The organism is Pseudomonas sp. B33.4, from assembly GCF_034555375.1.
Classification (GTDB): Bacteria; Pseudomonadota; Gammaproteobacteria; order Pseudomonadales; family Pseudomonadaceae; genus Aquipseudomonas.
In genome coordinates this window covers 1,036,001-1,092,690 of sequence record NZ_CP140706.1, presented here as the reverse complement: position 1 = coordinate 1,092,690, position 56,690 = coordinate 1,036,001, and the positions used below count along the sequence as shown (strand labels likewise).

General features: G+C 58.4%; 55 protein-coding genes and 1 pseudogene (2 of these 56 running past the window's edge). 29 read left to right on the top strand and 27 right to left on the bottom strand.

Translation table 11 applies throughout. The annotated features are described in order from the left end of the window. The 6 genes from U6037_RS04715 to U6037_RS04690 all read left to right on the top strand — a co-directional run. On the top strand, positions 1–49 hold the end of the coding sequence (locus U6037_RS04715) for a LysR family transcriptional regulator (RefSeq protein ID WP_007914118.1). The gene continues 920 nt to the left of window position 1, outside the view; 49 of the gene's 969 nt are visible here — the last part of the coding sequence; the start codon falls outside the window, past its left edge; the stop codon is at positions 47–49. Positions 50–459: 410 nt separating this feature from the next. After that, on the top strand, positions 460–834 hold the full coding sequence (locus U6037_RS04710; protein ID WP_077571200.1) for a DUF6124 family protein: 375 nt from the start codon (positions 460–462) through the stop codon (positions 832–834). A gap of 702 nt (positions 835–1,536) precedes the next feature. After that, positions 1,537–1,911: a DUF6124 family protein gene (locus U6037_RS04705; protein ID WP_322845971.1), complete on the top strand. Its 375-nt coding sequence runs from the start codon at positions 1,537–1,539 to the stop codon at positions 1,909–1,911. Positions 1,912–2,520: 609 nt separating this feature from the next. Beyond that, positions 2,521–2,985 carry a hypothetical protein gene (locus U6037_RS04700; RefSeq protein WP_322845970.1) on the top strand — a complete coding sequence of 155 codons (465 nt, stop codon included), beginning with the start codon at positions 2,521–2,523 and terminating at the stop codon, positions 2,983–2,985. Between the two features lie 124 nt (positions 2,986–3,109). Then, positions 3,110–4,084 (top strand): D-glycerate dehydrogenase, encoded by a 975-nt coding sequence (locus tag U6037_RS04695; protein WP_322845969.1) that lies wholly within the window; start codon positions 3,110–3,112, stop codon positions 4,082–4,084. A 148-nt stretch (positions 4,085–4,232) separates the two neighbouring features. Then, complete coding sequence (locus U6037_RS04690; RefSeq protein ID WP_322845968.1) at positions 4,233–4,742, top strand: DUF2165 domain-containing protein; 510 nt, start codon at positions 4,233–4,235, stop codon at positions 4,740–4,742. A gap of 19 nt (positions 4,743–4,761) precedes the next feature. On the opposite strand, the gene U6037_RS04685 is transcribed toward U6037_RS04690, so the two are convergent. After that, on the bottom strand, positions 4,762–5,664 hold the full coding sequence (locus U6037_RS04685) for a DMT family transporter (RefSeq protein WP_322845967.1): 903 nt from the start codon (positions 5,662–5,664) through the stop codon (positions 4,762–4,764). A 139-nt stretch (positions 5,665–5,803) separates the two neighbouring features. Here U6037_RS04685 and U6037_RS04680 point away from each other — a divergent pair, with 139 nt between their 5' ends. Beyond that, positions 5,804–6,679 (top strand): AraC family transcriptional regulator, encoded by an 876-nt coding sequence (locus U6037_RS04680; RefSeq protein WP_322845966.1) that lies wholly within the window; start codon positions 5,804–5,806, stop codon positions 6,677–6,679. A 200-nt stretch (positions 6,680–6,879) separates the two neighbouring features. On the opposite strand, the gene U6037_RS04675 is transcribed toward U6037_RS04680, so the two are convergent. The 6 genes from U6037_RS04675 to U6037_RS04650 form a co-directional block, all read right to left on the bottom strand. Then, positions 6,880–9,309: a TonB-dependent receptor gene (locus U6037_RS04675; protein ID WP_322845965.1), complete on the bottom strand. Its 2,430-nt coding sequence runs from the start codon at positions 9,307–9,309 to the stop codon at positions 6,880–6,882. A gap of 196 nt (positions 9,310–9,505) precedes the next feature. Then, the gene (locus tag U6037_RS04670) at positions 9,506–10,495 is read right to left on the bottom strand and encodes a FecR family protein (RefSeq protein WP_322845964.1); all 990 of its coding nucleotides are present in this window, start codon (positions 10,493–10,495) and stop codon (positions 9,506–9,508) included. After that, positions 10,492–11,058 (bottom strand): RNA polymerase sigma factor, encoded by a 567-nt coding sequence (locus U6037_RS04665; RefSeq protein WP_123595011.1) that lies wholly within the window; start codon positions 11,056–11,058, stop codon positions 10,492–10,494. The genes U6037_RS04670 and U6037_RS04665 overlap by 4 nt, the downstream gene beginning before the upstream one ends. Before the next feature lies 1 nt (position 11,059). Next, on the bottom strand, positions 11,060–11,386 hold the full coding sequence (locus U6037_RS04660; RefSeq protein WP_322845963.1) for a DUF3325 domain-containing protein: 327 nt from the start codon (positions 11,384–11,386) through the stop codon (positions 11,060–11,062). Next, positions 11,386–12,972 carry a PepSY-associated TM helix domain-containing protein gene (locus U6037_RS04655; protein WP_322845962.1) on the bottom strand — a complete coding sequence of 529 codons (1,587 nt, stop codon included), beginning with the start codon at positions 12,970–12,972 and terminating at the stop codon, positions 11,386–11,388. Before U6037_RS04655 ends, U6037_RS04660 begins: the two co-directional genes overlap by 1 nt. After that, on the bottom strand, positions 12,969–13,274 hold the full coding sequence (locus tag U6037_RS04650) for a DUF3649 domain-containing protein (RefSeq protein WP_016986986.1): 306 nt from the start codon (positions 13,272–13,274) through the stop codon (positions 12,969–12,971). The genes U6037_RS04655 and U6037_RS04650 overlap by 4 nt, the downstream gene beginning before the upstream one ends. Before the next feature lie 190 nt (positions 13,275–13,464). On the opposite strand from U6037_RS04650, the gene U6037_RS04645 reads away from it, so the two are divergent. The 4 genes from U6037_RS04645 to U6037_RS04630 all read left to right on the top strand — a co-directional run bounded on the left by U6037_RS04645 (position 13,465) and on the right by U6037_RS04630 (position 18,056). After that, a complete protein-coding gene (locus U6037_RS04645) occupies positions 13,465–13,953 on the top strand; it encodes a sigma-70 family RNA polymerase sigma factor (protein WP_322845961.1) in 489 nt (162 codons plus the stop codon). Beyond that, the gene (locus tag U6037_RS04640) at positions 13,950–14,882 is read left to right on the top strand and encodes a FecR domain-containing protein (RefSeq protein WP_322845960.1); all 933 of its coding nucleotides are present in this window, start codon (positions 13,950–13,952) and stop codon (positions 14,880–14,882) included. Before U6037_RS04645 ends, U6037_RS04640 begins: the two co-directional genes overlap by 4 nt. Before the next feature lie 178 nt (positions 14,883–15,060). Continuing rightward, the gene (fecA, locus tag U6037_RS04635; RefSeq protein ID WP_322845959.1) at positions 15,061–17,406 is read left to right on the top strand and encodes a TonB-dependent Fe(3+) dicitrate receptor FecA; all 2,346 of its coding nucleotides are present in this window, start codon (positions 15,061–15,063) and stop codon (positions 17,404–17,406) included. 281 nt (positions 17,407–17,687) lie between these two features. Further along, positions 17,688–18,056, top strand: coding sequence for an endonuclease domain-containing protein (locus U6037_RS04630; protein WP_322845958.1), 369 nt, complete (start codon positions 17,688–17,690; stop codon positions 18,054–18,056). Positions 18,057–18,432: 376 nt separating this feature from the next. Here the strand turns inward: U6037_RS04630 and U6037_RS04625 are convergent, their stop codons facing one another. Then, a complete protein-coding gene (locus U6037_RS04625) occupies positions 18,433–18,840 on the bottom strand; it encodes an HPF/RaiA family ribosome-associated protein (protein ID WP_064119419.1) in 408 nt (135 codons plus the stop codon). Positions 18,841–19,040: 200 nt separating this feature from the next. Continuing rightward, complete coding sequence (locus U6037_RS04620; RefSeq protein ID WP_007914183.1) at positions 19,041–19,988, bottom strand: LysR substrate-binding domain-containing protein; 948 nt, start codon at positions 19,986–19,988, stop codon at positions 19,041–19,043. 135 nt (positions 19,989–20,123) lie between these two features. Here U6037_RS04620 and U6037_RS04615 point away from each other — a divergent pair, with 135 nt between their 5' ends. The 3 genes from U6037_RS04615 to U6037_RS04605 all read left to right on the top strand — a co-directional run bounded on the left by U6037_RS04615 (position 20,124) and on the right by U6037_RS04605 (position 23,422). Beyond that, a complete protein-coding gene (locus tag U6037_RS04615; RefSeq protein WP_322845957.1) occupies positions 20,124–21,500 on the top strand; it encodes an L-serine ammonia-lyase in 1,377 nt (458 codons plus the stop codon). 86 nt (positions 21,501–21,586) lie between these two features. Continuing rightward, positions 21,587–22,888 carry a serine/threonine transporter gene (locus U6037_RS04610; RefSeq protein ID WP_322845956.1) on the top strand — a complete coding sequence of 434 codons (1,302 nt, stop codon included), beginning with the start codon at positions 21,587–21,589 and terminating at the stop codon, positions 22,886–22,888. A gap of 216 nt (positions 22,889–23,104) precedes the next feature. Beyond that, positions 23,105–23,422 (top strand): DUF3509 domain-containing protein, encoded by a 318-nt coding sequence (locus U6037_RS04605; RefSeq protein ID WP_322845955.1) that lies wholly within the window; start codon positions 23,105–23,107, stop codon positions 23,420–23,422. Here the strand turns inward: U6037_RS04605 and U6037_RS04600 are convergent. Continuing rightward, on the bottom strand, positions 23,419–23,919 hold the full coding sequence (locus tag U6037_RS04600; RefSeq protein ID WP_008087776.1) for a phosphate-starvation-inducible protein PsiE: 501 nt from the start codon (positions 23,917–23,919) through the stop codon (positions 23,419–23,421). The two genes, U6037_RS04605 and U6037_RS04600, sit on opposite strands and share 4 nt — an antisense overlap. A gap of 326 nt (positions 23,920–24,245) precedes the next feature. Between U6037_RS04600 and U6037_RS04595 the strand changes: the two are divergent. Further along, positions 24,246–24,500: pseudogene (locus tag U6037_RS04595) on the top strand (YebG family protein); the annotation flags it as partial. 145 nt (positions 24,501–24,645) lie between these two features. Here U6037_RS04595 and U6037_RS04590 read toward each other — a convergent pair. Then, positions 24,646–25,665: a Glu/Leu/Phe/Val dehydrogenase family protein gene (locus tag U6037_RS04590; protein ID WP_322845954.1), complete on the bottom strand. Its 1,020-nt coding sequence runs from the start codon at positions 25,663–25,665 to the stop codon at positions 24,646–24,648. A 185-nt stretch (positions 25,666–25,850) separates the two neighbouring features. Here U6037_RS04590 and U6037_RS04585 point away from each other — a divergent pair, with 185 nt between their 5' ends. Continuing rightward, entirely contained in the window at positions 25,851–26,654 is an 804-nt protein-coding gene (locus tag U6037_RS04585) for a SirB1 family protein (protein ID WP_242205191.1), read from the top strand. Positions 26,655–26,705: 51 nt separating this feature from the next. Here the strand turns inward: U6037_RS04585 and U6037_RS04580 are convergent, their stop codons facing one another. From U6037_RS04580 to hmgA, 4 genes are all read right to left on the bottom strand, one after another. Continuing rightward, positions 26,706–28,076, bottom strand: coding sequence for an aromatic acid/H+ symport family MFS transporter (locus U6037_RS04580; protein WP_322845953.1), 1,371 nt, complete (start codon positions 28,074–28,076; stop codon positions 26,706–26,708). 87 nt (positions 28,077–28,163) lie between these two features. Beyond that, a complete protein-coding gene (maiA, locus tag U6037_RS04575) occupies positions 28,164–28,799 on the bottom strand; it encodes a maleylacetoacetate isomerase (protein WP_322845952.1) in 636 nt (211 codons plus the stop codon). 12 nt (positions 28,800–28,811) lie between these two features. Next, positions 28,812–30,116: a fumarylacetoacetase gene (gene fahA / locus U6037_RS04570; protein ID WP_322845951.1), complete on the bottom strand. Its 1,305-nt coding sequence runs from the start codon at positions 30,114–30,116 to the stop codon at positions 28,812–28,814. Positions 30,117–30,119: 3 nt separating this feature from the next. Next, positions 30,120–31,424 (bottom strand): homogentisate 1,2-dioxygenase, encoded by a 1,305-nt coding sequence (gene hmgA, locus U6037_RS04565; RefSeq protein ID WP_322845950.1) that lies wholly within the window; start codon positions 31,422–31,424, stop codon positions 30,120–30,122. 164 nt (positions 31,425–31,588) lie between these two features. Between hmgA and U6037_RS04560 the strand changes: the two genes are divergently transcribed. Further along, a complete protein-coding gene (locus U6037_RS04560) occupies positions 31,589–32,389 on the top strand; it encodes an IclR family transcriptional regulator (RefSeq protein WP_322845949.1) in 801 nt (266 codons plus the stop codon). Between the two features lie 18 nt (positions 32,390–32,407). On the opposite strand, the gene U6037_RS04555 is transcribed toward U6037_RS04560, so the two are convergent. The 4 genes from U6037_RS04555 to U6037_RS04540 form a co-directional block, all read right to left on the bottom strand. Continuing rightward, entirely contained in the window at positions 32,408–34,801 is a 2,394-nt protein-coding gene (locus U6037_RS04555; protein ID WP_322845948.1) for a dermonecrotic toxin domain-containing protein, read from the bottom strand. 181 nt (positions 34,802–34,982) lie between these two features. Continuing rightward, entirely contained in the window at positions 34,983–37,538 is a 2,556-nt protein-coding gene (locus U6037_RS04550) for a helix-turn-helix transcriptional regulator (RefSeq protein WP_322845947.1), read from the bottom strand. Positions 37,539–37,676: 138 nt separating this feature from the next. Then, complete coding sequence (locus U6037_RS04545) at positions 37,677–39,044, bottom strand: DUF1329 domain-containing protein (RefSeq protein WP_322845946.1); 1,368 nt, start codon at positions 39,042–39,044, stop codon at positions 37,677–37,679. A 23-nt stretch (positions 39,045–39,067) separates the two neighbouring features. After that, complete coding sequence (locus U6037_RS04540) at positions 39,068–40,861, bottom strand: DUF1302 domain-containing protein (protein WP_322845945.1); 1,794 nt, start codon at positions 40,859–40,861, stop codon at positions 39,068–39,070. A gap of 719 nt (positions 40,862–41,580) precedes the next feature. Between U6037_RS04540 and U6037_RS04535 the strand changes: the two genes are divergently transcribed. Continuing rightward, entirely contained in the window at positions 41,581–43,725 is a 2,145-nt protein-coding gene (locus U6037_RS04535; protein WP_322845944.1) for an S-type pyocin domain-containing protein, read from the top strand. Next, positions 43,722–43,979 carry an immunity protein gene (locus tag U6037_RS04530; RefSeq protein ID WP_322845943.1) on the top strand — a complete coding sequence of 86 codons (258 nt, stop codon included), beginning with the start codon at positions 43,722–43,724 and terminating at the stop codon, positions 43,977–43,979. Before U6037_RS04535 ends, U6037_RS04530 begins: the two co-directional genes overlap by 4 nt. 52 nt (positions 43,980–44,031) lie before the next feature. On the opposite strand, the gene U6037_RS04525 is transcribed toward U6037_RS04530, so the two are convergent. The 5 genes from U6037_RS04525 to U6037_RS04505 all read right to left on the bottom strand — a co-directional run bounded on the left by U6037_RS04525 (position 44,032) and on the right by U6037_RS04505 (position 48,045). Then, positions 44,032–44,943 carry an SDR family oxidoreductase gene (locus tag U6037_RS04525; RefSeq protein WP_322845942.1) on the bottom strand — a complete coding sequence of 304 codons (912 nt, stop codon included), beginning with the start codon at positions 44,941–44,943 and terminating at the stop codon, positions 44,032–44,034. Between the two features lie 223 nt (positions 44,944–45,166). Further along, on the bottom strand, positions 45,167–46,069 hold the full coding sequence (locus U6037_RS04520; RefSeq protein ID WP_322845941.1) for an alpha/beta hydrolase: 903 nt from the start codon (positions 46,067–46,069) through the stop codon (positions 45,167–45,169). Continuing rightward, positions 46,069–46,851, bottom strand: a complete 783-nt coding sequence (locus U6037_RS04515) for a class II aldolase/adducin family protein (RefSeq protein WP_322845940.1) — start codon at positions 46,849–46,851, stop codon at positions 46,069–46,071. Before U6037_RS04515 ends, U6037_RS04520 begins: the two co-directional genes overlap by 1 nt. Positions 46,852–46,982: 131 nt before the next feature. After that, entirely contained in the window at positions 46,983–47,669 is a 687-nt protein-coding gene (locus U6037_RS04510; protein WP_322845939.1) for an LrgB family protein, read from the bottom strand. Continuing rightward, entirely contained in the window at positions 47,659–48,045 is a 387-nt protein-coding gene (locus U6037_RS04505) for a CidA/LrgA family protein (protein ID WP_322845938.1), read from the bottom strand. Before U6037_RS04505 ends, U6037_RS04510 begins: the two co-directional genes overlap by 11 nt. Before the next feature lie 96 nt (positions 48,046–48,141). Between U6037_RS04505 and U6037_RS04500 the strand changes: the two genes are divergently transcribed. Next, positions 48,142–49,029: a LysR family transcriptional regulator gene (locus U6037_RS04500; RefSeq protein ID WP_322845937.1), complete on the top strand. Its 888-nt coding sequence runs from the start codon at positions 48,142–48,144 to the stop codon at positions 49,027–49,029. Here U6037_RS04500 and U6037_RS04495 read toward each other — a convergent pair. Continuing rightward, entirely contained in the window at positions 49,019–49,474 is a 456-nt protein-coding gene (locus U6037_RS04495; protein ID WP_322845936.1) for a flavodoxin, read from the bottom strand. The two genes, U6037_RS04500 and U6037_RS04495, sit on opposite strands and share 11 nt — an antisense overlap. Before the next feature lie 153 nt (positions 49,475–49,627). Here U6037_RS04495 and U6037_RS04490 point away from each other — a divergent pair, with 153 nt between their 5' ends. After that, on the top strand, positions 49,628–50,104 hold the full coding sequence (locus U6037_RS04490; protein WP_322845935.1) for a PAS domain-containing protein: 477 nt from the start codon (positions 49,628–49,630) through the stop codon (positions 50,102–50,104). Between the two features lie 54 nt (positions 50,105–50,158). Then, positions 50,159–50,764, top strand: coding sequence for a hypothetical protein (locus U6037_RS04485; protein WP_322845934.1), 606 nt, complete (start codon positions 50,159–50,161; stop codon positions 50,762–50,764). Between the two features lie 3 nt (positions 50,765–50,767). On the opposite strand, the gene U6037_RS04480 is transcribed toward U6037_RS04485, so the two are convergent. Then, positions 50,768–51,727, bottom strand: coding sequence for a MerR family transcriptional regulator (locus U6037_RS04480; RefSeq protein WP_322845933.1), 960 nt, complete (start codon positions 51,725–51,727; stop codon positions 50,768–50,770). Between the two features lie 214 nt (positions 51,728–51,941). Here U6037_RS04480 and U6037_RS04475 point away from each other — a divergent pair, with 214 nt between their 5' ends. The 6 genes from U6037_RS04475 to U6037_RS04450 all read left to right on the top strand — a co-directional run bounded on the left by U6037_RS04475 (position 51,942) and on the right by U6037_RS04450 (position 55,077). Next, positions 51,942–52,511 (top strand): antibiotic biosynthesis monooxygenase, encoded by a 570-nt coding sequence (locus U6037_RS04475; protein WP_322845932.1) that lies wholly within the window; start codon positions 51,942–51,944, stop codon positions 52,509–52,511. A 175-nt stretch (positions 52,512–52,686) separates the two neighbouring features. Then, a complete protein-coding gene (folM, locus tag U6037_RS04470) occupies positions 52,687–53,397 on the top strand; it encodes a dihydromonapterin reductase (RefSeq protein WP_322845931.1) in 711 nt (236 codons plus the stop codon). A 21-nt stretch (positions 53,398–53,418) separates the two neighbouring features. Next, positions 53,419–53,979: a GTP cyclohydrolase I FolE gene (folE, locus tag U6037_RS04465; protein WP_242205235.1), complete on the top strand. Its 561-nt coding sequence runs from the start codon at positions 53,419–53,421 to the stop codon at positions 53,977–53,979. Next, the gene (folX, locus tag U6037_RS04460; protein ID WP_007914273.1) at positions 53,980–54,351 is read left to right on the top strand and encodes a dihydroneopterin triphosphate 2'-epimerase; all 372 of its coding nucleotides are present in this window, start codon (positions 53,980–53,982) and stop codon (positions 54,349–54,351) included. It begins immediately after the preceding gene. A 98-nt stretch (positions 54,352–54,449) separates the two neighbouring features. Next, positions 54,450–54,746: a DUF1244 domain-containing protein gene (locus tag U6037_RS04455; RefSeq protein WP_034154503.1), complete on the top strand. Its 297-nt coding sequence runs from the start codon at positions 54,450–54,452 to the stop codon at positions 54,744–54,746. Next, positions 54,739–55,077, top strand: coding sequence for a HopJ type III effector protein (locus U6037_RS04450; protein WP_322845930.1), 339 nt, complete (start codon positions 54,739–54,741; stop codon positions 55,075–55,077). The genes U6037_RS04455 and U6037_RS04450 overlap by 8 nt, the downstream gene beginning before the upstream one ends. Positions 55,078–55,260: 183 nt before the next feature. On the opposite strand, the gene trxB is transcribed toward U6037_RS04450, so the two are convergent. Further along, positions 55,261–56,223: a thioredoxin-disulfide reductase gene (gene trxB, locus U6037_RS04445; RefSeq protein ID WP_007912350.1), complete on the bottom strand. Its 963-nt coding sequence runs from the start codon at positions 56,221–56,223 to the stop codon at positions 55,261–55,263. Between the two features lie 311 nt (positions 56,224–56,534). On the opposite strand from trxB, the gene cysZ reads away from it, so the two are divergent. Continuing rightward, positions 56,535–56,690: the 5' end (the start) of a sulfate transporter CysZ gene (cysZ, locus tag U6037_RS04440; RefSeq protein WP_007912358.1), read on the top strand. Its footprint extends 597 nt past the window's final position; only the first 156 of its 753 coding nucleotides appear in the window; the start codon lies at positions 56,535–56,537; its stop codon lies beyond the right edge, outside the window.

The following is a 56,690-nucleotide window of genomic DNA, read 5'->3' as shown; positions in this document are numbered from 1 at the left end:
CGCCTATGAGTTGAGTGGCAGCCTCGCCGGCGCGCGCGTCGCCAACTGATTTTCAACACACCACGAAACCTGTAGGCGCTGCCGCAGGCTGCGATCTTTTGATCTTGCTGTTTAAAAATCAAAAGATCGCGGCCTACGGCAGAGCCTACAGAACAGAGATTTCGTGGATCTTTCCGACAGGTTGCGTCGGTTGTCCGTCGGAAGTGCGGTGGCTAGGATTTGGGTGTCGCTGACGCATCAGTGACCGGGTCTGGAAAACCCGATTTCAACTACCAAAGCTCATGGCATACTGCGGCGCTTTTTAGCTCGCAATGTTATGGCGGCTGTGCGCGGGAGGCCCTTGGGCCTGCCGGTTTTGGTGAGTTGACCGGTTTTTCCAGTCCGCGCACAGCTGCCACCCTATCGTCTGGAAAACGAAAAGTGGCAGCTTCAACTCAACTTGCCACGAGTATGTTTCCTATGTTCAAACCAACGCCTAATCCACCCGAAACCGACGACACCACCCCCTACGAATTCCCCGGCTCAAAGAAATTCCACGAAGCCGCCGAACGCGCCCTCGACCACTACCTCAAACCCAACGCCCTCACCCTGCGCTTCCACAAACCCAGCACCATGTTCCAGGTCGCCCCGGAACAGGACAGCGAAAGCCTGCTGGTCCACGCCTGCGAATCACTGGCACAGGCCAGCCTGATGACCAGCGACATCGCCGCCTACATCGACCTGCCGCAACGACGGACGATCCTGGCGATTCAGCAGATCATCATGCTTGCCGAACTGGCGGTGAACCGCGTGCTGGATAACCACGAAATCCCGCAATCCCCGGCACACAACTAAAAGCCCCTCACCCTAACCCTCTCCCGGAGGGAGAGGGGACTGACCGAGGTGTTTGGGCGAGTTATGCCGACGTAAAATACCGAGTCGAACTCAGATTCTGAATCAGTGCACAGATCAAAAGCCCCTCACCCTAACCCTCTCCCGGAGGGAGAGGGGACTGACCGAGGTGTTTGGGCGAGTTATGCCGACGTGAAATACCGAGTCGAACTCAGATTCTGAATCAGTGCACAGATCAAAAGCCCCTCACCCTAGCCCTCTCCCGGAGGGAGAGGGGACTTACCGAGGTGTTTGGGCGAGTTATGCCGACGTGAAATACCGAGTCGAACTCAAATTTTGAAAGGCTCACAAATCGGCTCCCTCTCCCTCGGGAGAGGGCTGGGGTGAGGGGTAAATTCACCGCGAAACAAAGGCCAAGCGCGTGTCTTCCCCTCCACTTCGGCTGTTGCCATGGGCAAACCTTAAACAGAAAATCATCTTCGCGCAGATCAGCCACAGCCTGCGATCGCCGGACTTCCCGTTTAAAAATCAAGCAATCCACACTGACGACAACTCCTACGAAAACCAGGAATCTGCGGATGTTTCCGACAGGTTTTGACGGTTGTCCGTCGGAAGTGCGGTGGCTAGGATTTGGGTGTCGCTGACCAATCAGCAACCGGGCTTGGTCGCTCGGCTTATGAATGGAGCACTTCAAGGAGTTCCACCGTGCTCAATCCCCCTCAAAATCCACCTGAAACCGACGACACCACCCCCTACGAATTCCCCGGTTCGAAGAAATTCCACGAAGCCGCCGAACGCGCCCTCGACCACTACCTCAAACCCAACGCCCTCACCCTGCGCTTCCACAAACCCAGCACCATGTTCCAGGTCGCCCCCGAACAGGACAGCGAAAGCCTGCTGGTCCACGCCTGCGAATCACTGGCACAAGCCAGCCTGATGACCAGCGACATCGCCGCCTACATCGACCTGCCGCAACGGCGGACGATTCTGGCGATTCAGCAAATCATCATGCTCGCCGAACTGGCGGTGAATCGCGTGCTGGGTAACCACGAAATCGCGCAATCCCCGGCACATAGCTGAAAAGCCCCTCACCCTAACCCTCTCCCGGAGGGAGAGGGGACTGACCGAGGTGTTTGGGAGAGTTACGCCGACGTGAAATACCGAGTCGAGCTCACATCGTAAAAGTCCACAAATCGGCTTCCTCTCCTCGAGGAGAGGGTTGGGCGGGCGGCGGTCCGATGAAGGGAAAATTCACCCAGAAACAAAAGCCAAGCACGTGCCTTCGCGAGCAGGCTCGCGCCCACAGTTGGATCATGTGTTTGCAGTTAGAAAGTAGTCGGCGGTCCGGCCGCTGTCGCTGGCAAGCCAGTTAGACACGATTTTTATAATGCCCGCGTCCCCCCCCAACCCGACCGCTCTATTTAACAGGGCGGGTGTCTGCTCCACTGCCACTCTTGATGTCGATCCACCGCTGCGCAACACCTAGATACTTTTTCGCTTACCTTAGCGATTTTCATCGGTATCACCACAACAATCAAAGTGACTTAAAACTCATAAATCAATAGCTAATCGATATAGACAACCTGTCATATATGACAGTTGTCAACCCAAGCCCTCCAGCGAACAATAACTCCGCACAAATGTATAGATTCACCACTCAACAACCACGTCCAACAAAGGTAAATACAAATGGCCACGACATTTGAACAAGCGACGCAACGTGTCGGCTATGCAAAAGGTACGGGTGTAATTCAAAAGAAAATTGAACTACCTGACCTGCGAATATTTTCACACGTGATCCCGGAAAAAATGATCTACTGTGATTTCAAGATACATTTTCCCGGCACTTTGAAGGGAAGCCATATGACCCTACATTTCTCAAGCAACATAAAAAATGGCACGCACTTCTTCACCGAAGACAGCCCAATAGATTTAATCCGATACTCTCCTTCATTAACGCAGGGTGGCCCAATTTATAATGGTATCAAAAACGGAAAAGGTTATGTGGACATTCAATTTGATCTACAAGCGGGGACACTGTCAGCTCGTATTGTCAATGTGGACCTCGTACTGGAGGGGGGGGATGAGGAACTCAATCTAAATGTAAACATTGAAGCCGCAGGACTCACGGAACTCGCTGGCGATATCACTTGATATTACTTTTTATCTTTTGCGGTTAAGTTTGCATCAAAGGGGCGCGCAGCGATGCGCCCCCTTCTACAACAGCAAAGGGAATGTTAGCTTGCTTGGCAATCCAGCCCCGCCGAGCCCAAGCCCAATGAAAAAAACAGTCCTGGCCTTCAGCCGCATCACCCCACCCATGATCGAAAGCCTGCAACAAGAATTCGACGTCATCGTCCCCAACCCAAAAGCCGGCGACATCAACGTCCAGTTCAACGAAGCCCTGCCCCACGCCCACGGCCTCATCGGCGTCGGCCGCAAACTCGGCCGCGCACAACTGGAAACCGCAATAAAACTGGAAGTGGTCTCAAGCGTCTCCGTCGGCTACGACAACTACGACCTCGACTACTTCAACCAACGCGGGATCATGCTCACCAACACCCCCGACGTGCTCACCGAAAGCACCGCCGACCTCGCCTTCGCCCTGATCATGAGCAGCGCCCGCCGCGTCGCCGAACTCGACGCCTGGACCAAGGCCGGTCAATGGCAAGCCAGCGTCGGCGCGCCACTGTTCGGTTGTGACGTCCACGGCAAAACCCTCGGCATTGTCGGCATGGGCAACATCGGCGCCGCCGTCGCCCGTCGTGGCCACTTCGGTTTCAACATGCCGATTATCTACAGTGGCAACAGCCGCAAAACCGAACTCGAAGAACAACTCGGCGCGCAATTTCGCAGCCTCGATCAACTGCTCGCCGAAGCCGATTTCGTCTGCCTGGTGGTGCCGCTCAGCGACAAGACCCGCCATCTGATCAGCCATCGCGAACTGGCGCTGATGAAACCGGATGCCATCCTGGTAAACATCTCCCGTGGCCCGGTTGTCGATGAGCCGGCATTGATCGAAGCTCTGCAAAACAAGCGCATTCGTGGCGCCGGCCTCGACGTTTATGAAAAGGAACCGCTGGCCGAATCACCGCTGTTCCAGTTGAGCAACGCCGTGACCCTGCCGCATATCGGCTCGGCGACGAATGAAACCCGCGAAGCCATGGCCAATCGTGCACTGGCCAATCTGCGTAGCGCCTTACTCGGCGAACGCCCGCAGGATCTGGTCAATCCGCAAGTCTGGCGCCGATAAAAGAATACGGGCAAGTGCACCACTGCACTTGCCCGTTAGTTACGCGAATACACAACTTGAAATCGAACAACAAACAAAATTAAACAACAGCATTATAAGCTCTGCCTGCCTGTCGAATAATCGACAAACGCTATGGAGAGCCAATACCTTGAACACCCTGACCACCGATAAACTCATACGTTACAGCAAAGTTATTTTGATGGCCTACATCAGTTTCTTTGGCGTGCTGGTGATGATCCATAACTTCACCGACTATGATTCAAACTACACTTACGTGGCGCACATCCTGAGCATGGACACCACCACCGCCAGTGAAACCATCAAGTACCGAGCCATTGAATCACCGATGATTCATCACCGGATCTACTGGTTCATCATCACACTGGAAGTGACGTATACCGTGTTATGCCTGATCGGCACCTATCAGCTGTATCGCAACATCAACGCCTCCGCAGAAGTATTCCATGAGGCGAAGAAGTTTTCGATCATGGGAATACTGGCGGCAATCTTCATTTATTACGTCTGCCTGCAAACCGTAGGTGTCGAATGGTTCGACATGGACACTTCGCAATCATGGAATGCCAAGGATTGGGCGCGACATATCGTTGACTTCATCTTCCCGGTAATGATTTACATCACCTTGAAAGTCGAGCGCTAACGTTCAGCGCTCGTTGATTTCAAGCCAACTTTCCCTGTACCGGCGCCACCACCGCTTTCGATTTACGAAATACCAGTACATTGCCCAACATCACTAACACCAGACCGACCAGCGCCGGCGCTGTCCACTGATAACCTTCAGCAAATGCCGAGACGTTCAGCGCCACGACCGGAAACAGCACGGTGCAGTAAGCCGCACGCTCCGGGCCCATGCGCCCCACCAGCGTCAGATACGCTGTAAAGCCGATCACCGAACCCGGGATCACCAGATACAGCAGCGCGCCGACGTAACGCGGGCTCCAATCCATGTCGAACGGAATACCTTTGACCAGACACCACACCGACAGCATCGCCGCGCCGTAGGCCATGCCCCAAGCGTTGGTGGTCAGCGGCTTGAGACCGGCCTTTTGCTGCAGACTGGAGAGCATGTTGCCCGCCGAGAAACACAAGGTGCCGCACAAGGCCAAACCGAGGCCGAGCAAGGTCTGCGGGCTGGCCTGATGCCCGGCCAGTTCTGGCCAGAACAACATGCCCAGGCCGAACAACCCAAGTGCACCGCCCATCAGCACATTGCGCGCGATGCGCTGGCCAAAGAACACTCGCGCATTCAGCGCGTTCCACAAGGTTGCGGTGGAAAACACCACCGCGACCAGACCACTGGGGATCCACTGACTGGCGGTCAGGAAGCACATGAAGTTGACGCAGAACAGACACAATCCCTGCGCCACGCAGATCAAATGCCCACGGCGGTTCATCGGTTGCAGGCGACGGCTGAGCAGCAACAGCGCAAACAGCACTAGCGCGGCGAGGCCGAAGCGATAGACGATCGACACCGGAATCGCTACCACGCCCAGTTGCCATTTCAGAGCAATCCAGGTGGTGCCCCAGATCAGCACGGTCAACAAATACAACGACAGGTTCATGGCACACACTCCTCGGTAGGCCTTGAGTGTCTGCCCGCGCGTGCCTTGCGCGCTTGCAGATTCTTGCGCTTTTGTCAGGCGGCAGGCTGGCAGCGCGGCGTCTACGGAGTAGGATGCAAGGCGTTGAAGAGAACCGACAATGGCCGCCATCGATACCCTGCAAGTCTTTCAAGCGTTAAACAGCTCGCCGAACGCACGCCTTGTGCACAGCGCCGAGCTCGGTGACGGCTTGTCTGCCGCTTTGTGGACCAATCACCACGATGCCCAGGAGTACGAAGCGCCAACCCACCATACGTTGTCCTGCTACATCGCCGGTGGCACCGGCACCTTTCGTCGCGATCAACCCGGACAAAAAGGCGGGCCAGACAAGCTATGCATTCTGCCGGCCGATCACGAATCGGGCTGGGTGATCAACGGCGATATCCGCTTGGCGCACCTGTATTTCAGCGCCGAACAATTCGCCCTCGGTTGCGTCACGCTGCTCGATCGCGAACCCCGCGAGATGCAGTTGCGCGAGCAGACCTTTCTCGAAGATCCGCAACAGGCGCAACGCTTCCGGCAGTTGCTGACGCTGAATTGGGACGAGCCTGCTGAACGTCTGCTAACCAGCAGTCTCGCCCATGAATTGATCAGCCACACCCTGCTCAGTCAGGTCGGCGCACGTCAGGGTTTGCGTTTGAAGGGCGGCTTGGCACCGCATCAACGTCGGCAACTGGTCGAGTTCATCGACAACCAGTTGGCCGAGCCGATCAGCCTCGGACAACTGGCCGGGATGTGTGCGCTGTCGGAATATCACTTTGCGCGGATGTTCCGCACAAGTTTCGGCCTGCCGCCACATCAATATGTGCTGGCGCGGCGCTTGAGTCGGGCACGGGAATTGTTGCGCGGGACGGCGTTGCCGCTGGGCGAGATTGCGCTGGCGTGCGGGTTTGCCAGCGCGAGTCATTTCACTAATCGGTTCAAGCAGGTGTTGGGCGGGACACCGGGGGAATATCGGCAGGCGTTTTTGCGTTGAGCCCTTCTCCCCTCACCCCAGCCCTCTCCCGGAGGGAGAGGGGGCCGACCGAGGTGTCTGGCGCTATACGTCGACCTGAATGACCGAGTCGATTATGGATTCAAAGCATCACGTTCAAGTCGGTGTACCTCTGGAATATCCCCCGGTCAGTCCTCTCTCCCTCCGGGAGAGTGTTAGGGTGAGGGGCTTGTGATCTTGCCTTAAAACTCCAGAGTGCTGGACAACGAAACCTGCCGCGAATCACCCATCGACACAAAGAACCGGCTCGCCGCCGACGTGTAATACGTGCGATCAAACAGGTTCTTCACATTCAGCTGAAACTTGACCTTCTGCCCCTCAACCCTGGTGTCGTAAGTGGCAAAAGCATCCGCCACGGTATAACTCGGCAGATCAAAATCATTCACCGCGTTACCCGCACGTTCCCCGACATAACGCGCTCCAGCCCCCACGCGCAATTGATCGCCACCGATCACACTGCCGAAGTCATACACCGCCGACAACGAGCCGGAATTCTTCGCCACGTTTTGCAGACGCTTGCCTTTGTAGTCCGGGTCTTCGGTCACTTCGGCATCGGTGTAGGCGTAGCTGCCGATCATGCTCCAGCGGTCAGTCAGTTGGCCGGTCAGGTCCATTTCCAGACCGCGCGAGCGCACCTCACCGGCGGCGCTGTAAATCGTCGTCGGGCCTTCAGAGTTGGCCACCAGCACGTTGCGCTTCTTGATGTCGAACAACGCAATGTTGCCAGTGACGCGCCCCGGCATGTCCAGCCGCGCGCCCAGTTCCCACGACTTGGCTTCTTCCGGTGCGATGCTGCCGTCGAGCACGGTGCTGCTGCCGCTCAGCGGGGCGATGGTCGAGTTGGGTTTGAACGATTCGGTGTAGCTGCCGTAGAACGACAAGGCGTCGGTGTAGCGATACACCAGACCGGCGCGCGGCACCCACTTCTGCCCGTTGCTGTCAGTGTTGGCCTTGAACGGCACGCCTTTGCCGGCGTACTGGTCGTACTCCTGAAAGCGCCCGCCGGCGACCAGAATCCACTGGTCGTTGAGGTGAATCGAGTCCTGCATGAACACCGAATCACTGCGCAGTTCATCAGTCTGCGCGCTGTCGGGTGCGCTGACGGTCGTGCCGGCGACTTCGCGACCATACACCGGATTGAGGTAGCTGAACGTGGTCAGGCTTTTCTGCCGGATCAAGTCCTCGCGGTAGATCTTGCGGTACTCGTCGTCGACGCCGAACACCAGGTCATGTTGCATGCCCAGCACGTTGACCTTGCCTTCGAGGCTGGCGGTGGTGAAACGGTCGGTGCTGATCGCGTTCTGGGTGCCGTCCATGCTGCGGGTCAGCGTGCCCTTTTTGGTGTCGATGGCGGTCACGCGGACCTGGCTGGCGTCGTAGGTCTCGCGGTTCCAGCTGTAACCAAAGTGGGCTTTCCAGTCTTCATTGAGGTCGTGGTCGGCTTCAAAATGATAGAGGTCGGAGCGGCCTTCCATGTTGTTGAACGGCTCGTCGAGGCGTTCTTTGCGCGAGATGTCCAGCGGATGATTGGTGCGCGGATCGATCAGCGTGCCACGGTCGAACGGCGTGAGAAATTCGCGATGCTCATAGGCGAACAACAGCTTGGTGCTTTCGCCGAACCAGGCCAGCGACGGGGCGATCAGGGTTTCACGATGGGTGCCGAAATTGCGCCAGTAATCTTCGTCTTCGTGATCGAGCACCATGCGGTAGGCCAGCCCGGAATCGCCCAGCGGGCCTGTGCTGTCGAAGGTGCCGCCGCTGCCGTTCTTGCCCTCGCCATAGGTCGAACCGCGCAAGGTCAGGGCGTTGTATTGCGTCAGTTCAGGCTTCTTGCTGACCAGGTTGACCACGCCGCCCGGGTCTTGAATGCCGTACAGCAATGAGGCCGGGCCTTTGAGTACTTCAACCCGATCGACGGTGGCGTTCATGCCGCGACCCTGCACGATCGGCATGCCGTCGCGCATGATCGAGCCGTTGCGATTATCACCGAAACCGCGAGTCATCACCGAATCCTGCGTGCTGCCCAGGGTGTTGCCCTGAGTGATGCCGCTGACATTGGCCAGCGCATCGTCAAGATTGCGCGGCGCCTGATCGCGGATGACCTGTGCCGGAATGACGTTGACGGTCTGCGGGGTTTCCTGGAGCGAGGCCGAAGAGCGCATCACCGAACTGGTTTCCGGCGGCTGGTAGCTCATCGATTCGTTGCGCATCGAAGTGATGGTGGTGGCACCGAGGTTCAACGCGCCTTCGGTGGGTTTGGGCTCCAGCGCCAGCGTGTGGCTATCGGTGCGCCGGAAATTGAGGCCGGAGCCGCTGAGCAGGCGTTGCAGGGCCTGTTCGGCACTCATCTGGCCATTGACGGCCGGCGCGGTGAGGCCGTACGGCGCTTCGTCGGTGTAGACCACGCTTTGCCCGGTGACGCGGCTGAAGTCGTTCAGGGCTTGCGGCAGTGGCTTGGCGGCCAGCGAAAAGTTGAACTGCTTCTGCGTCTGGCTGCTGACAGTTTCGGCGGCAAGCGCCACGCTCATAGGCAACAACGCCAATGCCGAAAAACTCAATGCCGACACGCCCAACCACTGTTTGACCGAACCCGATTTTGCCCTGGACTTCATGACTCAATGACCTGTGTAGAACCGCAACGGATGCGAATGACTCGCAGTTTCAGTCACTACACGGATGGGGCTCGGGTTTACCTCACCACAAATCTGAAAATATTTTTGCAGATCAAAAGATCGCAGCCTTCGGCAGCTCCTACAGGAGATCGCATTCCAATGAGCTGCCGAAGGCTGCGATCTTTTGATTGCTGCCTCAGCGCAAAATAATCAGATGCCCCAGCACCTGATGCTGCTCAAACCCCAATACCCCTTGCAGAGAATTCAAAACAGCCTGCGGATCCTTGCTCGGAAAACTGCCACTGACCTTGCGCGCCGCCAGCTCATCGTTGAGCAAGACAATCCGCCCCGGGTAATAACGCCGCAGATCCTCGACCACGTCCGCCAGCGTCGATTTGTAGTACGTCAGCCAACCCTGACGCCAGGCCAGTTGCGCCTCGCTGTCCACCGCGTGAAGCTTTTGCGTCGAGCCTTCGCCGTAAGCAACCTGCTGACCGGCGGTGAGAATCTGCTGTTCGCCACCGCGATCCGCCGTCACCCCCACGCGCCCGGACAACACCGTGACCTGCGCACCGTGAGGTTGCAAACGCACTTCGAACTGCGTGCCGAGCACCCGCGCCTCGCCCTTCTCGGCCTCGACCACAAACGGCTCGCCGGTGTGCGTAACCGTGAAAAACCCGGCACCGCGACGCAACTGGACATGCCGCTCGCCACGACTGAAATCCACGGCAATCGCACTGTCGCCATCCAGCGTCACTTGCGATTGATCGGCCAAGGTTACGGTGCGAATTTCACCGGGTGCCGAGACATAATCCGCGCCCAGATCATCAATCCAGCGCTGCGGTTGCCAACCCGTGCCGAGGCTGACCATCAGCAACAGACACGCCGCCATCGTCAGTGCCCCCGACCAACGCAAAAGCGGCGAATGACGCGGGCGATCCATCGCATCGATATAGCCCTGCAACGCCGAAGCCTCTTCATCGGCCAGCATGCGCGCCGGGCCTTCACTCAGCTCCCAGAGCACCTGCGCCTGCGCATAAGCCTCGGCATGCGCCGGATCAGCCCGTAGCCATTGGCTGAAGGTCAATTGATCGCCGGCGCTCGGCCCATCATGTAACAGGCTCAGCCAGGCAAACGCGGCCTGCTCTTGCGCGGGCGTCGGAACGACGGAATCGGATGGCTTCACGGTGCTTTCCCTGGCAGGCGTGGCGCGGGTTCGCGCAGGCTGGCCTTGCAGGCCTCGAGGGCGCGCATCATATGTTTTTCCACGGCACTTTGGGACAGGCCCATGGCCTTGGCGATGTCCGCGTACTTGCGGCCGTGGATGCGATTGAGCAAAAAGATCTGCCGGGTGCGCTCGGGCAACGCACGCAACGCCGCTTCGACATGGCGCAGATCATTGCCCGCTTCCAGCGCCGCTTGCGGTTCACTGCCGTGGCTGTCTGGAGCGTCCGGTTGCCAGCCTTCGTTGACGCGCGTGCGCGTGCCTTCGCTGCGCAGGTGATCGATGGCGATGTTGCCGGCGCAGCGCAAAAGGTAGGTGCTGAGTTCTTCGACCTGCACCAGCGGCCGCCGCCAGAAACGCAAAAACAGATCCTGCACCAGATCCGCCGCCGTCGCTCGGCAACCGACGCGGCGGTTCACCAGCGCTTCCATTTGCGAACGCTGGGACAAAAACACCTGAAGAAAATGCGCACGCGCCCCGCGCGGCTCGTCGTCGCGGGATTCCGGCGGCAGGCCGATCAGCACCTCAGCACTGCGCCCATGCGGCGACCGGGCTGGCCAGCAGACTGACACCGGCCAGCGCCAATGCGAAACGCGGGCGATACGGCAGCAACAACACCAAGGCCAGGGCGCTGAGCATCAGCACGGCGAACCAGTCGACCAGACCGAAACTCCAGCCGTTCGCCGAGATGGCAGCCCACAGCGACAGACACAGCAAGAGCCAGCCAGCAATTTTCAGCGCCTGACGACGCGAGACGGAAAGTTTTTCGCCGAGCAATTCATCGTGGTGGCGAGGCATCGACAAGCACAACACGGTGAACCCGGCGTAGGTTAGCAACAAAGGCAAAAGCATTAATTCGCCCCTTGCTCAAGGGTGATCGGCCGGGGCTTTTCGCGGCGAGGCTTTTTTACGCTGACAGGGCTGCCGGCGCGCTGCATTTTCCACGCGGCCCAAGCCAGAAACACACCGCTTGCCAGGCACGTCAGATCAAACCCGGCCAACACCCAATCGCCCCGCATCAGGGCGGCGCCGAGGTTCCAGGGGGTGGTCAGCGCATTGATCAGCGGCACCGCAAAAAACAGTGCGGCGCTCAGGGTGAGTTGCTCGACCCAGGCCTTTCGTCCCGGACGCAGCAGCGCGTGCAGCACACTCAACCCCCAAGCGATAAAGAACGCATTCACTTCCCAGTCCGCACGCCCCACCAGGCTCACCGGCAGCAGTCGATTGGCCAGGAAGAATACGGCCACCGCCGCGACCAGCCCGGCCATGCTGGCGATGTTCAGCACTTCAACCAAGCGCAATTCAAATGGCATCACGCCGCTCTTGGCATGTTTGAGCTGACGCTTGCCGAGCCAGATCACCAGTCCGGTGCCGATCATCGCTGTACCCGCCAGCCCGCAGATGAAGTACAGCCAGCGCAGCACCGGCCCGGCGAAGTGGCCCATGTGCAAACCATAGAACGCGCCACCCACCGCCATCGCCAGCGGCTGGTCCGGTGTGCTGCCGAGCATCTGCCCGGTCACACCGTTGAAGGTCACGGCCCTACCGAAATCATGCACGACACTGTCGCCGGCACGGGCCAGCACCACCGTCGCATTGGCATCGCCCGGATTGCTCACCGACAGGCGCGCCGTGTGGCCGCCCGACCATTGCTCGCTGGCCTTGCTCAACAGCGGCGCCATCGCCGCCAACGGTGCCGCGATGTCGGCGCGTTCCGGGGTTTTCGAGGCGGGGAAAACTTCGTCATAAAATTTGCGCACGTCACTGCCGTATGAAGCGACGATGCTCGCCGGCATGACCATCGACATGAAAATCACCAGGCTGCTGTAGGTGATCATCAAGTGAAACGGCAGCACCAGCACACCCACCGCGTTATGCCCGTCAAGCCAGGAGCGCTGACCCTTGCGCGGGCGGAAGGTGAAGAAGTCCTTGAAGATTTTCTTGTGGGTGATGATTCCGGTGATCAGCGCAACGAACATCACCATGGCCGCTATCGTCGACAGCCAACGGCCCCACGGATAAGGCATTTGCAGTTGAAAGTGGAAACGGTAGAAGAACTCGCCCCCCATGCTGTCGCGACCCTGCACCTCGGCGCCGGTTTGCGCGTCGAGGGTTTTCGCTTCGAAACGGCCGCGCTCACCGGGATTGGCTGGCGCTTGCTGCCAGCGCACGGTCAGGCCAGGGTCACGGGCATCGGGCAAATCGATCAGCCAGCGCGAAGCGCCCGCCGCGTGTTGTTGCAGATAATCCTGGGCCAGCGTCAGGCTGGTCTCGGCACTCACCGATCGCGCGGGGATTTCCGGCTGCATCCAATGGCTGATTTCATCTTTGAAATAGGCCAGCGTCCCGGTCAGGAAAATCGCGAACAGCAACCAGCCGAACAACAGTCCGGTCCAGGTGTGCAGCCAGGCCATCGCCTGACGGAAGCCCTCTTTCATGCCAGCCCCAATCCACGCGCCGCGCCGGAGATGGTCGCCAGAATCACGCTCGGCACCAGCAAGCCGACCCAAGCCGACCACGCTGTGCGGCAGGCAAAACACCAGAGCACGGCCACCAGGTAGACCAGAAAGGAAATGGTCATGCCTGTCACCACCGCTTCGGCGCGGCTCAACGGCAGCCAGAGCGTCAGGGTGACACTGGCCAGCGCCGCAACGAGATAGCCGCCAAACACCGCCGCCAACACCCGTGAGGTGACGGCCAGACGATAGGACATGGGAAGTGTGGCGAGTTTGCCTTTCATGTTTCGACCCTGAAACGAAAAACGTCCGGCCGATCAGCCGAACCTACAAGCGAGCAATATTAATGATAAATATTCTCATACGCAAAAGCATCTGATTGCCGGTTAAGCATTTCGCCCCTTACAATGCGAACAGTTCTTGTTCTCTAACGCATACTCTCTACCGCGCCATCAAGCGCCCGGAGTAATACCGTTGTCCTCCGCCCATCCCGTCGAAACGCTCTATCAGGCTCATCACAGCTGGCTCACTGGCTGGCTGCGGCGCAAACTCGGCTGCCCGGACAGCGCGGCGGATCTGGCGCAGGACACGTTTATCAAGGTGCTGACCGCCCGCGAACCGCCGGTGATCATCGAGCCGCGCGCCTTTCTGACGACCCTGGCCAAGCGCGTTCTGTTCAATCATTACCGCCGTCAGGATCTGGAACGCGCTTACCTCGACACCTTGGCGCAGATGCCGGAAATGGTCGCGCCGTCGGAAGAACACAAGGCGATCATCCTGCAAACCCTGATGGAGCTGGACGAGTTGCTCGATGGTTTGCCGCGTCAGGTCAAACGCGCCTTTTTGCTGGCGCAGGTCGATGGCCTGACTTATCCACAGATCGCCGCTGAACTGGCTATCTCCGTGGCCACGGTCAAACGGCATCTGAACAAAGCAGCGATGCGCTGCTACTTCGCCCGATGAACCGCGCGGCGGATTTCTCCTCACAGGTGGCCGAGCAGGCCGTGCACTGGCTGATGGAAATGCAGCAGGGCGCACTCTCGCCACGCCAGCAATTGGCAATGCAACAGTGGCTGGATGCGCACAGCGAACACCGGCGCGCGTGGGAACACATTCAACGGGTCAACCAGCGCTTGCGCGGAGTGTCTTCGCCGCTGGCGCATGCGGCGTTGAACGGGCCGAAGTCCGGCAGCCGTCGTCAGGCGCTGAAGCTGCTGCTGATTCTTGGTGCCGGCTCGGCCGTCACCTGGGGCATGCGCGAGCACAATCCCTTGCCGTCGCTACTCGCCGATTTCCGCAGCCCGATCGGGCAACGGCGCAAAGTGGCGCTTGGTGCCGGCGATCAGTTGCAACTCAACACAGCCAGCGCGGTGGATGTCGACACTTCGGCACGACTGATCCGTCTGCTCGAAGGCGAAATCCTCCTGACGGCGGCGCAATCCTTCGAAGTACAAACGGCTCAGGGCATTTTGAAAACGCAGGGCGCACGCCTCAACGTGCGTCAGTTCGCTGATCACACGCAGGTCGCGCTGTTTGAAGGCCGGGTCGAACTGAGTACAAGCGGGCGCGCGCCGATGCTGCTGCCGCTCGCACGCCAACTGAGTTTCACCTCGACCGCCGTCAGCGAAGCCAGACCATTGGACGCCAACAGCGGCGCCTGGGCCGACGGCATGCTGGTGGCCGCGCACATGCGTCTCGGTGACTTCCTCGATGAACTTGGCCGCTACCGTCGCGGACAACTCAATTGCGACAAGAAAGTCGCCGATTTGCTGATCTCCGGCACGTATCCACTGGATGACAGCGAGCGGATTCTTGATCTACTGGAAATCAGTTTGCCGGTGAAGGTGAAGCGCTTTACCCGCTACTGGGTGACCGTCGAAGCGCGGGTTTGAGGAGCAAGATCAGAAGATCGCAGCCTTCGGCAGCTCCTACAGAAGATATGCATTCCAAATGTTGGAGCTGCCGAAGGCTGCGATCTTTTGATTTTGAAAAATAAATGAGCCGTTTTTCAGATCTGGCGTGACAGAGAAGGAAAGCCCCCTTGATTCAACCTTCTCAGGATCATCCACCATGCACCCCACTCGCCTCACGCCACTGGCTCGCAGCCTGCGCAATCTCGTTCTCGGCGCCAGCCTGAGCTTCAGCGCCCTGCCCGCCGCGCTGGCCGCCGCGCTGGCCGCCGATGCCAAGGCCTATCACATCGCGCCATCGTCGCTGGAGAACGCCCTCAACCAGTTTGGCCGTGAAGCGGGCGTGCTGATTTCGTTTGGCTCGCAAGTCACCAGCGGCGTGCAAAGCCGTGGCCTGGAAGGCAGCTATACGCCCGAGCAAGGTTTGAATGCATTGCTTGCAGGCACCGGTCTGCAAGCGCGCGCCGAAGGCAACAATGCGTTCAGCCTGCAACCGGTGGCGGATGCCGCGCTGGAGCTGGACACCTCGAAAGTCGTCGGCGACTGGCTCGGTGATGCGGCGCAGATCAACGTCTTCGAACATCCCGGCGCGCGCGATGTGATCCGCCGCGAAGAGTTCGAACGCCAGGGCGCCACTCAGGCGCGTGATGTACTTAACCGTATTCCCGGCGTCAACGCTCCGGAAAACAACGGCACCGGCAGCCACGACATGGCGCTGAACTTCGGTATCCGTGGCTTGAACCCGCGACTGGCGGCACGCTCGACGGTGTTGATGGATGGCATTCCGGTGCCGTTCGCGCCCTATGGCCAACCGCAGTTATCGTTCGCGCCGATCAGCATGGGCAACATGGATGCCGTGGACGTGGTGCGCGGCGGTGGCGCGGTGCGGTATGGCCCACAGAACGTCGGCGGCGTGGTCAACTTCGTGACCCGGGCGATTCCCGACGAGCCGACGGTCAAGGGCGGCTTCCAGACTGAAACCAGCCCATCGTCCAGCCACGACGGCTTCAAGACCAGCGCCAACCTGCTGGCGGGCGGCACCAACGAAAATGGTCTGGGCGGCGCGTTGCTGTACTCCGGCACGCGCGGCGGTGACTGGCGCGAGCACAGCGACACCGAGATCGACGACCTGATCCTCAAGGGCAAATACCAGCTCGACGAAGCCAACAGCTTCAACGCCATGGCCCAGTATTACGAAGGCAAGGCCGACATGCCGGGCGGTTTGAACGTCGCCGATTACGACGCTGATCCGTACCAGTCGACCCGGCCGAAAGACCAGTTCTGGGGCCGTCGCACCCTGTTCAACTTCGGCTATCGCTATCAGGAAGACCGCCGCGAATTCACCGCCAACACCTTCTTCACCAAAACCCTGCGCAGCGGTTATCTCGATCAGGGCACGTTCCTTTCGCTGTCACCGCGCGAGTATTGGGTGCGCGGTCTGGAAACCCGTTTCGCCCAAGGCTTCGACCTCGGCCCGAGCAGCCATGAAGTCGGCGTCGGCTACCGCTACATCAACGAGGCTGGTCACGAACTGCGCTATCGCACGCCGATCGCCAGCAACGAATACCCGACCACCAACAGTCGCAACGACCGCGATACCCGTGGCGGCACCGAAGCCAATGCGTTCTTCGTTGACGACCGCATCGACATCGGCAAATGGACGATCACCCCGGGCGTGCGTTACGAGATGATCGAATCGCAGCAGACCAACAACCTGACCAACGTCAAATACAAGGGCGACTACAACACCGCGCTGCCGGCGTTGAACGTGCTTTATCACCTGACCGACAGCTGGAACCTCTACGCCAACACAGAAGGCTCGTTCGGCAGCGTGCAGTACAGCCAGATGCCTAACCGCGTTACCAGCGGCGAAGTGAAACCGGAGAAGGCCCGCACCTGGGAACTCGGCACGCGCTATGACAACGGTGCGTTGCGTGCAGAGATCGGCGCGTTCCTGATCAACTTCGACAACCAGTATGAAAGCAACCAGACCAACGATTCGGTGATTGCCCGAGGCGAAACCCGTCACCAGGGCATCGAGACCAGCATCAATTACGCGCTGGATGACTTGAGCCCGGCACTCGCCGGTTTCGATGTCTACGCCAGCTACGCCTATGTTGACGCAACCATCCGCGAAGACGGGCCGAACAAAGGCAATCGCGTGCCGTTCTCCTCGAAACACAAAGGCACGATTGGCGTCGGTTACACCGAAGGGCCATGGAAGCTCAATCTGGACAGCAGCTTCCAGAGCGACCAGTTCGCCGACAACGCCAACACCTCGAAGGAAAGTGCTGATGGCAGCACCGGCAAAATCCCGGGCTACATGCTGTTCAGCAGCCGCGCGGGGTATGACTTCGGGCCGCAATTGTCGGATTTGAACGTGGCGGTGGGGGTTAAGAACATTTTCAACACGCAGTACTTCACGCGTTCGTTTGATGACAACAACAAGGGCAAATATGTGGGTGAGCCGCGGACAGTGTATGTGCAGACATCCGTTGCGTTCTGAGGATTGAAGAGCCCCTCACCCTAGCCCTCTCCCAGAGGGAGAGGGGACTGATTGGGGGATGCTTGCGAGGTACGCCGACCTGAACGTACTGTGCCGAATCCATAATCGACTCGACCTGAAACCGCTTCGTCGAATCCATAGTCGACTCGGTCTTTCAGGTCGATGTACAGCGCCAGACACCTCGGTCGGCCCCCTCTCCCTCTGGGAGAGGGCTGGGGTGAGGGTCCGCGGGTCATGGTCTACAGTAAAACTTCAAACCAACTTCACAAGGATCGTGAAGCATGCAAAATCGCCCCACCCTCGCCCAATTCGCCCGCCAGTTACGCGTCAATCAAACCGACTGCGAACACCTGCTCTGGCAAAAGCTGCGCTCACGCCAGATCGCCAATCTGAAATTTCGCCGACAGTTCCCCTGGCCCCCTTACGTGCTGGATTTTTACTGTGTAGAGCTGAAATTGGCGATTGAGCTGGACGGTGGTCAGCATTATGAAACGCCGGGAGTAATTCATGATCAGCGTCGAACGCACTATCTGCATCGAAAGGGCATTGAGGTCGTGCGTTTCAGTAATCTTGAGGTGATCCAGCAGATGGACAATGTGCTGGAGCAGATCATACGAATTGCGTCAGTTCGAAGATTGCCCTCACCCTAACCCTCTCCCAAAGGGAGAGGGAACTGATTGGGAGATGCTTGAGAAATACGCCGACCTGAAGGAACAGTGCTGAATCCATAATCGACTCGGTCTTTCAGGTCGATGCACCTCAGCTGGCTCTACTCCCGCTGGGCTATGGCTTGACCGAGGATGGTTCAGAAACTCATGGAATTGAAAGTACTTTGCCGAATCCATAATCGACTCGGTCTTTCAGGTCGATGTAACTCATAAGACACCTCGGTCGGCCCCCTCTCCCAGAGGGAGAGGGCTGGGGTGAGGGGCTGCTTTCTAATGCCCTGCGCAAAAACCGCCACAAACAAAAACGGGCCTGCATTCGCAGGCCCGTTCTCATTGGGTGGCTTATAAAATCAGCGTATCAACTGTTGATCGCTGCCTGTTCATTCTCGTCAAACTCTTCCGCCAACAGCTTGTCGTTGGCCTTGCCGGTGAATGGCACCACCGCGGCGCGTGGTTTACCTCGCAGTTTGCCGAAGAGGTGCTCCAGGGCGTGCTCGAGTTTTTCGGCAGCGCCGTCGATCGCCTGTTCCAGCGAATCGGCTTTGTGGGTCACGGAAATCGGTTGATGGCCTTTTGGCCGCGCTTCCAGTTGGCAGCGCAAGTCATGGGGACCTGGTTTGTCACCGTTCTCGTCGCTCAGGTGGACTTCGACACGGGTCAGGTCTTCTTCATAACGGTCGAGCGTGCTCTCAATGGTTGTACGTACCCACTCCTCCAGTCGTTTACTGCCTTGAACATGGTTATCGCTGTTGACTTGGATTTGCATAGTTCATCCCTTATTTCAGCTAGCTCGTGAGAGGCCTTGAGTTGAATTTCCTGACCTCCTGGTTACAACAATCGGCCCGACCGGCGAACATTTCAACCCCTGAAAAAAGATAAATATTCATTCGCAAAAAAAGCCGGACAACCGAGCAAAGCACTGGTAAGGTCGGGAGTTGGGTCGCCTCGCAACCCGGCAAAATTTGCTCACAATTGCCCGTCATTCAACGGATGCAAACTGCGAAAAATCCCCGCTTCCTCCACCAGCCAGTCATGCACGGCGCGCACGCCAGGATGGCTCAAGGCCCCCGGTGCATAAAGCAGTACGTAACGTTTGTGATTAGGCACCGACAGGCCAAACGGCACAATCAATGTCCCCCGCTCCAGCTCATCGTTAAGTAACGTGCGTCTGGCAATCGCCACGCCCATGCCGGCAATCGCCGCTTCGATGGTCAGGTGATTGCGGTTGAAGGTATGCCCACGCCGTACGTCGGCGCCCTCGAAGCCGATGGCGTTCAAATAGAATTCCCACTCTGCATATTCATAACTGCCCCGCCAGGCAGTGATGTCGTGCAGCAATGGAAAATGCACCAGATCCGCCGGCCCGTGCAGCGGCGGACGCCCACGCAACAGGCTCGGTGCGCACACCGGGAAAATCTGCTCGTCGAGCAAGGCTGTGGATAACAATCCCGGGTAACTGCCGTCGTTCAGATCAATCGCCAGATCGAAGTCACCTTCGTGCAACGGCACGCTGCTGTCCTCGGCGACCAGTCGTAGCTGGATGTCCGGATAGCGCTGTTGCAGGCGTGGCAATCGCGGCGTCAGCCATTTACTGAGAAACGACGGAATCGAGCGCACGCGCAAAATCCCGCTGATCATCCCGGCGTCGAGCCGACGCAATTCGGCATCGATGCTGCCGTACGCCTCATTGACGGTAATCGCCAAACGCTGCCCTTCGGCGCTCAGTTCAACACCGCGCGCCCGTCGATGAAACAGACGAAAGCCGAGGCGCTCTTCCAACTGCCGAATCTGCTGACTCACCGCCCCCGGCGTGATGTGCAGTTCCTCCGCACAACGGGTGAACGACAGGTGCCGCGCGGCACAGGAAAACACCTGCAGCCAGACATAGGTCTGGGCATGCAATTGACGACTCATCGTTTAGTCCTGCTAAAGGCTTACTTAGGAAGTTTCGTTAGTCACGTAGGACCGAGGTAGGCAGTATCGCCGACATTGCGCTTGTCCTACAAAAAATGGCAGCGATTCCTACTCCATTGCTTGTAAGGGTTTAGCATGGCTATCAGTGTTTTCGATCTATTCAAAGTCGGCATCGGCCCGTCCAGCTCCCACACCGTCGGCCCGATGCGTGCGGCGGCAACCTTCGCTCAGGCGCTGATCGATCAGCATCTGGTGAACGATGTGCGCCGTGTGGAAATCCGTTTGTACGGTTCGCTGTCCGCGACGGGCGTCGGTCACGCCACCGACCGAGCCACGGTCATGGGCCTGATGGGCGAATGGCCGGACAGCATCGATCCGTCGACCATCGATTCACGCATCCAGCAACTGCGCGAGACAGGCCAACTGTCCCTCGCCGGGCAAAGAGAAATTGCTTTCGACTGGCAGCGTGATCTCCTGCTGCTGGATGAGAGCCTGCCCTACCACCCCAACGCCATGTCGCTGACAGCCTTTGGCGAAACGGCCGAGCTGTTCGAGCAGACGTACTACTCGGTCGGCGGCGGTTTTATCATCGAAGCGGCGGAAGCCGAGTCCGGTGTGGCTCCGGCCGGCGACGTGGTGCTGCCATACGATTTCTCCAGCGCCGCCGAACTGTTGTCACTGTGCAATCAGCACAACCTGCGTGTGTCCGAACTGATGATGGCCAACGAGCGCGCATGGCGCACTGATGCGGAAATCCGTCAGGGCCTGCTGCACATCTGGTCGGTGATGCGTGAGTGCGTCGAACAGGGCCTGCGTCACGAAGGCATCCTGCCCGGTGGTCTGAATGTGCCGCGCCGGGCGGCGAAATTGCATCGCAGCCTGTTGGAAATCGGCAAGCCCAACGTGATTAGTTCAACGCTGTCGGCGATGGAATGGGTCAACCTGTTCGCCCTCGCCGTCAACGAAGAAAACGCCGCCGGCGGGCGCATGGTCACCGCGCCGACCAACGGTGCAGCGGGAATCATCCCGGCGGTTCTGCACTACTACATGAAATTCAATCCGGACGCGTCTGACGATGATGTCGTCGCTTTCTTTCTCGGTGCGGCCGCCGTCGGCATTCTGTGTAAGAAAAATGCCTCGATCTCCGGCGCCGAAGTCGGCTGTCAGGGCGAAGTCGGTTCGGCCTGCGCGATGGCCGCTGCCGGCCTCGCTGATGTGCTCGGCGCCACCCCGGAACAACTGGAAAACGCCGCCGAAATCGGCCTGGAACACAACCTCGGCCTGACCTGCGACCCGGTCGGCGGCCTGGTACAAGTGCCGTGCATCGAGCGCAATGCGATCGCCGCCGTGAAAGCGATCAACGCCACGCAAATGGCCCTGCGCGGTGACGGCAAGCACTTCATTTCCCTCGACCGGGTGATCCGCACCATGCGCGATACCGGCGCCGACATGCACGACAAATACAAAGAGACTTCACGGGGCGGCCTGGCTGTGAGCTGGGTGGAATGCTGAGGCGCATTCCCTGACCGCCCCGGCAGACCGCACCCGACGGTCTGCCAACCGTGAGCCCGAGCAAAAATAATAACGAGGCGATACCGATGACCGATGTACGTACACCTGCTGCCGAAAATCCCGCTGTAGATCGCACAAGCAAAACGGAAACGGCCCACAAGGGCTGGAGCAAATTCGACACAACCTGGATGCTTGGCCTGTACGGCACCGCTATTGGTGCCGGTACGTTGTTCCTGCCGATCAACGCCGGCGTCGGCGGTTTCTGGCCGTTGCTGATGCTCGCCGTACTGGCGTTTCCGATGACCTTTTTCGCCCACCGTGGCCTGACCCGTTTCGTCCTGTCCGGTCGCTCCGGAAACATCACCGAAGTGGTCGAGGAACACTTCGGCAGCGGTGCCGGCAAGCTGATCACGCTGCTGTATTTTTTCGCAATCTTCCCCATCCTGTTGGTGTACAGCGTGGCGCTGACCAACACCCTGAGCAGTTTCCTCGAACACCAGTTGCACATCGCCCCGCCGCCTCGGGCAATCCTCTCGCTGGTGTTGATTCTCGGTCTGATGGCGATTGTGCGCTGCGGCCAAAGCGTCATCGTCAAAGCCATGAGCGTGCTGGTTTATCCGTTTGTCGCAGCGTTGTTGCTGCTCGCGCTCAGTCTGATCCCGAACTGGAACGGCGCGTTTTTCGCCAGTGCTCAAGAGGCGATGCCGATGTCGGTGTTCTTCAAGACTATGTGGCTGGCAATCCCGGTGATGGTGTTCTCGTTTAACCATTCGCCGATCATCTCCGCGTTCGCGGTGGATCAGAAACAGCGCTACGGCGAGCAGGCCGAAAGCAAGAGCAGCGGCATCCTCGCCATGGCTCACGGCATGATGGTCGTCACGGTGATGTTCTTTTGCTTCAGTTGTGTACTGGCGTTGTCGCCGGCGGATCTGGCTGCGGCGAAGGCGCAGAACATTTCGATCCTGTCGTACCTGGCCAACCATTTCCAGACCCCGGTCATCGCTTACGCCGCGCCGTTGATTGCGCTGGTGGCGATCACCAAATCCTTCCTCGGCCACTACATCGGCGCCAGCGAAGGCTTCCAGGGCATGATCGTGAAAAGCCTGCGCAGCCGTGGCCGGGTGATGTCGGTGAGCTGGCTGAACCGCGCGACCGCCGTGTTCATGATCCTCAGCTGCTGGGCCGTGGCGACCTTCAACCCGAGCATCCTCGGCATGATCGAAACCCTCGGCGGGCCGGTGATTGCCTGCCTGTTGTTCCTGATGCCGATGTACGCCATCCGCCGCGTGCCAGCCTTGCGCCAGTATTCGGGGCAGGTGTCCAACGTGTTTGTGGTGCTGATCGGCCTGATTGCACTGTCAGCGATCATCTACTCGGTTCTGCCCTGAAAACGGGCTGTTAAAAAAAGGCGAGCCCAGCGGCTCGCCTTTTTTATGCCCGTGTTCATTGTTCGACAATTTTCCCGGCATGCCCCTTGCTATATCCCAAAGGAGGCAAACGGAAATTGCATACCTCAGCGAACGAGATGCCAGTGATCCGGTTTGGCGAACCAACCCGATCACGGCCGGTCAACAACTGCACGTTCAATCAGGCGGTGACGCATCATGGACAATCCTTTTCAGATCATTACCGATGCCTTCGCGCCGGACTATCAGATCAACCTGAGCATTCAGGGCCTGGACGGCAGCATCATGCTGACCCTGTCCAACAGCGGCCGAATCGTCGCCAAACGCATGATCAGCGCCGAGCAGCGCAACGATCCCGTGCGCCTCAAGCGTCTGGTGCAAAGCATTCAATTCGGCATCGCTATCGAACAGGGTCACAGCGCCATGGCGATACTCGAAGCGATGACCAGCGGCGACGGGCTGACCCCGCCACCGCCACGCGTCATCGGCCAGCCAAGACCGGCAGCCGGGCTTTAAAGCTCGCCCTTCTCGACTTCGGGATGCTCGCTGGAACCCGTACCCAGTGTGCGCTGCGGTTTTTCGATCTTCACCGACGGAAATTGCGACGACGCGTAACGCACCACCAGAATCGACAACGCCAGCAGCAGAATCCCGCCGCACAGATAGATGATGCCCATGTCCGGCGGGTTGTGGTGCGAGACGTTGGAGATCAGCAAACGGGTCAGCGCGGTGATCGCCACGTAGATCAGGAAGCGCACCGGCATGTGGTTGGTCTTGAAGTAAATCCCGACCATCGCGCCCAGTTCGAGATAGATGAACAGCAACAGAATGTCATCGATCTTGATGTGGCCTTCCTCGAGCATCCCGAGAAACTCCATCACCGCCGCATATGCCGTCACCGCACCGATGGCAAACAGCGCCAGATAGTGGAAGGTCTCGACGAACAGGTTGCCCAGGGACTCGGCCAGTTGATGCACGTTTTGCCGCAGTTTCTCGGCCCAGTTGATTTTCACGATGATGTTCCTTAGCCCGATTCGAGCGGATGATGCGTGTTGGACGTGACGGTTTTCTGCACGTAACGGTTTTCATGCAGAAAAGAGGCCACGCCATCATGGCGAGACGCCGCCAAACCCGCGCCGTGGCGTTTGGTCGCACCGCTGTGCTTTTGTGGGAGCGAGCCTGCTCGCGAATGCTGCGACACGGTCTCCCTGACAAACCCGAAATCCGGTCTACATTAAAAAGCCACTACCCATGGCGCTGGGATTCGCTTATCCTTTTCGCTGTATATGGATACAGTAGTCGTCAAGACAACTTAACGTGAAGGCATGTGAGGTGGTGAATGGCCGTCGAAGTGGTATACCGCAGCAGCCGAGATCTGGAGCGCTTGTTCATGGATAAAGCCGAAGCTGACCGTCATGACAAAATGCTCGAACTGGCCGAATATCTGGCCGATGTGCTGCAAAAAGCCGTTCCGTCCCTGACTGAACAGCAAGTGGAAGAAGCCGGGATCTACATGGCGAAGAATCGCGATGTGTTCGCCCGGGCGTTCAAGAGCCAGCCTGATGCACTGTCAGAGCTGATCAATGCACCGGCCGAAACGGTCGAGAATGCTGAAGCTGCAGAACCTGCTGAAGCGCCGGCCAAGCCTGCCAAAGCGGCAAAAGCTGCAAAGTAAGCGATGCCCGAATTGAATAGGCCCTGAGTCGAATGGCTCAGGGCCTTTTTCATGCCTGTGAAACTCAGCGATACAAAACTTTCTCCGCCAACTCGTCGGCCACCCGCGCCGGCGAGCGTTTCTCTGCCTGTGCATGGGCAAATACTTCGGTGAGTCGAGAGCTGATCTTCGACAGATGTGCGGTAATGGTGGTCAATTCTTCGCCGCGATGCTTGAGCGAAACGTAGATCAGGCCTCCGGCATTGATCACATAATCGGGGGCATAAAGAATGCCGCGGCGCTCCAGTTGATCGGCCACATCCAGATGTGTCAGCTGGTTGTTGGCAGAGCCTGCCACTGCCGAACAGCGTAATTGCGTGACGGTATGGCTGTTCAAAACTCCGCCCAGACCGCACGGCGCGAGGATGTCACATGGCGTGCTGAGCAATGCATCGTTGGCAATCGGATGCGCGTTGAGCTGTTCCATCGCCAGTTGCACCTTGCCGTGGTCGATATCGCTGACCAGCAACTCAGCCCCGGCAGCGTGCAGTTGCTCGGCCAAGGCGAAACCGACATTGCCCAGGCCCTGAATCGCGATGCGCAAGCCTTCGAGGTTATCGCTGCCCAGCCGAGCCATCGCCGTTGCGCGAATGCCGGCAAACACCCCCATGGCTGCATGCGGTGCCGGGTCGCCGGCCGAGGTGGTACTGGTGACATGCTGGGTCTGTTGGGCGATGCAATCCATGTCCGCCACTGAAGTACCGCTGTCGATGGCGGTGATGTAGCGACCGTCGAGCTGATTGATGCAGCGGCCAAACGCTTCAAACAGTGCGCCACGGTTTTCCACATGAACCGGACGCACGATCACCGCCACCCCGCCGCCCTGCTCCAGACCCGCCAGCGCGGCTTTGTAGCTCATGCCCTGAGCGAGGCGAATGGCATCTTCGACGGCAGACTCGTCATTGGGATAGGCAAGGTAACGACATCCGCCCAAGGCTGGCCCGAGGCGACTGTTATGGATGGCAATGACCGCCTTCAACCCGGAGACCGGGTCGACGCTAAGGTGCAGCGATTCCAGGCGAGTGCTTTGCATGAGCGCAAACATCGTTGGGCTCCCGAATCACTTCTTGTAGAACGCCAGTATAGGCCTGCGCCTGAAAATTGCTGGAGCGCGCCGGAATAAGCGCCCGAGCAGACAGCGGCTTTGCGACATAACCGTAAAACTGCGCGGCGGGGTACTGGACGAATGGCACGGACCGGGCTAAAACGAGGCATTCTCCGGAGATTTCGATGAGTGCGCGTCAACGTTTTTTCGAGTGTCTGCACCGTTCACCGCCCGCGCTGTTCGAAGCCGCGCTGTGGATGGCGGCCGAGCACGAAAAAGCGGTCGATCCCGAAGCGCTGTTGCAAGAATTCAAGGATCTGCAACAGCGAGTCAGTTACGGTTTACCAATGCTGCCGGTCAGTGAGCTGGCCCAACCTTTGTTACGCCGCATGACCGATCTGGGCTTCGCACAGGACGACTTTCTGCCGTTGCGCCCACAGGCTGCGTTGCTGCATAAAGTGTTGCAGACCCGTCGTGGGCAACCGTTGACACTGGCGCTGATCGCACTGGAACTGGCACGCAGCCTGGAAATTCCGCTGGTCGGGGTCAACTTTCCCGGGCACTTCCTGCTGCGGGTGCCCGGTGCCGATCACTTGCTCGATCCGTGTGGCGGCCGGCGTTTGTATCCCAATGATTGTCGCGAGCTGTTGCAGCGCCAGTATGGACCGAACATGAAGCTCAACGCCGAGCATCTGCTGACCGCCACACCGCAGCAGATGCTCCAGCGCCTGTCGCGCAACCTGCGACAGTTGCACCTGACCCATGATGACTTTATTGCTGCGCTGATCGATGCCGAGCGCGTCCTCGAGCTGGGTGACGCCGGCGCCGCTGATTACCTGGCCCGAGCCAGTCTTTATCAGCGGCTCGACTGTCCGAATGCCGAGCGCTTCGATCTGGAGCATGCGCTGCTGCTCAGCGATGATCCGATTCAGCGGCTGCGCCTGACAGAACGCCTCAGCCACCTGCCGCCCAACTCCGTCGTCCACTGAATACCTTGTGGGAGCTAGCCTGCCAGCGAAGCAGGCGACTCGGTCTTTCAGCTAAACCGCGTTATCGTTCTTCGCTAGCAGGCTAGCTCCCACAGGAGATTGCACTGAGTCAGTGGGCGAACGCACCTGAATAATCAGCAACGCAGCAATCACCGCCGGGATCGCGCAGAAGAAGAAAATCTGCGCCACCGGAATGTGCATCGCCAGCAGCAGGCTGCCGAACAGCGGCCCGAGAATCGAACCGAACCGTCCCACGCCCAATGCCCATCCAGTGCCGGTCGCACGCACATGCGCCGGGTAAAAGTTACTGGCAAACGCATTCAGTGTCAGTTGCCCGCCAATGATGCAGAACCCGGCGGCAAACACGCAGGCCACCAGATACCGCGGATTGTCATGATTAAGTCCGAGCAGAATCGTGCACAGCGCCGCGCCCGCCAGCACCGCTGACAACAGACGCACCTTGCGCTTCAAGCGATCGGCGAACCAGGCCATGCAAATCGCGCCCAACGTACCGGCGAAGAGGAACATCGACGTTACCAGATTGGCTTCGTTGAGTTTCAGGCCACTTTCCAGCAGCAGCGTCGGCAGCCAGCTAATCATGAAATACAGCAGAATCAGGCTGACGAAAAACGTCGCCCAGATCAGCAAAGTCGGCCGCGCGTAACCGTTGCGGAACAACTCGACCACCGTCAGCTTGCTGCCCTGCTCGCGTTCGTTCTGTTCGAGGCTGGCAACGGGCGGTTGCCAGTCCGGCAACATCCGCGCGGTGACTTTGCGCAGTCGCGCATACGGCGGCGCATCACGCAGCAGGCGTGGCAGCGACTCCGGCAGCATCCACCACAGAAACGGAAACAGCAGCAACGGCGTGACGCCACCGGCGAGGAACACCGCTTGCCAACCGAATTGGTCGATGAACCCTGCGGCGACGAAACCACCGGCTGCCCCACCGAATGAAAAGCCACAGGCCGCCAGCGTCACCATCAAGGTGCGCAAACGCGGTGGTGAGTATTCCGACATCAACGCCATTGCACTGGGCATCGCCCCGCCCATGCCGATGCCGCAGATGAAGCGCGCGATCATCAGCGTATTGAGCGAATCGGCGAAGACCATCAGCACGGTCAGCGTGGCGTAGATCAGTACGCAAGCAAGCAGAATCCGTCGCACGCCAAAGCGATCGGCCAGCGGCGTAACCGCCAGTGAACCAAGGGTGAGGCCAAGCAGGTTGGCACTGAATACCGGGCCGAACGCCGATTTTTCCAGGCCCCAATCCTGCGCCAGAGCAGGTACCACGTAACCGAGCACCTGGGCGTCGTAGCCGTCGGTGACCAGCAACAGCGCGAGCAGGATCAACAGTAACCACTGATATCGGGACACAGGACGGGCGTCGAGTGCCGCCCGGAAGCTGGCAATCTGGTTGTGCATCGCAAGGTACCTGTTTGTTTTTATGATTTTGGGCTAGTTCAACGCCGAACCTTGTGGGAGCGAGCCTGCTCGCTCCCACAAGGTGAATTACGGTGTATCGGGTTGGTTGGCGGGATGCGCCTTGATGAACGCCGGATGCTCAGCCGCCAGTGCAGCCACACGACGGATTTTCGGATAAGCCTCGAGACTGACGTTGAACCGCTCTGCCGCATACAACTGCGGAATCAGGTACACATCTGCCACGCACGGCCACTCGCCGAAACAGAAGCCTTCGTCACCGATCAACTGTTCCACCGTCGCCAGCCCCTGGCCTATCCAGTGGCTGATCCACTCGACCACCTGCGGCTCGTCCTGCCCCGACTGCCGCAGGCGGTTGAGCACGCTGACATTGTGCAGCGGATGCACATCGCAGCCGATCACCGCCGCCACGCCGCGCACATGGGCACGGGCGACAAGGTCTTCCGGCAACAGTGGCCGTTGTGGATAACGTTCCTCCAGGTACTCGATGATCGCCGGCGACTGGATCAACAACGCGCCGTCCTCGGTGCGCAAGGCTGGCACCCGGCCCTGTGGATTGATCGCCAGATACGCCGCTTGCCGATGCTCGCCACCCGGCGGCGCGATCAGATTGACCGGCAACGCGTGATAGTCGAGCCCCTTCAGCGCCAGCGCGATTCGCACCCGGTACGACGAGGTTGAACGGTAATAGGTATAGAGATCCATATGCCGCTCCTGTCAGCGCGCCGCCAGCACTTTGCCGCGGCATTCGCCGAAGCCGATCGAAGCAAAACCATCACGGGCACAACGTGCGCGCAGAATGATTTCATCACCGTCCTCGAGGAATTTACGCACCTCGCCAGAGGCCAGTTCAATCGGCTTTTTGCCGCCCTCGGTGATTTCCAGCAGACTGCCGAACTGACCGTTTTCCGGACCGGACAAGGTGCCCGAACCGAACAGGTCACCGGCCTGCAACTGGCAACCGTTGACGCTGTGGTGCGCAACCATTTGCGCGACGGTCCAGTACATGTAGCGCGTGTTGCTCAAGGTCAGGCGATGGGCCGGCAGGTTCTGCTCGCGCATGGCTTCGGTGAGCAACAGCACTTCCAGTTCGATGTCGAAGGCACCACCGTCCTGATCACGCTTGTCGAACAGATACGGCAGCGGCTGCGGATCACCTTCAGGACGCTTCGGTTGCGCGGCGCGGAATGGCGCCAGCGCTTCCGCCGTCACCACCCATGGCGAAACACTGGTGATAAAACTCTTCGACAGGAACGGGCCCAGCGGCTGGTATTCCCACGCCTGAATATCACGCGCCGACCAGTCGTTGAGCAGGCAAAAACCGGCGATGTGATCGGCCGCATCACCGATGGCGATCGAGTCACCCATCTCGTTGCCCTGACCGATCCAGATGCCCAGTTCCAGCTCATAGTCGAGGCGCGCGCACGGGCCGAAAGTCGGCTCGCTCTGACCGGCCGGCAAGGTCTGACCTTTCGGACGACGCACGTCGGTGCCGGAGGCGCGAACAGTAGAAGCGCGGCCGTGATAGCCGATCGGCACGTGCTTGTAGTTCGGCAGCAACGGATTATCCGGACGGAACAGTTTGCCGACGTTCTGCGCGTGCTCGATGCCCACGTAGAAATCGGTGTAGTCACTGATGCGCGCCGGCAGATGCAACTGGCAATCGGCGGCCAGTGGCAGCAGTTTCGCGCCTTGGGCTTCGATGTTGCCGCGATGCGTGCTGCCTTCACTGAACAGTTCCAGCAGACGCTCTCGCAAGGCCACACGAGCGTCGCGACCGAGTTCGAAGAATGCGTTCAACTGGCCGCCGTGCATGGCTTCGACGGCACTGCGCGCAGCACCGTCGAACAGCCCGGCTTCCAGCGCCACTTGCAGATCAAAAATCTGATCGCCGATCGCCACGCCTGCACGCGGCGCCGAACCGTTGCTGCTGAACACACCCAGCGGCAGGTTCTGCAGCGGGAAATCGGTGTGGCCGTTGGCCGAAGCGACCCAACTGCGGGTGATGGAAGTTTGCGTCATGGGTTATCTCCGGGTCGGGTCGAACGTGGCGGGCAGCGTGGCCCAGCAAGCGTCGTAAGTGGTTTGCAGTTGCGGGCAGTCGAGGGCGAACCGGCTCGGGCGCAGCACCTGGCTGGTCTCGAACATGAAGGCCATGGTGTTGTCGATTTTTGCCGGTTTGAGCTCGGCATTGATCGCTTTGGTGCAGGTCTCACCGTCCGGGCCGTGTGCGCTCATGCAGCTGTGCAGCGAGGCGCCACCGGGCACGAAGCCTTCGGCCTTGGCGTCGTATTCGCCCTGGATCAAACCCATGAATTCGTTCATCAGGTTGCGGTGGAACCAGGGTGGACGGAAGGTGTTCTCCGCGACCATCCAGCGCGGCGGGAAGATCACGAAGTCGAGGTTGGCCAGACCGTGCACGCTGGTTGGCGAAGTCAACACAGTGAAGATCGACGGGTCCGGGTGATCGAAACTGACCGTGCCGATGGTGTTGAAACGGCGCAGGTCGTATTTGTACGGCACGTTATTGCCGTGCCAGGCGACCACGTTCAGCGGCGAGTGATTGAGTTCGGTGGCCCACAAATGGCCGAGGAATTTCTGCACCAGCGTGGTTGGTTGCTGCAGGTTTTCGTAGGCGGCGACCGGGCTCAGGAAATCGCGCGGATTGGCCAGACCGTTACTGCCGATCGGCCCCAGATCCGGCAGACGCAGCGGCGCGCCGTGGTTCTCGGCGACATAGCCGCGCGCTTGCGCGTCGAGCAGTTCAACGCGAAATTTCAGCCCGCGCGGCAGCACGGCGATTTCCAGTGGCGCGACTTCCAGCACACCCAATTCGGTGGCAATACGCAGACGGCCGAGTTGCGGCACCAGCAGCAGCTCGCCGTCGGCGTTGAAGAACACCCGTTCCATCGAACGGTTGGCGGCGTAGTTGTAGATGCTGATGCCGGACGGTTTTTCCGCACCGGAGTTAGCCGCCATGCTCACCAGACCGTCAATAAAATCGGTCGGCTCGGCCGGGATTTCCAGCGGATTCCAGCGCAGGCGATTGGGCGTCACTTCACCCAACGGGCCACCGGCCAGTTGTCGCTCCAGTTTGAGGAAGGCCGGGTGATTGGCCGACGGCTGAATGCGGTACATCCAGGTGCGTCGCGCTTCGCTGCGGGTCATGGTGAACGCAGTGCCGGAGAACAATTCGGTGTAGAGGCCGTACGGGGCTTTTTGCGGGGAGTTCTGGCCGACGGGCAGCGCGCCGGGCAACGCTTCAGTGCTGAATTCGTTGCCGAAACCGGACTGATACGCCAGCGCCTGAGCGGTTGAATCGAGGTTCATGGAGCCTCCTGAACAGGGAGTCGGCAGTGGCCCATCGCTCTGGCTCAGAGGTTTCGGCACGCCGGGGTTGTTATTATCGTAATTCGATTACGCATAACGTAATTTGCTCGCTATCCAGCGTCAAGCTATAAAGACGCCCATTCGTATCGGAACCCGGCCGCACCATGGAAAAAACCAGCGACAGCAATGGCAAACAGAAAGTCCGCTCCGCCGAGGTCGGCACCGACATCCTCAAGGCCTTGGCCGAGCTGTCGCCATCGACTTCGTTGTCGCGTCTGGCCGAACATGTGCAGATGCCGGCGAGCAAGGTCCATCGCTATCTGCAGGCGTTGATCGCCTCGGGTTTTGCCGAGCAGAACGCCGCCACCAACCACTACGGTCTCGGCCGTGAAGCGTTGCGCGTGGGCCTGGCTGCACTCAACAGTATGGACGTGCTGAAAATCGCCGCCCTGCCGCTGGCCGAACTGCGCGACGAACTCAACGAAACCTGCTTTTTGGCGGTGTGGGGCAATCAGGGCGCAACGGTCGTGCACATCGAACCGGCAGTGCGCGCGGTGACGGTGGTGACGCAACTGGGTTCAGTGCTGCCGCTGCTCAGTTCATCGACCGGACTGGTCTTCAGCGCCTACCTGCCGCATCGGGAAACCGACGATTTGCGCGAACTGGAAATCGCCGCTGTCGATCATCCTTTGAAGGACGAAAAAGCCTACGCGACGCTGTGTGAACAGATCCGCGAACGCGGTCTGCATCATGTGCATGGTTTGCTGATGCCGGGTGTGGATGCGTTGTCCGCACCGGTATTCAACGCCGTCGGCCAGGTCGCAGCGGTGCTGACCATCGTTGGCCCGACCTCGCTGTTCCACGCCGACGAAAACGGCCCGGCGGCGCAGCGGTTGCTGGCTGCGACGCGGGCCGTGAGCTGGCGGATGGGATTTGATGCGGACAGCCCTCCTGACGTCCGCTAGTCAGCACCTAGTCATGGCTTACAGCAAGACGGTTTTGCTGTCGCTCGCAGGTTCCTCTGCAAGGATATCTTCCAGCAATTCCTGGAAGCGCTCGTAGCCGAGTTTTTGACCAGTTGCCGAAGCAACCAGCCCGACAATGGTCTTGCTGTCACCCATTAATTGAATCAGGGTTTTCTGCGCTTTGGTCGCCTCCTTGCCGCCGGGAACCAGCGAATACAGATCGAGCAAGGCATCCTTGAAATTGTCGAACGCCGTGGCCCGGTCGCCATATCGGTAAGCTTCGGCGCCGTCCAGTACGTTCTTGGTGATCTGCACGACGGTGAGGGCCACGCCTACCGGTGGGATTACCAGACTGATCGCGCTTGCCGCCAAAACCGCAGAATCATAAGCCAGCTTGCCAATGATTTCGCTGAGACTGGTGGTTTGCGCGTCGACATCGGAAATAATTCGTTCAATGCGCTGGTTATAGCTCGAGCGCAGCGACAGCACTCGGCTGTTCAACTCAAGCACCGGAAGTTTTTCAGCGATATTGGTGAACTCGACATTGTTAATGAAAGTTCCCATGATCCGCTGATCCACATACTTCACTCGCTTATAGAAGTATTGGCCCAAGCCATTCTCCCTGATCGACTCAAAGAGCTGACTCAACGGGCGAAAATTCACACCGTCGGGGGCGTTTGGCGTGTAGAGAATCTCATTGATCTTGCCATTATTTATCAACCTGAAAACATACACCCCTTCAACCAGGCACCTCTTCACATGAAAATTGAATACTGCACTGTACGTGACATTTGAAACTGCCTCACCGTAAGGGGGAAAAGATGAAGAAGTCGGCTTATTAAAGCCCTCAACCAGCGCCAATAGTTGTCCACCCACGTCATGGGAAATCTCACCAGAGAAATAACTGGACAGCACTGCACGGTACATTTCCGCATATTGAATCTTAAAATGAGCTTCTCGCTTGAGCTGATAATCTGGATGCTGCAGATTCAAGTATTCAGCCCGCAACATTGCAATGTATTTTTCTCCCGGGCGCAAAGTCCTTGACCAACTCGACACCTGACGTATGTCCAAATTACGCAATTGTGGATGCTTGACGCCCACAGACAACCGAGGGTAGACACCAATAACACTGCCACCACGCTCTTGAGCATAAAAAGGCGTTTCCTTAATGATAAGCTGTGTGAGAGTAACTTTCTCCTTCTCACTTAACTCAATAAAAATCTCGTCCGGATTTACCTTTACGTTTTCCCCAAAGGTTTTCAATAGTTCTTCAATACGTTGTTTTATCAGGTCGTAACAGAATCGCTCATAGGTAATGACACCCGCTTCGCGCGTTCCGAGGGTGTAGAGCGCCTTCAGGTCGGTACTCAACCGAGCGAAAACCTGACGTGCCTCCCCGGCTGCATTTCGATAGGCCGCCGGATGCACGAGATCTTCCTGGGCCTCATCCCATGCGATCTGATGAAACACCGGCTCGGCGAGAATCCCTTCAGGCGCGTTTGACCATTCGGTAAACGTTGCGCCTTTCCAGGCGCTGGGGAGTTGCCTCAGCGCTGCCATATACTTTGCCAACACCGCCCTCTGTGCAGGATGCGCCTGCGAGGACAGGTAGGCCAGCCCCTGATCAGTACGCCCCCAACCGGCCACATGGAACTCAAGTTCGCGTATATTGGGAAATTCATACCAGTCGCGTCCCCCTGGCGATCCCGGCGCGAACAAGACACAGCTTCCAAATGGATTGGCCTTCTCCCGGAAGACCATCAGATCCCGGAAATTGACGCGATACCCCGTCATCACGAAGGCAGACGCTGAAATATTTTGATCTGTGCGCATAAAGCGCTCGACCATCGCCACACTTGGTTGCCTGATATGTCCCTGCAAGGTTGCCGCAAACATGCTGTAAGTGATGCGCGCGCCCAGCACTTCGATCAAGGCGATTTGCAGGTCGTAGCCATTAACAGCTTTACGCCGTACATTCCGAAAGTCAGAGCGAATATCACTGTTAGAGAGCCAGTTTTCCACATGCGCAGAAGTCAACCCTGCCGGCACCGGGCCTTCGAAAGTCATATCGTAACGATTGTCACGATCATGCAGACCAAACAGAGCAAGTTCCACGAGCGTGCGTTTGTCTTCTTGAACAAGTTCACGCTGGGCAACTTTGATTGTATAGCGGCACGTCACCTTCACTTGCTCAGGCTCGATCGAGACACCCCGCGCACTATTGGCCCACTCTTTAATCCGGAAAGACGCATAGGCTTTTAAAGATGCCGCCTTACCGAGCAAGCGATCACGCTGGCTCTCCAGTTCAATCAGTTGTTGCATTAAATCATCGTGCCGCTTCAGCTCTTGCTGGGTGACGCGCGACAACCATACCGGCCGAATAACTGCAGACTTAATTAAATCACTCATATTCAGTTCCTTTGTTTTCCCGCACTAAAAAAATGACATCAGGTCACTTTTCGAATGCAACAAAGTTATCGAACACGCACCATCATTAAAACCAGAGAGACGTTACCTTAGATGTTAAAAAGTCATAAAACATCTCCGGAAAAAATCCAGACAGATAAGTACCACTCCATCTGTAACCAACTCAATGCAGATCCAGCCCCAACAATTTCGCACTCGCAACCGCTTGCGTCCGACGTTTTACACCCAACTTCCCATGTATCCGTCTCGCATGAGTTTTTACCGTATGCAAAGAGATATACAGTTGATCGGCAATTTGTTGATTGGAATATCCTTTGGCAATCAGGCACAACACTTCTAACTCTCGCTGACTGAGCAAAGCGCTATGAGTCAATGTCTCGGCACCGGGTGCTTCAACAACTTTTCCCAGCAAACCCAACAGGCTCGGCTGACGCAACTTCAGTTCATGCAGTGACTGATGCAGCCCATGCTGGCTGACCCGTTCAAGCCCCTGTCGCAAGTGCTGGCGCGCGCCAGCATGATCACCCAGCGAAAAGGCGGCTTCTGCCAACGCCAGACGCACATCGGTTTCCAGCGAGATCATTTTGCATCGTTGCGCCGTTTCAAGCAGGCGCCCAAGGTCGACCATCGGGTCGCAAGCCATACCTGAACCCACCTGGGCAAGGACCAACAGGTATTCAACCCGCGGAATCAGCTCAAGTGTCGCCGGTGGTGCCTGTAATGCCGCAGAGCCTTGATAATGCCGTAGCAATCGCGTCATTGCCTCGCATGCCAGTTCGGCACGTCCTTGCTGCAACCAGAACAGGCTGCTGACCTGTAACACCACTCCCCGATAAACCGTGTCTGGAATCTGCCGTTGCTGCATCAGTCGCTCGGCATCACGCAACCATACGAACGCAGCGTCGTAATCGGTCTGGTTGGCGGCCAGTTGCGCCATTCCCAGGTAGCCGTAAAGAACACGCTTGTCACCGTTACGTTTGCAATCCTCCAGTCCGGATTTGAAGAACGCTGCTGCCGATGCCTCCTGACCCTGACTCAACGCGAGACGCCCTCGACGTAACGCTACCCTGCCCTTGAGCGGCGTCAGCCGATTCGGTTGTCGGGCGAGCAAATCATCAACACCGGCCAAAAGGCTTTCGGCGCGAGACGCCGCGCCGCGTTGTTCAAGTAATTGCGCATGATCAAGCTCAAGCAGCGCTTCGAAAACCAGCGAACCGTGCGCCCGAGCCAGGCACAAGCCTTGTCGGTTGAGTGCATGGGCCACGTCGAGTTGCCCTCGCAAGAGCGCTTGCTGCGTCAACCCGGACAGACACATCACCCGCGCGATCCAATTGTCGCAATCAAGAGCCTCCAATGCCTGCGAGAAGTGTCCATGGGCGCAATCCATCCGCCCTTCCAGATGACCTGACCAGCCACTCAACGTTTGCCAGCGGGCGATCAATTGCTGCTCAAGCGCCGCCGAGGGCTGCGGCATGAAATGTGAGAGGTGGGCGATGCACCGCGCCGCCTGCTCGAAACGACCGGCAAACAGCAACGCAGCGGTGATCAGCCCGACCAATTGAGGGGTGCCCATCGTCAGTTCTTCACCCTTGCACTCATGCAGCTGCAACAGCAGCGCTACCGTCTGCTCCTCGAACAGGTGCTCGAAATTGAAGTGTTGTAAAAGGCTGACCGCCGTTTCGAACTCCTCGGCAAGCAAGGCTTGTTCAAACGCTGAACGCCAGTCCTGCCTGACCGCAAACCACTGGCACGCCCGGCGATGCCACGAGCGGGCGGCAGGCCAGTGTTCGTCCTGCATCACCCGTGATAGGGGTGGGAAAACCTGTAACCAGTCGGCGGAGTCCTGCCAAGGTTCGATAAAACATCCAAGAACTTGCAGTAACCGCAGGCTCTGCGCCCCCTCCCCGACACCGAACAAGTGCTCACACAGCTCAGCATTGAAGCGCGGCAGATTCGCCAGCACCCGCCAGACTTCTGCCAACTCCGGCGTCAGACCGCGGAACAGTTCGTGCTGCAGATAATCAAGCAACGTATCAACCCGTTGCTGCGACTGGATGCTGTGCGACCAGTCGCACTTTTGCAGCAACGCCATACGCACGCCGGCGCACCAGCCACCGGTGCGATGAACGATCCGCCCAGCCACACTGGCCACCTGCTCGGCTGACAAATGTTTCAACGCCTGGGCAATCTCGTCTTGGGTCAGCGCCAGCGTCGCGCTCTCGCATTCATACAATTCGTCGTCCAGCAGCAACCGTGGCCAATTGCATTGTGGGCGTCGACGCGTACCGATCCACCAGATCAACGCAGGGCTGCTGAGGGCCAGCAAGCGGTCCAGCAGCGCATCGAGTGCCGGGGCGGGTAGCCGACAGTAATCGTCGATAAACAGCCAGGTGGGTGTCGACCAGCAGGCCAAAGCAGCAATCAACTGTGCCTCATCCATTTCTGCCAGCCCCAACGCATGACCAAGCCGCCGACAGAGTTCCTCGCTGCTCAAAGACGCGCCCATCAATGGCAGCCAGTGCAGCAGACAATGCGCCGGCGCCTGTGCCAGGCACTCAACGAGCAACGCACTTTTGCCACTGCCGGCCGGCGCACAGATCAGCCTGATCCGTGCGACCGATGTCAGCAGAGGGTCACTCAATCGAGGGCGAGGTTGATGATGGGAAGAAAGTCTGGGCAAGAATCCGGGGCGATCCAGACAGGCAGTCATGGCGGTCATCGGGTGAGCCTTTTTATCGTTGTGCCTTCACCCTAGCCCTCTCCTCTGTACTTGTTGACGAGTATTCAGCGCGCTGATTGGCAGCCATAAAAAAGGCGACCGAGCGGTCGCCTTTTGTCCACTGATGTATCTGAACCGTTACCGCACACCCTCTGCACGCAAGGCCGCTGGCGTGTAGTCGGCAGCCTTGGCTTCAAAGCCGAATTCGTAACTGTGCTTCTCTTCGTTCTTCATCCCCAAGGCAATGTAGCGGCCGGCAATGATGTCGTAGAGCGCTTCGAGTGTGTATGCCTGTGCCTGATGCTCGTAGTGATATTCAGAGTGGCCTTCGGCTACGCGCCAGAGTTGACCGCGACCGTCGTAGTGGTCGGCCAGTGCAACCTGCCAACTGTCCTCGTCGATATACATGTGGCGTTTGGCGTAGATATGCCGCTCATTCGGTTTGACGGTGCCGATCACTTCCCAGACCCGGTGCAACTCATAGCGCGTCAGGTCCTGATTGATGTGCCCGGCCTTGACGATGTCGTCGTACTTGAGGCTCGGCGAATCGAGTTTGTAGCTGTTGTACGGGATGTACATTTCCTTCTTGCCGACCAGTTTCCAGTCGTAGCGATCCGGTGCGCCGGAGAACATGTCGAAGTTATCCGAGGTACGCAGGCCGTCGGCGGCAGTGCCCGGACCGTCATAGGCTACTTGCGGCGCACGACGCACGCGGCGCTGACCGGCGTTGTAGATCCACGCCAGGCGCGGTTCCTTCACCTGATCGAGGGTCTCGTGTACCAGCAATACGTTACCGGCCAGACGCGCTGGAGCAGTCACCGACTGCTTGAAGAAGGTCAGCACGTTGGCGGCTTTTTCCGGGTCGATATCCTTGATCAGTTGCGGCACGGCGATCTCTTCTTCGAAGCGGATCGGCGTGTAGCTGCCGTTGGTCTGTGGGGTGACCTGGGTGATGATGCGTCTGACGTTGCCGCCGTGGTAACGGGTGATGTGGTTCCACAATACCTCGACGCCGTTCTTCGGGATCGGGAAGGCGTAATAGCGATTGCCGGTGAAATTGGCCAGGCCGTTACCGTCGTTGATCGTGGTGACGTTGAGCGCACTGCGCTTGGCCGATTCGTAGATTTCCGCCGGTGCGGCGACAGTGCGGTGGGTGGTGTAGACCGGAATTTTGTAAGTTTCCGGGTAACGTTTGAACATCGCCACCTGACCGTCGGAGAGCTTGTCCTTGTACTTGTCGACGTTGGCTGCGGTGATGGTGAACAGCGGTTTTTCATTGGCGAACGGGTCGGCGAGGAAGCCTTTGCTGTCCACCGCTGCGGCATTTTTCGGTATGCCGCCAGTCCACGCCGGAATCGAACCGTCAGCGTTGCCGGCCTTCTCGGCCCCCAGCGGCGTCAGGCTGGTGCCGAGCTTGTTGGCCTCGTCCGGCGACACCGCCGCCATCACGTTGGCTGCCAGCAGACTCAGGGCCAGCACACCACATTGCAGAATCATTTTGCGCATTGCTTTCATCCTTCTCGGGCAGATCAGAAGTTCACGCCGAAGCTCAGTGCGACGAAGTCACGGTCTTCGAGGACGTTGTAGTCACCACCGAAAAAGTCGGTGTAACTGAGGCTCGCGGTGTAGGTGTTGCGGTAGTCGGCATCGACGCCGACGCTGATTGCTTTCGCGCCTTCGTTGAACAGGCCGTTGGGGCCATAACCGGCGACGTCATGCGACCACGACAGGTTGGGTTTGAGGTTGATCCCGCCGATCACGTTGGCGTAATCGAGGATCGCCCGGGCGCGATAGCCCCACGAAGTCGAGGTGACAAAACCGTCGGTGTCGCCGCCGAAACCGTATTGGCCATACACCGAGTCGCGGCCATAACGCAGCTTGTCGCGCGACTCCAGACCGCCGACCCGCACCACGGCGGCTTCACCGACCAGGGTCAAACGTTGAGCGCCCCAGACCTGATCGAAGAAGTGCGTAAGGGTGCTCTGGATTTGCGTAACTTCCTTGCGCCGATAGCCTTTGTTGTCCGCCCCCGGTGACGTCGAAAGTGGCGACGCCGTACCACCCGCAATCGGGTTGAGCAGTGCCAGCGTCAGGTCGTTGGTGTTGACCTGCACCGGAGCGTTGGGCCGGTAGCTGATCTCGCCAGTCCATGCGGTGCCGGTCGGTAAGGTGGTGGAGAAACTGGCGCCGTACAGACGGATGTCTTCCGGATACTCGAGGTAGTACTGACCGCGTCCGAGCATCACGCTCTGCGCCAGACCGGAACCGCTGCCGGGGGCCAGGCCGTTGGCAATACCGACCATGCCCGGTAACGCCGCGAGGGTCGAAAGCCCCGCCGTGGTAGTGCCCACGGTTGGCGTGCGGCTGTGGTAATTCATGAAGTAGAGACCATACTCGGTATCGTCGCCGAGCCAGCGCAACGCCGTACCCCACTGTCCGGAGTCCCGTGCATCGCGGTCACCGCCACGGGGGATCACCACGCCTTCGCGAGTCACCTGAATGCCTTGACCAAACGCCTGAGTCAGCGGGACAAACGGTGCGATCGCCGGGTTGCCGACGGTGTAGCCGTTGTTGCACCCGTCCGCCGCCACATCGACGCCAAAGAAGGTGCCGCAGTTGTCGAGAACGGTCTGATCCCATTCCAGTTGATAGAAACCTTCAACGGTCAGTTGATCGGTCAGGCCTTGCGAGCCAAACAGCATGTTGACCGGAATCAGGCCTTCCTTGATCTCCGCACCGGGGCGACGAAACGCCGAAACGTCGATCGGGTTGATGCTGTTGATCGAGTTACCGATGAAGGTACTTTCGCCCCAGCTCACTACCTGCTTGCCCGCGCGCACGGTGCCCGGCAGATCGGCGATGGAATAGTTGTGATAGACGAATGCATCAAGGATCTGCGCGCCGGAAGATTTCGCGCCTTCCTTGCGGCCGCTGTCGCTGATCGGCTTGAACTCGCGATCTTCGTCCTTCAGCTCGAAGTCATACCAGTACTTGCCGCGCACGAAGACACCGGTGTCGCCGTACTTGAGTTCGAGGTCATGAATACCTTTGAAGATTTTCGAGAAGGTCTCGCCCTTCTTGAAATTCAAACGCCCGTCATCACCGGTCGAGGATTGCCCGGTACCACCATTGACTGTGCCGACCAGCGATTTGTCGGCATCGCGCATGCCCCAGCTTGCGCCGATCGACAGCGACGAGTCGAAGGTGCCTTCGATTTCGCCAATGTTGAACGCAACCGCTTGCGCCTGGGCGCAGCAACCCAAAGCCACCGCGGCTGCCAGCGCCTGCGGTGTGAAGATGGCGCGCATTGTTGTTTTTGTCATGCGTCTTCCCCGGTGAGTGACAGAAGGCCCCACCCTACTGCCGGGCAACCGCGTCGATAAGCGCACCAAGGAGGTATTCGTGTTGTCGCTCGAAAGGATGAATGGCCTTGCGCGACGGGGCTTTGCGCCGTTCATGGATCGGCTGGATGGAGGATCATCAGTGCAGCGCATGGTACACATCGGATCACGCGACTGTTGCATGCCCCGCAACAGTGCATGTCCGGAATTGGTATTTTTCCTACGTGTTCAAGACCTTATTCTGAACGCGCTTTGACGGGACACGCCGTAAAGCCCGAAGCCAGCTACGCTAAGTGACTGAAGCGAATGGCAACAGATTCCAGATAAATCGAAAGTTCGGTTTATCGCCCCGGTGTTCACTGACGTTGATTTGTAGCTCCTTGATCCAACGTCTTACCTTGGCCGCTGCGTTTGCAGCGGCCTTTTTTATGGGCGTTGAAAAAAACCTCTACAACTTGCAAACACTTTCCGAGAACAACGTAGGACATTTCCTGCAGCGCAGAAGAATTCTCCCTACTTTGTTATTAGCCTGCGAAAACCCTCTCGAAACAAAGCCCTGTTACTTACGGGCTTCTCAGATTTTGTAACCGCAAGTCTGATGTAACTTGAAACACCTAAACCCCTCGCTGGTGACACGGACGTCGCTATCGGTCGCGCTGACTTGCCAGCGAATTATCACGCACATTCAAAAGGACATGAATATGCAAAAGCCTCCACCCTTTGTGTTAACCGAAGCTGTTCATACGACGGCAACAGCCCCCCCCAACACACCTTTGATTAGAGGGACATCACCGAACCTCTCCCAAAGCGGCACATTTGCTATTCCCAACAATGTTCAAGTCAACTCTCGGGAGTTTACTGCCCACAGCCTGAGAACTGCTCGTGAGTTTCAAACTCGAACAGAGCAACTGCCCCAATCAATTGAGCAGGATCTGGCCGCAACGCGGCTGGAAGGTGCAACCCACCCACTTCCTCCCGCGCAAGCAATCCTTCGTGAGTTGGGTGTACGACATACCCTCATTCAAAGAAAAACCGCTGAATTTCATCAAAAAATAGCACAAGCCAATCAGTTCTTTGGAGATGACCCACTTAATAAAGACTTCCATGCCTACTTTCGAAAAGCCCAAAGCATCGATAGAACCGTTAATGCGCGGGGAATTGCGATGCAGACCTGGGCTGCCTCGTACAGAGCCGCACACGAAGCGAAATTGCTGGCGCAATCAATTCAGATGCTCAACCAGCAACAGGTCAACGTGCAGAACTGGCTGGCCGCCGTTCAGACAAATGATCAGGCGCAAGCACAAGCGGCGGCAGAAGCTCGGCGAGTAGCGGCAGAACACGCACGGATTGCCTTAGAACAGCAACGTCAAAGAGAAATTGCTGAAGCTGCACGTCAAGAGCAGGAGCAAATTCGTGCCCGTGAACAGGCGCGACTTGCCACCCTGGCGAAAAAGCAGGATATGGATGCATACCTGGCAAAATACTCCGCCCAGTTGGCACGCATTCTTGCTGAAATGAGAGCTGAAGCTCGGGAACAAGCGCGAATCGCGGCATTGAAGAGCGCTTTAGCCGAAGCACAAGCAAAAGCTGAAGCAGCCGCACAGGCGTTTGCTGCCGAGCAGGCTCGTCTTCAAGCGCAAATGGAGCAGCGTGTAGAAGCGAACCAGCAGGAAGGTCATTCAGCAGAGATCCAGCATGTATATCCGGCTTCAGGAGCCGTGGCTTCAACCAGTCCGGTTTTGTCTTTTGCCTCCAAAACCATTCGTCTTCCTCCGGCATCGTCATCCGGGATTCTCAGCGCAATGCGCACAGGATTACTGGCCGTGAAGGCTGCAGGCGCTGCGCTGATCAGCGGTCCGGTGCTGGTAGGTTTCGCGGCACTGTTAATGCCATCACGCTTGGGCAACGGCGAACGCTTTTCCATGAGCGTTCCACTTGCGGAGTTGTCGCCGGAGTCTCCTCAGACATTGCGCGAAATAGCGGATCGGCAAGGCACATTAGAGCTGCCCGTGGGCTTAGGCGTAAGGCGGCTCGGGGCTGGCGCTGAAGTCTTCGTCGCTACAAACGATGACTTCCATATCCGCTCGAGTGTGCTGGTTCTGAATGCGGCCTATGACTTGCTGAATGATGTTTATGAAGTAGCGCTGCCAGATTCGCCGACGGACTTTCTGACCTGGACGCCCGCCATCTCGCCGGGTGACAGCTCGACTGAATCGCCCGTGGTAGATACCGACTCCCCGGCGTATACGGGCGCTCCGATTGTTCCGATCGAAGGACGGTTGGACCTGAATCCGATTCTGGTCGAAGGCTGGGAACGATTCATCATCGTGTTTCCCGATGACTCGGGGATTGCGCCGCTTTATGTGGTGTTCAGCAGTCCGTACGCGGGAGGTTATGTAAAAGGGAAATACAGCGGTCGGACCTACAACCCAGAGCAGTCTGGTGGACCAGTACTTGATCTGGATTGGCGAACGGCTGTAATCACGCAAGCTGGAGTCACCAACGTGAAATTACACGTAGCGAGATTCAACCAATCAGACGCTAACGACATCATGATTCAGCGATTAGAGAGAATTTTAAAAGGTGATCTGAATTTTACTGACACTGACCTGCGTTACTACACTCACGAATTGAGAGAGCTGGAGCGATACAGAAATTTTGGCTATAGCGACGACACATCGCCCTCTGAGGAATCCACGATATGGAACAATGCCCATACTGCGACCCTTGAGGACTACAAACTCGGCAGCGAATTGACTCTGCTCTACAACGAAGAGGCAGTCAACGCAATGAATGCTCAAGATGAACGGGAATATCAAAACGACATGCGGAGTTTCGTCCAATGACTACTGTCGAGAAAATCATAAAAAACGAACCGATTGCGGACGTCATTTCACTCTTAGCACTTTGTTTTCATCCCATGCGCCTCGATCAAATGTATGCACGTTATCGCAAGGATACAATCTCCCACAGTGTCTTCATCGACACATACAACTCGCTGTTCAGAGATGGGGTGTTGTCCTACGACGAAAATGGAAAAACCATTAAAGGTCCCAATTGGACACCGCCAGCGTTCATGACAGAAAAACGCTACGACTAAAACACAAAAAACCACCCGACCATCACTTGCATTAGTCGGGTGGCTTAAGTACTTAAAGCGAATACTTCTGCAAATTCGCCATCATTTCCTTCAGCGCTTCAATATTGTCCTTCGGATGCGCCGCCCCCTCGAAATCACAGATCTGCTGCCAGTGCGCCGCGACATCTTCCGGCGAGAAACCTACGCGCGGATCAAAACCGGCACCTAGGCTGCGTTCCCAACGCACCTTGCCCATCCAGCCGCCACCGACCTCGAACAGTCCGGACGTTTCCTGGCATTGCTCACTGGCCAGATACACCACCAGCGGGCTGACCAGTTCCGGTTTCAATTGCTCGAACACTTGCGGCGGGATCAGGCCTTCAGTCATACGCGTGCCGCCGGTTGGGGCGATGGCGTTGACGAGGATGTTGTTTTTACGGCCTTCGATGGCCAGGGTGCGGGTCAGGCCGTAAAGGCCGAGTTTGGCCATGCCGTAGTTGGACTGACCGAAGTTGCCGTAGATGCCTGAGGTCGAGGCGGTGAAGATCACCCGGCCGTAGTTTTGCTCACGCAGGTGCGGCCAGGCGGCGCGGGTGACTTTGTAGGCGCCTTCGACGTGGACGCGGTAGACCAGATCCCAGTCGGCGTCGTCCATTTTGTGGAAGGTCTTGTCGCGCAGGATGCCGGCGTTGTTGACGACGACGTCGACACGGCCGAAGACGTCGAGCGCGTTTTGTACCAGTTTGTCGCCCTCGGTGACCGAGTCGTGGTTGGCTTCGGCGATACCGCCAGCCTGACGAATTTCCGCAACCACGCGATCAGCGGCGGAGGCATTGGCGCCTTCGCCCTGAGTCGAGCCGCCAAGATCATTGACCAGCACTTTGGCGCCCTGTCTGGCAAACAACAATGCGTGGGCGCGTCCGAGGCCGCCACCGGCTCCGGTGACGATGACGACTTTATCTTCGAAACGCACAGATTCATTCATCGCAGCAACTCCAGCAGGCCAGTATTGATCCTGAGTGTCAGGCACAGGGCTTTTGGTCACAACGAATACGGCTGAGGCTGAATGGTGTGCAATAAGGTTGGGGGATGATGAGGGCGTCAAAGAAACAAAAGATCAAAAGATCGCAGCCTGCGGCAGCTCCCACATTGAATTTGTGTCGGAGCTGCCGCAGGCTCGGGCCGCGTTCGGACGATCTTTTGATCTGTCAGGAGCACGCCACTTTGCGCGGCGGCAGCACAAAACGCTCACGAAACGCCAGGTAGTGCTTGAGCACCTGCACCGGCGCCTCGGTCTGCGGATAGTGGCCGATACCCGGCAACAACACCGTGTCCGCGTCCGGGATCAACTCGCGGTAACGCTCGACCATGTGCGCTCCGGAAATCGGATCGACTTCGCCATCGATCACCCGTAACGGAATCTCGCCGCGCTGCATCGCCGTCACCCAGCGATCCCGCTGCACCCGGCGTTCGGGAATGTAGCTGATCAACTTGTGCATGATCCGTGGCCCGCGATTGCTGTCGACCAGACTCCAGAAATCGTCCAGTTCACTTTCAGTGGGGCGGGTCTGCGGGCCGAAGATCTGCCGGAAGCTTTTTACCAAAGCGTCGCGGGTGAATGCGCGGCCGATCATCCAACCCAGCGGACTGAGCAGCAGTTTCTGCATCAGCACCGGACGATGGGTTTCCGGAAACAATCCGCCGTTGAGAAACACGCAACTGGCCACTTCGATCAGGTCTTCGTAGTGCCGGGCGAGCAGTTCCTGCGCAACGCTGTCACCGTAATCGTGCGCAAGCACATGCACCGGTTGCTCGACCTGCAAATGCGCGAGCAAGGCCTGCTGCAGGTCAGCCTGTTCCAGCAGGCTGTAGGTGTGATTGAGCGGTTTGGCCGAATCGCCAAAGCCGAGCATGTCGCATGCTATCACTCGGTATCGCTGGGCCAGCGGCTGCCACAGGTAATGCCAATCCCAACTGGCGGTCGGGAAGCCGTGGATCAGCAACAGCGGCTCACCCTGCCCCGCCGTCCAGTAGCGAATCGGCTGACCACGAAAGACAAACGTCTGGCTGCGTTTGCGCCAGACACACAGAGGAATCTCGGCAAGAGGCATTAGAGTTTATATCCGGGGTCTTGTTTATCGAGTTTGCGCAGCAGCGCCGGCCAGGCCAGCGCGCCACCCATGCCTTGAGCGCTTTTGGTGACGCCGGCGATCATCGCTTTGGCGCCTGCCAGAATTTGCGGTTCGATGGCGATGAGTTCAGCCCCGCCGGTTTGCGCCATGACCTGAATGTCGCAGGCGCGCTGGAAAGTGAACATCATCAGAAAAGTGTCGGCGATGGTGCCACCACAGGTCAGCAGACCGTGGTTGTGCAGCATCAGGAAATTGTTGTCGCCCAGATCGGCCTGCAAACGCGCCTTTTCTTCGTGGTTCAGCGCCACACCTTCATAGGCGTGATAAGCCAGGCTCGACAGCACGAACAGCGACTGCTGGCTGATCGGCAACACGCCCTGCTTTTGCGCCGACACCGCAACACCCGACGCGGTGTGCGTATGCAGCACACAAACCACGTCGTGTCGCACTTCATGCACGGCGCTATGGATGGTGTAGCCGGCGGGGTTGATCTCGTAGGGGCTGTCCATGAGTTTGTTGCCGGCCTGATCGACCTTCACCAGGCTCGACGCCGTGATCTCGTGAAACATCAGCCCGAACGGGTTGATCAGGAAATCTTCGGTGCCCGGCACCTTGGCGGAAATATGGGTGAAGATCAGGTCGTCCCAGCCATGGGCGGCGACCAGTCGATAACAGGCGGCGAGATCGACACGGGTCTGCCACTCTGCGGCGCTGACCTGGTCTTTGACATTAAGGGACGATTGGACGGGGGCTACGCTCACTGTATGCACCTCTGCGTTCTTATTGTTCTGCACGTGTGAGCAGTCTAGTCAGGCGCAGAGGATCGCGTAGTTGCATTGGCAGCCAGCTTGATGACTGATCGAGTCAGCAATGCAAACAGCTTGGATCCATGTCAAAGCAACGACGCCAACAATGGCGCGGCAAACAGATTGAGCAGGCCGGTCAATACCATCACCAGCCCGGCGACAGAGCCTTCTTCGCCCCCCACTTCATGGGCGCGACTGACGCCTGCGCCGTGCGCGCCAACCCCGAACAGCGCACCGCGCGCCAAGGCACTGCGCAACGGCAACCACTTCAAGAGCACGCCGCCGAGCATCGCACCGAACACGCCGGTGAACATTACGAACACCGCCGTCAATTCCGGCACGCCACCGAGATTTTGTGCCAACGGCATAGCGAACGGTGTGGTGATCGAACGTGGTACCAGCGACATCGTCACCGAACTGTCCAACGCCAACGCCTTGGCCAATCCGAACGAAGTACCAATCGACGCCGCACTGCCGACAACCATACCCAGCATCAGTGCCGACCAGTGCCGCATCAACAATCGGCGTTGCTGCCAGATCGGTACGGCGAACGCGACGGTCACCGGGCCCAGCACCAGCATCAGCCAGTGGGTGTTGCTCGAATACTCGGCATACGCCGTGTGCAGCGGCACGGCGAGCGCCAGCAGCAAGGCCGGCACCAGAATCAGCGGCGACAATACGTAGCGACCGGTACGCCGATAAATCCAGCGGCTGAACAGGTACGCCAGCAAGGTGAAGGCGAGCCAGAACATCGGCATCCATTCAAGCTTCATGGGAGCGCCTCGCGCGTACGGCCAGTTCCACGGTGAACGCGGTGACCAGCATCACCATCAAGGTGCTGGCGGCGATCACCAGCAAAATCCGCCAGCCGTCATTGCGCAGTAACGCGCCGTAATCGAGCAAGCTCATCAGCGCCGGAATGAAAAACAGCAGCATCTCGGCCATCAGCAACCCCGCGCCCAATTGCAGTGCCGCCGGGTTGACCCAGCCGAAGGCAAAAGCCAGCAGCAACAGCGCCATGCCGATCACGCCGCCGGGAATCGGCCAGGCTAGCCATGCGGCTAGTTGGCAACCGAGCAGGTAGAGACTGAGTAACACGGCGAGTTCGACGAAGAGACGGGAAAGATGTTTGAAGCGGGCGGCGTTCATGAGGTTGGCTCCTTACAGAAGCCTATTTTACGAAGTGACCTGCCATCCCTGAAGCGAATTGTTAGACTCAAAGCCATTCCAGAATGGAATCAGGCCATGGAATTCAAACAGCTGCGCAGTTTTGTCGAAGTCATGCATCAGGGCGGTTTCACCCAAGCCGCAAAAAACCTGCACATCAGCCAATCTGCGGTGAGCAAACAAATCGCACAACTGGAGCAGAGCCTCGGCACGCCGTTGCTCGAACGACTCGGTTCGCAGTTGCGCCTGACCGCCGCTGGCAGCGTGGTGCTGCAACGGGCCGAGGGCATGCTGCGCTTGCGCAACGAATTGCTCGCGGAACTGGACGACCTCAGTCATCTGGCACGTGGTGAACTGCGCCTCGGCCTGCCACTGCTGGGCAGTGACGCGCTGTTCGCTGGACTGTTTGCCGAATATCGGCGGCGCTATCCGAATATCAGCGTGCAATTGCTGGAGGGCGGCAGTCGCAATATCGAGCAGGCGGTGTTGAGCGGGGAACTGGAATTGGGCGGCAGTCTGTTGCCCAAGGATCCACAATTCGACTGTCAGCCATTTTGCGATGAGCAACTTGACGCCCTGCTGCCAGTGGATCATCCGCTGGCCGATCGCGGCGAGATTGCTCTGGAGGAATTGGCCGAAACGCCTTTTCTGCTCTATCAGCGCAGTTTCGTGCTCAACGACCGCTTGCTGCAGGCATGCCAGCAATTGGGCTTCACGCCGAAGGAAGGCGGACGCAGCGGTCAGGCAGACTTTCTTGCGGCGCTGGTGGCCGCCGGACAAGGCGTGGTGCTGTTGCCCAGCGTGGTCGCGCGCGGTCTGGTGCGGCCAGGCGTAGTGCGCCTGACCTTGCGCGCGCCAGATTATCTGCGTTGGGATATCGCGTTCATCTGGCGTCGTGGCGCGTATCTGTCGAAAGCGGCGCAGGCGTGGCTGAGCTTGCTGCGCGAGCGGGCGATCAGCCCTTGAGCGCGTCGATCAACTGTGCCAGCCAAGGCTCGGCGTCGGTTTCCGGGGTGACACTTTCGCTGGCATCGATGCGCAGCATGTCCTGCACTTCGCGCACGCCCAGTTCGCCGAATAATTCACGCATTTGCTCGCCACCGCCACAGAAGGTATCGCCATAGCTGGCATCGCCCAAGGCAATCACCGCACCCGGCAAACCGCGCCACGCGGCCGGCAACTGGTCGCGAATGGTCGAGTACAGCGGTTGCAGGTTATCCGGCAACTCGCCCATGCCGGTGGTCGAAGTCACCGCCAGAAACGCCTCAGGGCCGAACGCTTGAATGTCCGCCAGGCTGGCGCGCGAGTTGTAGAAGGTTTCAAAGCCAGCGGCTTTCAACAGGTTCTGGGCGTGACGGGCGACTTCTTCGGCGGTGCCGTAGACCGAACCGGAGAGGATGGCGACTTTCATCAATCTGATCCTGAAACTGAAAAAAAGAGCGGCGATAGTAACAGTCTCCAGCGCAAAGCTGCGATTGGATCTCAACTGGCGATAATGGCCAGTAGACAGCGCCTGCGGTTCTTCTAGAATGCGAGCCACTGACAACTCTGAAAGGATTCAAAGATGATCAACGCAAGCTTGCTGCAAATGGTGATCAACGCGTCGAACGACGGGATCGTGGTCGCCGAGAAGGAAGGTGAGCAGGACAACATCCTGATTTATGTGAACCCGGCTTTTGAGCGCCTGACCGGTTACACCAGCGAGGAAATCCTCTATCAGGACTGCCGTTTTCTGCAGGCCGGTGATCGCGATCAGGAGAGTCTGGAGCTGATTCGCGAGGTCTTGCGCAACAATGGATCGTGCCGGGAAATCCTGCGCAACTATCGCAAGGACGGCACGCCGTTCTGGAATGAACTGTCGCTTTCAACGGTGAAAAACGCCGATGACGGGCAGACTTATTTCGTCGGCGTGCAGAAGGACGTGACTGTTCAGGTCAAGGCTCAGCAGCGTGTGGCACAGCTGGAAGCCCAGGTCGCAGCCCTCGAGGCGGAACTGGCAGCATTGAAAGCGACAAACGGTCAAAACAAAATCGCGAACTAAGTGTCATTAACTACAATCACCAATGACTTTGTAACTATATCTTTCGAGTTAGCCATGCAGCGCGACGCCCTCCTCACTCAGGATGAGCTGGATTTCATCCAGACCATGCAGCACAACCCGCAACTGAACGTGCGGGATGCGACGTCGAGTCTGCTGGTTAACGGCGGTTCGCAGATCCGCGATTTGCTCACGCGCCTGGCCGCGCACGAGCAAGTGACCATTCAGGCCAACTTCGAAAACCAGCAAATGACCTTCCCTCTGCATCTGGTGGAAGACGAGTTTCACGCACTGCATCTGCGTCTCGGCGTGCCGAGTATTTACGAAGACGGCCCGATGGTGCGGCCATGGCGACTGGTGCTTGAAGAGCCGGTAGCCCTGGAAAACGCCAAAGGTCAGCCGGGCATGTTGTGGGTACACGAGGTGTCGCACAAAGGTGTGCTGCTGGAAGTGCGCAACAAGACCAAACCACCCAAGCATTTCGCGCTGTGGTTCAGCCCTTCGGGTTACGAGCGGATTTCATTGCGGGGCAATTTCGAACGGGAAACCGAAAGCGGTTTCTACGCCTACGAACTGAGCCAGACCGACACCGACGAAACCGAGCGTCTGCGCCAATTCATCCTGCAACAACATCGCTTGACCCACCCTGCCCTGCACACCTGAGTTTCAGGTATCCAGATTTCCCGCGAGAAACTGCAGCATGCGTTGACGCATGTTGCCACCTTCATTTCCAAGGCATGCAACAGAGGATCCGGCCAGACTGTCCTGCGCCAGATCTGACGCATCGCCCGCCAGCATCAACTGACAATCGAGGCTCAACGCCAGCCGGTTCAAACGCCGAGGCAAATCGGCGCCGGGCGCGTGATTGGAAAACAGCACCAGCGCTTGGGGTTTGATTTTCTCGCAAACCAGCGTCAATTCATCGAACGGCTGCCCCGTGGTCAACAACCTGACCCCCGCATTGCTATCGCTGAGAAACAGCGCCGCCACCAGCAATTCCAGCTCCCGACATTGCCCAGCCAGCGCGCTTACGACCACCCGACGCGGCTGCGTGCCACGCAGCATGACGATCCGTTGCAACACCCGCGCCCGCAGAAATCCATCAAAGAACAGCCACTCGCTGGTTTGCCCGAAAGCCTCCTGGCGCTGCAACAGTTGCAGCCACAAAGGCATCAGAATGTCCTGAAACACCACGGGTTGTGCGTAAGAAGAGAAAATCTGGCCGTACACCCGATCCAGCTGCTGATCATCGAATGCACTGACCGCCTGCTGAATCTGCTCCTGCCATTGCCGGTAATCGGCCTGCACCAGATCATCAGGGATGATGTGCGCCAGCACTTTCATGGGTTCAGTCCTGGCGAGAATCTTGCCGACCTTGCTCACGGCGACACCGCGATCAATCCAGTCGACAATGCTGCGCACGCGTTCGATATCGGTCATCGAATAGAGCCGATGCCCGCTTTCGGTGCGCGTTGGCTGAATCAAACCATAGCGCCGCTCCCAGGCACGCAAGGTCACCGGGTTGACACCGGTCAGGCGTGCGACCTCACGAATAGGGAACAGATCGGCGCGCTCGAGCGCGACAGATGCCTGCGATGCGGGGCTTGCGTCCGTGATGACAGGCATATGGTGTTCAACTTCCATGTCGGTTCAATTGGATCCCATTCTAACGCTTATGCCCCAATGGGATTCAAGTGATGAAATGCGACGAAAGTCGCTGGTTTAATCGTGAAAAACCGGAATAATCCTTGCTTGTTGAAAAACGCAGGCCTCTACCCCCGGCTTTGCGTCAGGCGAAATTCCTACCCGGAGTGACGCACTCGAAATACGGAGATACAAAATGTCTACTTCCCCCGTCACGCTGATGGTTGCCCGTCGCGTCGCCGACGGCCGTTATCAGGATTTGATCGCCTGGCTGCGCGAAGGCGAACAACTGGCCACTGACTTTCCCGGTTATCTCGGCTCTGGCGTGCTCGCTCCGCCCCCCGGTGATAACGAGTTTCAAATCATTTTCCGTTTCGTCGATGAACAGACGCTGCATGCGTGGGAGCATTCGGCTTCGCGCACGGCGTGGCTGGATCGTGGCAGCGACCTGTTCGCCCACCCGAAAGAGCACCGGGTCAGCGGCATCGAAGGCTGGTTCGGCGCAGCCGGTCAGCGTCCACCGCGCTGGAAGCAGGCTGTGGCAATCTGGCTGGCGTTCTTTCCGGTGTCGTTGCTGTTCAACTTTGTCCTCGGCCCCTTGCTCGCTGACATGAGTTTGTTGCCGCGTGTGTTGATCAGCACGGCGTGCCTGACGCCGCTGATGGTTTACTTCTTTATTCCGCTGTCAACGCGGTTGCTGGCGAACTGGCTGAACAGCACCCCGGTGCGCCCGGTGCCAGTGACGTCTTCTGCACAGAATCGATGATCTCTGTGTGGGAGCGAGCCTGCTCGCGAATACGGACTGACCTTCAACATTGATGTCGACTGAGACACCGCTTTCGCGAGCAGGCTCGCTCCCACAGTAATGGGGAAAGCCGACAATAGGTGGGCAAGCCATGTCGCTGTTATAGTTTTTGCTCCCACCGCGATGCGAGCCGTTCATGCCTGATTCCTCCGCCCCGATCCTCATTACCGGTGCCGGCCAGCGTGTCGGTCTGCATTGCGCGCAGCGGTTACTCGAAGAAGGCTATCGCGTCATCTTTACCTACCGCAGCGAACGCCCCGGCGTGCAGACACTGCGAGATCTGGGCGCCATCGGCCTGTTCGCCGATTTCTCCAGCGAAGCCGGGATTCTCGCCTTCATCGAAACACTGAAAAACCACACCGACCGCCTGCGCGCCATCGTGCACAACGCCTCCGAATGGCTGGCCGAAACCCCGGACAGCGAAGCCGAAGCCTTCACGCGCATGTTCAATCTGCACATGCTCGCGCCGTACCTGATCAACCTGCATTGCGGCGAAATGCTGCTGCGCTCGACGCCCGCCGACATCATTCATATCGTCGACGATGTCACCCGCAAAGGCAGCAGCAAGCACATCGGCTATTGCGCCACCAAGGCAGGGCTCGACAGCCTGACCCTGTCCTTCGCCGCTCGCTATGCGCCAGCGATCAAGGTCAACGGCATCGCGCCAGCCCTGCTATTGTTCAATCCCGACGACGACGCGGCGTACCGCGCCAAGGCCTTGGCCAAATCCGCACTGGGCATCGAACCCGGCAGCGAAGTGATCTATCAGAGCTTGCGCTATCTGCTCGACAACCCTTATGTCACCGGTACGACCCTGACCGTCAACGGCGGACGACACATCAAATAACGCCTGCCTGCGAGGATTTCCATGGCCCGCTCACTGCCCGAGAATTACCGCGAAATCCTCATCGGCCTCGGTGAGGATCCCGATCGCGAAGGATTGCTCGACACCCCGGTGCGCGCGGCCAAGGCCATGCAATACCTGTGTCACGGTTACGAACAGAGCGTCGACGAGATCGTCAATGGCGCGCTGTTTGCCTCCGACAGCGACGAGATGATCATCGTTGCCGACATCGAGTTGTACTCGTTGTGCGAACATCACCTGTTGCCCTTCATCGGCAAGGCCCATGTGGCTTATATTCCGACGGGCAAAGTACTGGGTCTGTCGAAGATCGCACGGCTGGTGGACATGTTCGCCCGGCGCCTGCAGATTCAGGAAAACCTCACCCGGCAAATCGCCGATGCGGTGCAACAGGTCACCGAAGCCGCCGGCGTCGCCGTGGTTATCGAGGCCAGGCACATGTGCATGATGATGCGCGGTGTCGAGAAACAGAATTCGACCATGAACACCTCGGTCATGCTCGGCGCGTTCCGCGAGTCGAGCAATACCCGCCAGGAGTTCCTGCAATTGATTGGACGGAGCAAGTAAATGCCACAACTTCAACCGGGAATGGCGCGCATCCGGGTCAAGGATCTGCGCTTGCGCACCTTTATCGGGATCAACGAGGACGAAATCCTCAACAAGCAGGATGTGCTGATCAACCTGACCATTCTGTATGCCGCGCAGGAAGCGGTGCGTGACAACGACATCGACCACGCGCTGAACTACCGCACGATCACCAAAGCGATCATCGCCCACGTCGAGGGCAACCGCTTCGCGCTGCTTGAACGGCTGACGCAGGAACTGCTCGATCTGGTGATGAGCAACGGTTCAGTGCTGTATGCCGAAGTCGAAGTCGACAAGCCGCATGCGCTGCGATTTGCCGAGTCGGTATCGATCACCCTCGCGGCAAGCCGCTGAGCTTCAAGCTGCGAGCTGCAAGCGTTAAGCTACCGCCACCCACAATCCAAACTTGCAGCTTGAAGCCCGCCGCTTGAAGCTGTCTCGCAGAGACTCCCATGAACGAGCAACAACGCCTCGAACTCGAAGCCGCCGCCTTCCGCCGGCTGGTCGCCCACCTGGACAGCCGCAAGGATGTGCAGAACATCGACCTGATGAACCTCGCCGGCTTCTGCCGTAACTGCCTGTCGAAGTGGTACAAGGCCGAAGCCGATGAGCGTCAGATCGAGGTCAGCCTCGATGACGCCCGCGAAGTGGTTTACGGCATGCCGTACGCCGAGTGGAAAGCCCAATTTCAGCAAGAAGCCAACGCCGAACAACAAGCAGCGTTCGCCAAAGGAAAAACCCATGAGTGACCTGAACACCCTGCGCGCCAGCCTGAAGAGCGGCGAACACGCTTTCGCCGACACCCTGGCGTTCATTGCCGCCGGTTACGACTACCAGCCGCAAGCCTTCAACAACGGTGGCGTGGAAAACGCCGCCGGGCAGAACGAAGGCTCGTGCAAGAGCTTGGGTCTGGCGCTGCTGGAGGGCCTGAGCGATGAGGAGGCACTGCTGGCGTTCGGCGAGCACTACCGTTCGGTGGTAGCGACGCCTGAAGGTAGCGATCACGGCAATATCCGCGCGTTGATCAAGCAAGGCCTGGCCGGCGTGAAATTCACCGCCCAGCCCCTGATTCGCCGCTGATCCCAGACCCAACCACAATCCCCTGTGGGAGCGAGCCTGCTCGCGAATACGGACTGACATTCAACACTGATGTCGATTGATATACTGCTTTCGCGAGCGGCTCGCTCCCACATTGGATGTGTGGTGGCTGTGAATAACGGGCACAAAAAAACCGGCCGAAGCCGGTTTTTTTGTATCTGCGATTTAGAACGATGCGTTCTGCAGACCGTCCAGGTAACGCTCGGTGTCCAGTGCCGCCATGCAGCCGGCGCCGGCCGAGGTGATGGCCTGACGGTATACGTGGTCAGCCACGTCACCGGCAGCGAAGATGCCTTCGACGCTGGTCGCAGTCGCATTGCCTTCACGGCCGCCGTGCACCACCAGATAACCGTCTTTCAAGGTCAACTGGCCTTCGAACAGCGAGGTGTTCGGAGTGTGGCCGATGGCGATGAACACGCCGTCAACGGTGATTTCGTCGAAGCTGCCGTCGTTGTTCTTCAGACGCGCACCGGTCACGCCCATGTTGTCGCCCAGGACTTCGTCGAGGTTGGCGTTCAACTTGAGGATGATCTTGCCTTCAGCGACGCGAGCGTTGAGCTTGTCGATCAGGATCTTCTCGGCGCGGAAGGTTTCGCGACGGTGGATCAGGGTCACGGTGCTGGCGATGTTGGCCAGGTACAGTGCTTCTTCAACCGCGGTGTTGCCGCCGCCGACCACTGCGACCGGCTTGTTGCGGTAGAAGAAACCGTCGCAGGTCGCGCAGGCCGAAACGCCTTTGCCCATGAACGCTTCTTCCGACGGCAGGCCCAGGTAACGCGCGCTGGCGCCAGTGGCGATGATCAGGGCGTCGCAGGTGTAAGTCGCGCTATCGCCGGTCAGGGTGTAAGGCTTGGCGGCGAAGTCGACGGCGTTGATGTGATCGAAAACGATCTCGGTTTCAAAACGCTCGGCATGCTCGCGCATGCGTTCCATCAGTGCCGGACCGGTCAGACCATGGACATCGCCCGGCCAGTTATCGACTTCAGTGGTGGTGGTCAGTTGACCGCCAGCCTGCATGCCGGTGATCAGCAGTGGCTTGAGGTTGGCACGGGCCGCGTATACCGCAGCGCTGTAACCGGCAGGGCCGGAACCGAGAATAATCACTCGCGAATGACGGACTTCAGACATGACCTGCTCCTGTTGACCGGACCGAAAAACAGGCCCGGATCGCCGCAATGCCGGCGGGAATAAAAAAGGACCGTGGAAAACCTTGGGGAAGGCTTGAGCTCGACAGTCCTGTAAAAAGTTGGGTGCAGCGTATCGAGGGGGGCAAGATTAAGGAAATACGGTTTAACAATCCAGCTCATAGGTGGTCTCTATGCCGACACACTGACGAGATGGACGTCTTTGTTACAGTGAATGTCGATCGCTCTGCCGCGCTTTCGCCACCCGTGCAAAGTCGGTAAGGTCGGCGCGTTTTCCCTTGCTCGGAGCACCTTATGCCCGCCCCCGTTCTGTCCGGCCCGCAATATCTGCGCGAAGGCCTGAAACTGGTCCTCAGCCCCGGCCTGCGCCTGTTCGTGTTGTTGCCGTTGGCAATCAATCTGGTGCTGTTCGTCGGATTGATCTATCTGGCCGGCCACCAGTTCAGCCTG

What these genes read in the sequence shown, in the direction of transcription:
- U6037_RS04520 (WP_322845941.1), bottom strand. Translation starts at nt 46,069, where the DNA reads ATGCCTCTTGCCGAGATTCCTCTGTGTGTCTGGCGCAAACGCAGCCAG.
- fahA (WP_322845951.1), bottom strand. Translation starts at nt 30,116, where the DNA reads ATGACGCAAACTTCCATCACCCGCAGTTGGGTCGCTTCGGCCAACGGC.
- maiA (WP_322845952.1), bottom strand. Translation starts at nt 28,799, where the DNA reads ATGGATCTCTATACCTATTACCGTTCAACCTCGTCGTACCGGGTGCGA.
- U6037_RS04500 (WP_322845937.1), top strand. Translation starts at nt 48,142, where the DNA reads ATGGAATTCAAACAGCTGCGCAGTTTTGTCGAAGTCATGCATCAGGGC.
- U6037_RS04545 (WP_322845946.1), bottom strand. Translation starts at nt 39,044, where the DNA reads ATGCGCAAAATGATTCTGCAATGTGGTGTGCTGGCCCTGAGTCTGCTG.
- U6037_RS04660 (WP_322845963.1), bottom strand. Translation starts at nt 11,386, where the DNA reads ATGCTTTTGCCTTTGTTGCTAACCTACGCCGGGTTCACCGTGTTGTGC.
- U6037_RS04490 (WP_322845935.1), top strand. Translation starts at nt 49,628, where the DNA reads ATGATCAACGCAAGCTTGCTGCAAATGGTGATCAACGCGTCGAACGAC.
- U6037_RS04530 (WP_322845943.1), top strand. Translation starts at nt 43,722, where the DNA reads ATGACTACTGTCGAGAAAATCATAAAAAACGAACCGATTGCGGACGTC.
- U6037_RS04680 (WP_322845966.1), top strand. Translation starts at nt 5,804, where the DNA reads ATGGCCGCCATCGATACCCTGCAAGTCTTTCAAGCGTTAAACAGCTCG.
- fecA (WP_322845959.1), top strand. Translation starts at nt 15,061, where the DNA reads ATGCACCCCACTCGCCTCACGCCACTGGCTCGCAGCCTGCGCAATCTC.
- U6037_RS04675 (WP_322845965.1), bottom strand. Translation starts at nt 9,309, where the DNA reads ATGAAGTCCAGGGCAAAATCGGGTTCGGTCAAACAGTGGTTGGGCGTG.
- U6037_RS04560 (WP_322845949.1), top strand. Translation starts at nt 31,589, where the DNA reads ATGGAAAAAACCAGCGACAGCAATGGCAAACAGAAAGTCCGCTCCGCC.
- U6037_RS04640 (WP_322845960.1), top strand. Translation starts at nt 13,950, where the DNA reads ATGAACCGCGCGGCGGATTTCTCCTCACAGGTGGCCGAGCAGGCCGTG.
- U6037_RS04495 (WP_322845936.1), bottom strand. Translation starts at nt 49,474, where the DNA reads ATGAAAGTCGCCATCCTCTCCGGTTCGGTCTACGGCACCGCCGAAGAA.
- U6037_RS04590 (WP_322845954.1), bottom strand. Translation starts at nt 25,665, where the DNA reads ATGTTTGCGCTCATGCAAAGCACTCGCCTGGAATCGCTGCACCTTAGC.
- U6037_RS04700 (WP_322845970.1), top strand. Translation starts at nt 2,521, where the DNA reads ATGGCCACGACATTTGAACAAGCGACGCAACGTGTCGGCTATGCAAAA.
- U6037_RS04555 (WP_322845948.1), bottom strand. Translation starts at nt 34,801, where the DNA reads ATGAGTGATTTAATTAAGTCTGCAGTTATTCGGCCGGTATGGTTGTCG.
- U6037_RS04605 (WP_322845955.1), top strand. Translation starts at nt 23,105, where the DNA reads ATGGACAATCCTTTTCAGATCATTACCGATGCCTTCGCGCCGGACTAT.
- U6037_RS04650 (WP_016986986.1), bottom strand. Translation starts at nt 13,274, where the DNA reads ATGAAAGGCAAACTCGCCACACTTCCCATGTCCTATCGTCTGGCCGTC.
- U6037_RS04480 (WP_322845933.1), bottom strand. Translation starts at nt 51,727, where the DNA reads ATGCCTGTCATCACGGACGCAAGCCCCGCATCGCAGGCATCTGTCGCG.
- U6037_RS04550 (WP_322845947.1), bottom strand. Translation starts at nt 37,538, where the DNA reads ATGACCGCCATGACTGCCTGTCTGGATCGCCCCGGATTCTTGCCCAGA.
- U6037_RS04655 (WP_322845962.1), bottom strand. Translation starts at nt 12,972, where the DNA reads ATGAAAGAGGGCTTCCGTCAGGCGATGGCCTGGCTGCACACCTGGACC.
- folE (WP_242205235.1), top strand. Translation starts at nt 53,419, where the DNA reads ATGGCCCGCTCACTGCCCGAGAATTACCGCGAAATCCTCATCGGCCTC.
- folM (WP_322845931.1), top strand. Translation starts at nt 52,687, where the DNA reads ATGCCTGATTCCTCCGCCCCGATCCTCATTACCGGTGCCGGCCAGCGT.
- U6037_RS04710 (WP_077571200.1), top strand. Translation starts at nt 460, where the DNA reads ATGTTCAAACCAACGCCTAATCCACCCGAAACCGACGACACCACCCCC.
- U6037_RS04525 (WP_322845942.1), bottom strand. Translation starts at nt 44,943, where the DNA reads ATGAATGAATCTGTGCGTTTCGAAGATAAAGTCGTCATCGTCACCGGA.
- folX (WP_007914273.1), top strand. Translation starts at nt 53,980, where the DNA reads ATGCCACAACTTCAACCGGGAATGGCGCGCATCCGGGTCAAGGATCTG.
- U6037_RS04510 (WP_322845939.1), bottom strand. Translation starts at nt 47,669, where the DNA reads ATGAAGCTTGAATGGATGCCGATGTTCTGGCTCGCCTTCACCTTGCTG.
- hmgA (WP_322845950.1), bottom strand. Translation starts at nt 31,424, where the DNA reads ATGAACCTCGATTCAACCGCTCAGGCGCTGGCGTATCAGTCCGGTTTC.
- U6037_RS04505 (WP_322845938.1), bottom strand. Translation starts at nt 48,045, where the DNA reads ATGAACGCCGCCCGCTTCAAACATCTTTCCCGTCTCTTCGTCGAACTC.
- U6037_RS04475 (WP_322845932.1), top strand. Translation starts at nt 51,942, where the DNA reads ATGTCTACTTCCCCCGTCACGCTGATGGTTGCCCGTCGCGTCGCCGAC.
- U6037_RS04455 (WP_034154503.1), top strand. Translation starts at nt 54,450, where the DNA reads ATGAACGAGCAACAACGCCTCGAACTCGAAGCCGCCGCCTTCCGCCGG.
- U6037_RS04695 (WP_322845969.1), top strand. Translation starts at nt 3,110, where the DNA reads ATGAAAAAAACAGTCCTGGCCTTCAGCCGCATCACCCCACCCATGATC.
- U6037_RS04615 (WP_322845957.1), top strand. Translation starts at nt 20,124, where the DNA reads ATGGCTATCAGTGTTTTCGATCTATTCAAAGTCGGCATCGGCCCGTCC.
- U6037_RS04685 (WP_322845967.1), bottom strand. Translation starts at nt 5,664, where the DNA reads ATGAACCTGTCGTTGTATTTGTTGACCGTGCTGATCTGGGGCACCACC.
- U6037_RS04625 (WP_064119419.1), bottom strand. Translation starts at nt 18,840, where the DNA reads ATGCAAATCCAAGTCAACAGCGATAACCATGTTCAAGGCAGTAAACGA.
- trxB (WP_007912350.1), bottom strand. Translation starts at nt 56,223, where the DNA reads ATGTCTGAAGTCCGTCATTCGCGAGTGATTATTCTCGGTTCCGGCCCT.
- U6037_RS04610 (WP_322845956.1), top strand. Translation starts at nt 21,587, where the DNA reads ATGACCGATGTACGTACACCTGCTGCCGAAAATCCCGCTGTAGATCGC.
- U6037_RS04535 (WP_322845944.1), top strand. Translation starts at nt 41,581, where the DNA reads ATGCAAAAGCCTCCACCCTTTGTGTTAACCGAAGCTGTTCATACGACG.
- U6037_RS04580 (WP_322845953.1), bottom strand. Translation starts at nt 28,076, where the DNA reads ATGCACAACCAGATTGCCAGCTTCCGGGCGGCACTCGACGCCCGTCCT.
- U6037_RS04450 (WP_322845930.1), top strand. Translation starts at nt 54,739, where the DNA reads ATGAGTGACCTGAACACCCTGCGCGCCAGCCTGAAGAGCGGCGAACAC.
- U6037_RS04585 (WP_242205191.1), top strand. Translation starts at nt 25,851, where the DNA reads ATGAGTGCGCGTCAACGTTTTTTCGAGTGTCTGCACCGTTCACCGCCC.
- U6037_RS04620 (WP_007914183.1), bottom strand. Translation starts at nt 19,988, where the DNA reads ATGAGTCGTCAATTGCATGCCCAGACCTATGTCTGGCTGCAGGTGTTT.
- U6037_RS04540 (WP_322845945.1), bottom strand. Translation starts at nt 40,861, where the DNA reads ATGACAAAAACAACAATGCGCGCCATCTTCACACCGCAGGCGCTGGCA.
- U6037_RS04630 (WP_322845958.1), top strand. Translation starts at nt 17,688, where the DNA reads ATGCAAAATCGCCCCACCCTCGCCCAATTCGCCCGCCAGTTACGCGTC.
- U6037_RS04485 (WP_322845934.1), top strand. Translation starts at nt 50,159, where the DNA reads ATGCAGCGCGACGCCCTCCTCACTCAGGATGAGCTGGATTTCATCCAG.